Raw genomic sequence first — 56,195 nt, 5'->3', positions numbered from 1 at the left:
AGTCGTCACCGCGACCGCCGAAGGTGTCCGGGTCGACTGGTCGGTCTTTCTTGGGCATCTTGGCCACGACAAGACAGTAGGATTCGAGGACGAGATCATGGAGAAGGTCGGCATCGAGCCGGTTGCCAGCCGCATCCGACCCATTGCCGTCCCCGCCGCCGTCACCCTCCCCTGCGACAGTGATCCAGTGCTTCTTGTTCATGTGGTAGCCGGGTGAGATCTCCGCATAAACGTCTCGCAGCACCTCTCCGTCGAGGGGATCGATCTTGAGGTTGAGGCTGGGGATCCCGCGCAGTTCATAGGCCATCATGAACATCTTCCCGCGCACCTTGTACACGGCATTGTCCGGGCCGAACGGGTAGTCGAGTTCGACCGAGGGGTACTGCATGGCTTGATCGTGAGCCAGGCGAAGCACGGTATCGGGGTCCATGCGTGGAGACTAGCAAAGGCCGCTGACGCACGGACTGACGTTAGACTCGAAACATGCCTGAGACCTCACCGCGCACCGCCCCTCACCTGCTCTTGGCCGCTCTCGGCGGGACCATTGCGTCGACCGCCGATGCCGCAGGTGGGGTTGCTCCAGCGCTCAGCGGCGCGGAGATCGCTGCGGCCGCGGGTCTCGACCAGTTATGGCCGGATCTGCGGGCCGATTTCACTCAGGTCGCTCAGGTCTCGAGCGCCAATGTCACCCTCGATATGCTCTTCGACGTCGTCGAGCTCGCCCGTTCGTCCGAGGCCGATGGCATCGTCCTCACCCAGGGCACCGACACCCTTGAAGAATCTGCTTTCGGACTCTGGCTGCTCAACGACTCGGGCACTCATATCGCTGCCACCGGGGCCATGCGCAATCCGACCCTGCCCGGAGCCGACGGGCCGGCGAATGTCCGGGCCGCCGCGCTCACCGCCCTATCCAGCCAGGTCAGCGACCTGCCTGCCGCGCTTGTTTTCAATGACGAGGTCCACGATCCGAGGTTCGTGACGAAGTCGCACACCACCTCGACGGCGGCGTTCACCTCCGGTCCTGTCCTCGGCGCGATCGGCTGGTTGAGCGAGGACGATCTCCACCTCCCGCACGCGCCCCAACCACCGACATCACCATTCGCCGGTCTGTCCCATCCGTCTCAGCTGAGCAAGGTCGCCTTCGCCGAGGTGGGGATGGGGGAACCGACAGAGACGCTAGATCTCATCGCCGGATCCGGGTTCGACGGTGCGGTACTCTCGGGCGTCGGCGGAGGGCATGTCCCCGAGGAGCTGCTGCCGGCAGTGACTCGTCTGGCGGATGCCATGCCAGTGGTCCTCGCCTCCCGCACGGGATCGGGTGTGAGCCTGCGCCGCACCTACAGCTATCCCGGCGGAGAGATCGGCCTCCTCGAGGCGGGCCTCATTCCCGCCGGAATCCTCGACGCCCGTAAGGCCCGCATCCTGCTCACTCTTGCGCTGAGCTTCGGTCTCGACCCCGCCGAGGTGTTCGCTCATTTCGCGTGAGCTCACCGAGTGCCTGCCGGACTGAACCGCGTTACGAACCGCAACGCAAGAAAGAGGCGGCGCCGACCTGGACTGGTCGACGCCTCCTCCTCTATGCGGTCTCAGTAGTGAACCGACAGTCTCAGCTCTCCGCACCCACAGCGATGACCATCTTGCCGAAGTTCCCGCCGGTGAGCAGATCGTTGAAGTACTCGGGAGCCTTCTCGAGACCGGGACGGATGTCCTCGCGGTAGCGGACCTTGCCCTCCTTGAGCCATCCGCTCATGTCCGTCAGGAACTGCGGGGTCAGGCGTTCGGCGAATTCGGTCTGGATGAAGCCGCGGATCAGCAGCGACTTCGTCAGGACCTGCCCCATGAGCGCACCCGAACGGTCCGGTCCATCCGGCAGCTTCGTGAGATTGTAGTTGGCCACGAGTCCGCACACGGGAACCCGGGCGAAGGTGTTCAGCCGCGGCAGCACAGCGTCGAACACGGCTCCGCCGACGTTCTCGTAGTAGACATCGATTCCCTGCGGAACCGATTCCCGCAGTTCCTGCTTGAGATTGCCCGCGCGGTGGTCGAGCGCCACGTCGAAGCCGAGCTCACGCAGGTGGGCGACCTTGTCAGGGCCGCCGGCGATGCCGACGGCGGTCGCCCCCTTGATCTTCGCGATCTGTCCGACGACGGACCCGACGGGCCCGGTCGCTGCAGCCACGGCCACGGTCTCACCCTCCTTGGGCTGACCGATCTCGAGCAGTCCCGCATATGCGGTGAACCCGGGCATGCCGAGCACGCCGAGGTGCGTGGAGATCGGAGCGAGCTCCGGGTCGATCTTGCGCAGGTGCCCGGTCGACTCGACCGAGTACTCCTGCCAACCGCCGTAGCCGAGCACGATCTCACCGGCGGCGAAGCCCTCGGCATTGGATTCGACGACCTCGGAAACGGTGGCCCCGACCATGACATCGCCGACTTCGACGGGCTTGGCGTAGGACTTCGCGTCCGACATCCGCCCGCGCATGTACGGGTCGAGTGAGAGATAGAGAGTGCGCAGCAGCACCTGCCCCTCGCCCGGGGACGGCACAGGCACCTCGTCGAGCAGGTAATTCTCTGCAGTGGGAGCGCCCACGGGGCGCGAGTTCAGGCGAATCCGATGGTTGGACGTCATGGAGGCGGTTCCTTTCAGCAGCAGATCATTCTTCACAGGTGTGCTCCTTTGAGGCGACGGGCCCATCCGCGGCGATCACCGATGGTGTCGGTCATAACAACCATTCGGGATCGCCCGATGTTCCTGATCGAACGATTTTTCTGATACCGAGGCGGCACCCAATCGAGCGTTCCCCGCCAACTCGCGGGCCACCGTCTCCCATTCAGGGTCGAAGGCCCAACCGAAATCGCCGAGGTGGTCGAGCAGATGGCTGCCGTTGTCCCGAATGATCTCCGACCATTCCTTCGGCCACGCCCCGTAGTTCGCCGCCGCGGCGAGTTCGTCGACGTCTTTGAAGACGGCACCGGTCGGATCCAGCCGACCGTCTTCAGCGTGCAGGGGACTCGAGACGAGCGGGAAGGTGATGTCGAGGATGTGATCGCTGGTGAACAGCGCCTCAGCATTGCGTCGGTGCGTGGTCTCAAGATTGATGTACCACTCGACCCGCATACCGCCGGACCCTGGACGATCGACACCGTCCCCGCCGTCCTTGAGCAGCACCCACACGGAGAACGGAACCTCGGGAGGGACGATCTTGAGCACTCCGCGACCCCGCCACGTGCCCTCGACATTGATCCTGGTGGGCGCCTCGGCCGGTGGACGGAACCGTGCCTTCAACGGCACATCGTGGGCATTCGTGTCTTCCCATCCGACGATGCGGGTCTCCTGCGTCGGCGTGCCCCCGGCCAACCACAGGACGGACCCCTCTGGCCCATCGGCGATGACACGCATCGGGCGGGCCACCTCGGCGAGGTCGCGGTCGAAGTCGAAACGCCGGAACGTCCAGGTCACTCTCTGCCCCGGAGTCCAGAATGGCGCCTGCCCCACGGGTCTGACCTGGGAAGGAGTGGGGATCGTGAACGGATCGCGCAGGCTCATGCGGGCAGTCTATGCCGCGGGCATGGGTGAGCGCTGAAGACCGGACTGCGACGTCATAGAGTGGGGCCATGGACGACTCCGATGATGCAGCCACTCAGACCCCCTCACCTGCCCGTACGACTGCGAACCCGGCCCCGGAGACGACGATCGGTCGTATCGTCGAGGTCCCCGATACGATGACCGTTCCGCCGCGCTCCGATGCCGAGGTCCCCGGCTACGTCCGCGCCCTCGGCCTACCGGGACTCGCCGACATCCACGTCCACTTCCTGCCGCAGAACGTGCTCGACAAGGTGTGGGAGTACTTCGACAATGCCGCGGACAACTACGGCCGGGACTGGCCGATCAACTACCGATTCGACACGGACACCCGCCTGGATATCGTCCGCGAGCTCGGCCTGCGCGCCATCCCGGCCCTGACCTACCCGCACAAGCCCGGGATGGCTGCGTGGCTGAATGAATGGAACGCCGAGTTCGCCGCGGCTCACGACGACGTCATCCACTGCGGCACCCTCTATTCCGAACCCGAATCGGCCGACTACGTCCCTGCCGCGCTTGCCGCCGGTGCGAAGCTGTTCAAGGTCCACGTTCAGGTCGGTGTGTTCTCACCCGATGATGAGGTCCTCGACCCCGCGTGGATGGCTCTCGAAGCAGCGAGCGTGCCCATCGTCATCCACGCCGGATCCGCTCCGCTGCCGGGGACGTACACCGGCCCGCGGGCGGTGGCGAACGTCCTCGAGCGGTTCCCGCGGCTGACATTCGTCATCGCCCATATGGGCATGCCCGAGTACGACGAATTCGCCGATCTCGCAGAGAGATTCGACAATGTCTTCCTCGACACGACGATGTTCGCCTCCGGGTATTTCTCCTCCCCTGCCGAGGTGGCCCCCGCCTACCGCGAACGCCTGGCCGGGCTTGAGGACAAGGTCATCCTCGGCTCTGATTTCCCGAACATCCCCTACCCGTACGTCGACCAGATCTCCGGGCTCGCCGCCCTGGGCCTCGGTGACGGTTGGATGCGCTCGGTGTTGTGGGCCAACGGTGCGAAGGTCCTCGGGCTCGACTGAGTCTCAGCCGTCGCGGGGCACTCGGTCGGCGCCGATGACTCCGGTGAGCATCTCCTCGGAGATCGGGCCACCGCGTCGGATGACGCTGATCTGGCCAGTCGATTCGAGGATCACGCACGCCACCTCATCACGGTTGCGGATGCCGGCAGAACGAAGTTTGGCGATGAGTTCGTCATGGTCGACGTGGCTCTTCGACAGATTGTCCGTGAGGATCTCTGCGCCGGCCATGAGCACCACCGCAGGGGAGTTGACGACGCTGCGCACGAAACCGAAGCGTCGGCCGAATCCGCTGAGCGCCTGCAGGATCAGCAGGGTCGCCAGACCCAGGATGCCGGCGGCCAGAGTCGGGGTATCACCGAGGATGGACCGCCCGATGATCGCACCGATGGCGATGATCGCGGCAACATCGAAGCTCGACAGGCTCGCCAGAGTGCGTTGGCCGAAGATGCGCAAGAGCAGAATGATCCCGAAGTAGAAGGCCACGCATGAGACGACGATCCTGACTGCGTCGACCCAGTTGAGCCCGTATTCCATCCAATCCATGTAAACCTCCGGAACGGATGATACGCCTGCCCCGTGTTCGGGGCACTGCGCTGGGAACGGGGTCAGCGCTTCGCACCGGGTTCGGCGCCTCAGCTGGGACTCAGACCGAGCGCAGCCATTCGTCGACGGTCACGTCGGACATCCTCGGTGAGGGCGGGATGAGTCCATCGCGGGCCATCGGTCCGGGCAGGGGAATGCCCACGACCTTCGAACGCCTGGTCCCATCTTTCCGAGCACGTGCCGCGGCAAGTCGGCGGGCGATCTCAGCGAAGTCGCTGATCTCAGGACCGGCAACCTCGATGGCGCCGCGCTCGCGCGCGTCGATGGCCTCGGCCATCATCCGTGCCGCCTCGGTGACAGCCAGGGCCTGTACGCGCATCTTCGGCACGAAACGCAGCGGCCCTGCCTTGATCGTCATCGTGTCGACGAGTTCGAACCACTGCGCGGACCGGAACATCAGCAGCCGCTCATCCGGGATGAGTCGGCGGAAGATGCGCTCCTGCATCGCTTTGCCCTGGTAGTAGCCCATCATCGGCGACTCCGCGGCCTCAGGACGGAACGCGATTGACAGGACCGCAGCGGAGGTGCCTGGCTGCTCGGCAGCGACACCGGCGATCGAACGGGAGCTGCGTGAGAAGAAATCGATGGCTTTGCGCGCTTTCGTCGTCAGCCGATTGACGCAGTCGACGAGCACCTCGCTGCCCTCGGCTGCCTCGGCGACTCCCTGCCCGGTCACTGTGTCGACCCCGCTCCCGCGATGAGCGGCGATGACTGTGTGGCCGCGTTCCCGCAGCTGGGGCACCAACTGCGCGCCGAAGGTTCCCGTGGCTCCATAGACGGTGATCTGCATGATCGTCGACCCCTCAGACGCTGCACGGACGGGCCCATAGTCGAGCCCGCCCGTGCGCCGGTCGTTTCTCAGTTCTGGTTGACTGTGACGGTACCAGTATCCGCTGTGGCCGAGACCGGAACGAGGACCTTGTCCTTGGCTTCCTCCGGGTCCTTCGCCACATCGAACTTCTCCAGATCGGAGGCGAGGTCGACGGTGCCGTCATTGGACTTCGCGTTGATCCGGTAGAAGAAGTCCTCATCCAGCTCTTCTGAGGTGAGCTTGAGATTCGGCACCCGCATCTCGATCGAGCCTTCTTCGGTCTTCGCAATGATTCCGCCGACGGGCATCGCCTGATTGGTGAAGTCGAGGTCGACGGTTCCCGTCGAACTGACCACGTCGATACGGTCGCTGACGGTGAGATTCTCTCCTTCGATGGCACCGACCCCGGTCTTGGCCGACACACTTCCGAATTCTCCGTCCAAGTAGGTGGCACCCCAATCGCTCGTGGTTCGCACCTTCTGCGCCGAACCGGTCACGTTCGCGGTTCCACCGCCGGTGTCGGCATTGATCTCAGCGAAATCACCGGTGACATCGAACCGGCCGTAGTTGCCGTCGAAATCGAGGGCGAGGTCTTTCGCGGCACTCTTCGGGATGGTGACGGTCAGCTGGGTGTTCTCCAGTTTCTCGCTGTTCTGCAGGTCCACCTCGGCGGTTTCGCCTCGACTGTCGACCTCAAGGTTCGCGGAGCTGTCACGAGGACCGGTGCCGGTGAGCTTCACGGTCGCCTCGGCGACGTCGGCGGTCTTGATGTCGACGGAGCCGCCGGAGTCGAGGCCGATCTTGAGTTCCTTCATCGCTTTGGGCAGCTGTTCGGTCGATTCGATCCGCCCATAGTCAAGACGGGAGGCGCCCTGGGCGGTGCTGACGACGACGGGGATGAGGAGGACGACGGCGGCGAGGATGATCAGGACCGCACGCAGACCGACGCGGGCGGATTCGCTGATGCGTACTGTGGCAGGCATTCTATGCTCCGAGGAATGTGAGGACGGCGAGGACTCGACGGTTCTCCGAGGTGTCGGCGGTGAGACCGAACTTCGTGAACACCGAGGAGATGTGCTTTTCTACGGCACCGGCACTGAGGTACAGGGTGCGGGCGATCGCCGCATTGGACTTGCCTTCGGCCATGAGCTGGAGGACTTCGATTTCGCGAGGGCTCAGGGTCGACAATCCGTCCTTCTTGCGCGTGCGCACGAGGATCTGTGACACGACCTCCGGGTCGAGGACGGTGCCGCCGCCTGCGACCTCGTCGACGGCGGAGAGGAAGTCTTCGACGTCGGCAACGCGGTCCTTGAGCAGGTAGCCGAAGCCGCCGGTGTTCTCGGCGATGAGTTCGGACGCGTACTGCTCTTCCACGTACTGGCTGAACACGAGGACCTTGACGTCCGGGTTCTGCTTGCGGATGAGGACGGCGGCGCGGATGCCCTCATCGGTGAACGTCGGAGGCATGCGCACGTCGATGACGGCGAGATCCGGCGGGTCGTTGTGGACGACGGCGAGGAGTTCGTTGGCGTCGGGCACGGCGGCGATGATCTCGTGTCCGGCATCGGCGAGCAGTCTTTCGAGTCCGGCCCGCAGGACGGCAGAGTCTTCAGCGATTACGATGCGCATGGCACCTCCACAACTACAGTCGTTGGCCCACCTGCGGGGCTGGTCAGATTCAGTGTGCCACGAGCGGCTTCGACCCGGTCGATGAGACCGGCGATGCCGGTGTGACGGCCGGTGCGGTCGACGCGTGCGCCGCCGTGGCCGTTGTCGGTGACGACGATCTGCACACCGTTCTCGGTCGGGGCGATGAACACGCTGGCGCGAGTGGCGCCCGAGTGTTTGGTGATGTTCGTCAGACATTCGGCGACGACGAAGTAGGACACGGCTTCTGCTTCGCGCCCGATTCGCCCTTCGAGTCGGACATCGACGTCGATTGGGATCGTCGACCGGCCGGCCAGCGCGGAGACTGCGGCGTCGAGGCCGCGGTCGGTGAGCACGGCGGGGTGGATTCCGCGGGCAAGCTGACGGAGTTCGGTGACGATGCCTTTGGCTTCGGTATGGGCTTCGGCCACGAGTTCCTTCGCCCTTTCCGGGTCGGAGTCGATCTTCGTCTTCGCCATGCCCAAGGTCATGGTCAGCGCGACGAGCCGGGGCTGGGCGCCGTCGTGGAGGTCGCGTTCGATGCGCAGTCGCTCCGCAGCGGCCGCCTCGATGCCGGCCATGCGGGCCCGGTCGAGTTCGGTGACCTCGGCCTGCAGTGCCACGGTGCGTGCCGGTGCGAGCAGGGCCCGATCGAGGGCGCGGTCGAGCAGCGGGGCGAACCACAGGATGGCCAGGGAGCTGGCGAGGACGATGACGGCGCCGATGGCCACACCGATGCGGGCCGGGCCGTCGATGGTTTCGCCGATGAAGAAGGTGTTGACTCCGTGTGGATTGATGGCAGCGAAGATGCCGAAGATGGATCCGCAGATTGCGGTGATGGTGCCGGCGACGACGATCAGGCCGAGGAGCATCTTGATGTAGTGATGGGCGGTCGAGCGCCAGAAAGCACCCGATTTCACCTGCAGCCAGCGGTTGTGGAGGAAGCGGCCGATGCCCGGCGGGCGATTGCTGCTTTCGATCTTCGGGACGGGGATCTTATCGGCGTAGATGAGTTCGGCCCGGTAGCGTTCGGCGTTGTTCGCGCCCTGCTGGACGAGGACCCAGACGAGGAGGGCGAGAACACCGAGGCCGAGGGCGAAGATTCCGCCGATACCGGTGAACAGCAGTCCCAGCGGGATCCACGCCCAGATCAGTCCGAGGACGGCGGAGAGCACGAGGTTCGCGACGCCGATGATTCCGGTCGGACGCTTGGGCCAGGTGATGGGACCGTCGGCGGGGATCTCGGTGACCTCGTCCCGGGTCAGCGGCAGCGAACCGGTGACCGGTGCGTAGGCGACCGGTTCGGTGCGCTGCCTCGCTCGCCGAGGCGGCCGTGGGGGCGGCATCGGCGGCTGTCCCGGACGGGGTGGCCGTGGTTGGCGCGGCTGCTGGGGCTGCTGTCCGGCGGGGCCGTAGTAGACAGATGTCGAGGGGTAGGTGCGAGGACCGGAGTCGCTGGGAGCTGTCGCGTAGTTCGGGGATGCGAATTGGGCTGCGGGAGCCTGTGCGTACTGCAGGGTCGGCTGCTGGGGGTTCTGCGGCTGCCCGTACCCCTGCGGCTGCGTGTCCCTCCACGACTGCTGCGGATACTGACGAGTCGAACCGGTGGCGAACGGCACGTCGAAATCAAGCGGCTTGGTTCGGAACTCTCCTGCCTGAGTGGCCGCAGGTTCAGCGATCTCAGCGGTGGGCGGGGCGTTGACGATCCCCTCGGCGCCGATGGAATCTTCGCGCTCACTGACCTCGACGGTATTGGGTGTGTCGTCGGCACCGGCGCGGTAGGAGGCGTCGGGCTCGATGCCGGAGGCCGCCTCCGCGGAATTGGGGGTGTCAGTGTCCGCGCGGTCGGTGGCATCGGGTGCGACGTCGGGGGTCTGAGGATCCACCGAATCAGCGCCGTGCGGCTCCTGATCCTGCGGGCTCTCGGGGTCTTCTCACTCATAGCAATAACGCTACGGGAGCCGCGGACCCGCGAACAGCACGAAGACCTCCGACTCCACGTCGGGTTTTCCCGACACCCTGTGACCGCAGACACTGGATCTGCGAACACGCCTCGGCCGCACCGCAGCCCGTGCCGATCCTCAGCATCCCTCACCTTTCGTGACTGATCACCCCGCTGCAATAAGGTGTTATGCCGCTGAGGGTGAGGGATGCCGAAGCGCCGGGAGGATCAGCCGATGAGGAGAGGACGTGCTGCCGACGGTGAGTGATGGTTGTCAGCAATCTCCACCGCCGCCGTGGCGTCGAGGGCCTGGGCGAGGTCGGCGAGTATGTCGTCGACGTCCTCGATGCCGACGGACAGGCGGATGAACCGTCCCGAGACGCTGACCTCGCTGCCGGCCACGGACAGATGCGTCATCGTCGCCGGGTGGTCGATGAGGGACTCGACTCCCCCGAGCGACTCGGCCAGGGTGATGAGCTTCGTGTTCGCCACCAGCGCCAACGCCCGCTCCTCGGTGTCGGTGCGCAGGGACACCACTCCCCCGAATCCGCTCATCTGCCGCTTCGCCACCTCATGCCCGGGGTGGGACGGCAGACCCGGATAGATCACCTCGGCCACTTCGTCGCGAGCCTCGAGCCATTCGGCGACTGCCTGCGCGTTGGCGCAGTGCGCCTTCATCCGCACCGGCAGGGTCTTGATCCCGCGCCTGGTCAGCCAGGCGTCGAACGGGGAGATGCCCAGCCCGACTGAGGCGAGGTGGCTCTCGAGACGGTCGACCACCTCGGCGGCGCGGGGACAGCTCGTCCCATCACCGGCCAGCACCGCCCCGCCGATGACATCGGAGTGGCCGTTGATGAACTTCGTCGTCGAGTGGACGACGATATCGGCGCCGAGCTCCAGCGGACGCTGCAGCACCGGGGTCGCGAAGGTCGAATCCACGGCCAGCAGGGCATTCGCGGAATGGGCGAGGCGGGCCGCCTCGGCGATATCGATGATGTCGAGTCCAGGATTGCTCGGGGTCTCGACCCAGACGATCGCGGTGTTGTCGTTGATGGCGGCGGCGAGCGCCGCAGCGTCGGTGAGGTCGACGGTGCGGATGACCACTCCCCAGCGCACGTATTCGTTCTGCAGGAGGCGGAAGGTCCCACCGTAGACGTCGCGGGGCAGGATGACCTCGTCACCGGGACGCAGCAGCGCGGAGAACACGGCCACCTCGGCCGAGGTTCCCGAGTTGACGGCCGCGGCGAATGACGCGCCCTCCAATTCGCACAGCGCCTGTTCGAGGTCACTGCGATTCGGCGTGCCCGTCCGCGCATAGTCGAAGCCGGCGCGGGTCTGACCCGGGGTGTCCATCATGAAGGTGGAGGTCTGGAAGATCGGGGCCACGACCGAACCGGTGTGCGCTTCGGGCATGGCTCCCGAGTGCACCGATCGGGTCGAGATTCCGGCGGTTGTGGTGGGTTCGAAACGGGGTGAACTCACGGCGGATCCTTCCTTCACTGATGGGCACCGCTGCATCTGCGGTGTGATTCAGTGTGAGTGGCGCAGGTGTGCGCGCGCGAACGCGCTGACGCGGACGGTCACGTCACGTCATATGTCGCCGATGAATGTCATTTTTCGACGCTAATCTCTCTGCCACCTCTTCCCAACCGATACTTCACGGAGTAATACTTAGCCTTATGGCTAAGCATCAGAATCCATCGGACGAGCTCGACGCGATGTTCGCGGCTCTGGCGGATCCCACACGACGCAGGGTCATCGCACGCCTCGGCACCGGCCCGGCCAGCGTCGGGGAACTGGCGAGTCCGCTGTCGATCTCCCTGCCGTCATTCATGAAACATGTGCACAGCCTCGAATCGTGCGGACTGATCAGGACCGAGAAGTCCGGACGAGTGCGCACCTGCGTGCTCAACCAGAATCGCTTCCACCTGCTCACGGGCTGGCTGGAAGAACAGCGGCGGATCTGGGAAGAGAGCACCGATCGGCTCGAACAGTTCGTCACCGAAGAGTTCGTCACCAAGGAGGAATCATGACCGCCCATCTCTCTCGCACCAGGAATCAGAATCCGGACCTCGATCTCAGCATCCAACGCGTCATCCGCGCACCGAAGCAGACGATCTGGAATGCCTGGACCACACCGGATCAGCTGGCCCAGTGGTGGATTCCGGCACCCTTGCAGCTGCGCGTCGACTCCCTCGAACTCACTCCGGGCGGCGCCTTCGTCACCCGGATGAGCGAGGACGGCACCGAATGGCATCCTCATGTCGATGCCGTGTTCCTCGTCATAGAGGAAGGCAGCCGACTCGTCTTCACGAATGCGGTCAACAGCTCCTGGCATCCGGCCCTGCCCGACCCGGTGGCGATGACCACGGAGATCATCCTCGGCGACCATCCCGACGGCACCGACTACCACGCCGTCGTCCGACACGGCAGCCCCGAACAGCGTACCCGCCACGAAGAACTCGGCTTCTTCGACGGCTGGGGAACCGTCACCGACCAGTTGGCCGCCTCGGTGGAATGACTCGTGCGTCCCGCGGGGCCAGCCCGGCAGACAGGATGAGGGAAACCATGAGCAGACCGAACGCGACCAACGTCCAAATCAACGGGGCGATCCCGACGAGCAGCGCAACGACGACGCCCGCTGTGGCGGTACCGACGGCGATGGCGGCCCGCAGCCGCGGGCAGCCGACAGCCGGTGTCACGTCGTCGGCTCCTGCTTGGGAAGCAACCGGGGTGATGTCGTCCGCCCCGGAATCGGAATCCAGCGAACCTTTCCCACGCATCTCACGAGCCACCTCGACGATCGTTCGGCCGATCGAGGCAAGCCGCTGTTCCGACGGAAACGGAATTCGCTCAGCCGCCATGGCCACCAGGCTGGACAGCACCATAACGGCGACCAACCAGGGCAGACGCGTGGCCCACCACCATGACGATCCGATCTCCGGAAGCACGAAATCGGACGCACCGGGCACGAAGGACACCGCTTGAGCGAGAGTGCCCAGTGAGCCGATGAGCACGATGACGATGCTCATATGCCACAGGTAGACGTGCATCCCATACCGATTGCCCCAAGTGATGACCCGACCCCAGATCTGCGTACGAAGCGCTCGGGGGTCGAGTGCCGCCTCGCTGGTGGAAACGTTCTCGTCCGCAGCATTGAGCATTCGACCCAGCCGGGCGTGCACGAGCCGCATTCCGCACAGCTGGACCACCCCGAGCAGGACGAGAGCACCGGTCGGCGGGTTGAGGTTGACGAGCATATTGGGGCTGTACACACCGGCGGACACGAGCCCGACCAGGACCAGCAGCGCTGCTGCCAGCACCGCCCAGGCGAGGAACCTGCGGACGGGTCGATCGAGCGCATCGGCGTAGAAGAACCCGAGCTGCTGAACCAAAGGCCACACGAACAGGAAGTTCAGGTATCCGAGCCCGGTCACGCCCGTGACCGCGACCAGACCGTCGACGACGATGACTGCACTGGCCAGGGCTGCCAGTGACCGCCTCGGCGCGGTTTCGTGGAAATGCACGGCAACCGGCACCAAAGCGGTGAGACCGACGTAGACGGCGAGGAACCACAGCGGCTGACCGATGCGCAGACTCGCCTCGGCGAGGAGGTCGGTCGAGACCCCGAGCTCGCCGGCCGCGGACAGTCCGAGGCCGGCGAGGCCGATGAGCACGGCGACGGGCACGACGATCCTGCGCAGGCGGGCGCGCAGATAGTCCGTCCACGTGCCGCCGCGGGCGCGGGTGCGACGCCAACCGGTGATGCCCGCGTATCCGCCGATGATGAAGAACAACGGCATGATCTGGAAGAACCAGGACGCGGCGGCGAACCCGGCGGTGTTCGACAGCGCGACCACAGGCTCCACAGTCCCGCTGGGTCCGAGCACCGCCGCGCTCATCATCGAATGGAGGATGACCACGACGACGAGGCAGCCGAAGCGCAGAAGGTCGATGACCCGGTCGCGGTGAGGTTTGGCCGGGGCCTGCCCGTTCTCGGCCTGGCGCCGCGTCGACGCGGGTGGTGTGTTCGGGGCGGTGCTGGCGGCGAGCTGCGTGTTCTCTTGGGGGTCATCGGATGGCAGCGGGTCGTTGAGCGTCAATGTCATTTCGGTTCCCTTTTCCGGGTCGTCGAGGTGCGATGACACCGAAGTTAGGAACCGCATCTGCCTCGGCACATCACGCCGAAGAGCCGACCTCTCACCCTCCGACCGATACTTCCGAGGGATGCCGTCGACCGACCGCCTCATACTCACGACACCCGAGCGTGTGAGAATGGCGATGAGCACGCCCGACCACGCGGCCGCCTCGCCCGGCGACAGACACCGAGCCCGGCTTCGGCCACGACAAAGGAGAGAACTGTGACGATCGCCTTCGCGAAGACCCCGCTGCCCATCATCGGAGCGCCCATGGCCGGTGGGACGTCGACTCCTGAACTCACCGAAGCCGTCGCCCGTGCAGGCGGGTTTCCTTTCGTCGCCGGCGGCTATCTCACCGCCGAGGCTCTCGCTCCGCTGGTCACACGGATGCGGGAGACGACCTCTGACTTCGGCGTCAACCTCTTCGCCCCGAACCGCGTCCCCGTCGATCGCGAAGCTTTCGACGAGTTCGTCAGTGCGCTCGAACCGGTCGCTGCCGCCCGGGGAATCACGCTCGATCCCGAACCGGTCGAGGACGACGACCACTTCGACGACAAGCTCGACTGGCTCACCGAGCACCCAGTCCCCCTGGTCTCAATGACGTTCAATCTGCCCACCGCCGAGACGGTCGACCGCCTCCACGCCGTCGGCACTCAGGTCGTCGCCACGGTGACCTCGGTTCCCGAGGCGCGGGCGGCCGCCGAGGTCGGGGTCGATGGGCTCGTCGTCCAAGGCCCGCGTGCCGGCGGGCATTCGGGCACGGCAGATCCGACGCGGACCATCGAGGACCGCGCGACGGTCGATCTCGTCCGCGACATCCTCGCCGAGGTGGACCTTCCTGTCGCAGCCGGAGGCGGAGTTGAGGGCGAGGCCATGGTGGGCGACCTCCTCGATGCGGGGGCGAGCGCCGTCGTCGTCGGCACCTTGCTGCTGCGCTCCGACGAGGCAGGCACCGCGCCGACGCACCGTGCCGCCTTGGCTTCAGAAGAGTTCACGGAAACCCAGCTGACCAGGGCATTCACGGGACGGCCCGCACGCGCGCTGGTCAATGACTTCGTGCGGAAGTTCGATTCGGTCGCCGTCGACGCCTACCCGGCAGTGCACCATCTGACAAAGGAGTTCCGAGCCGCGGCCAAGAAGGCCGATGACCCGCACGGCCTGCATCTGTGGGCGGGCACCGGCTACCGCAGTGCGCGGGAGGGCTCTGCCGAGACCATCGTCAAGGACCTCGGCGCCCGCTTCACCCGCGAATAGTCGGCGGGCGGCTGCACATCGCCCGACGCCCGCGCCCGTCAGCTCCCGGCGACGACCAGCCCGGATTCGTATGCGGCGACCACGATCTGGGTGCGGTCGCGCAGCCCCAGCTTCGACAGGATCCTCGAGACGTGGGTCTTCACAGTCTGTTCGGCGAGGTAGAGCTGTTCAGCCACCTCGGCGTTGGCGTGGCCCTTCGCCACCAGGGTCATCACGTCGATCTCCCGGTCGGTGAGCTGACCGAGCACCGCGGTGTCCTTGGCCACGGTGGGCCCGGCGACGTATTCGGCGATGAGGCGGCGGGTCACCGACGGCGCAAGCAGCGATTCCCCGCCGGCGACGACCCGGACCGCGGTGATCATGTCCTCGGCGGTGGCGTCCTTGAGGAGGAAGCCGCTGGCACCGGCCCGGAGCGCGGAGAACACGTATTCGTCGGCGTCGAACGTGGTGAGCATGATGACCCGCGGGTGGTCGCCGGGCATGTTGAAGATCGCTCGGGTGGCGTCGAGTCCGTTGAGCGTCGGCATCCGAATGTCCATGAGGATGACATCGGGGCTCGTGCGGCGGACGAGGTCGACGACAGCGGATCCGTCATCGGCACTGCCGACGACCTGCATGTCCGACTGCGCGTCGAGCAGAGCCCCGAACCCCTGCCGCACCATCGCCTGATCGTCGACGATGGCGACCCTGATCGTCGTCTCCGACGGAGGCGGCACACTCGCCGAGGCGGCTCCCCCGTCTCCGTTCCGCGCATCCTCAATTCCCGGCATGGTCCCAACCTACCGGACAGCGGCGTCGCAGAACCCTCGCAATCCCCGAGAATCCGCCGCTCGGGCCCGGTTTCGCGCCGATCTCATCCTCACGGGTGATACGAGCGACTCCTATTTCACTCCTGCGTATGATGTGCGGGCTCATACCGGCTCCCTAACGTTCGAGTCATGATCACCACCGCCGTCATCCTCGCCACCGCTGCAGCGTTCTGCCTGGCCTTGGGCACCCACTTCCAGCAGCATGCCGTGGCCGCTATGGCTCCGAGCCTGCGCCGTCGCGCCACCTGGGCAGCCGGGCTCGGACTCATGGGGCTGGTCACGTTGCTCAACGTCATCGCGCTCGGACTCGGCCCGGTCGCCATCGTCCAGCCCATCGGTGCGGTCTCTCTCATCTTCGCCGTCCTCATCGGGCGGCGGTACTTCGGGCTCCGTCTCGGTGCTCCGCTCCTCATCAGCATCGCGGTCACACTCTTCGGAATCTTCACCTTCGTGGCCACCTCGGCGAGGTACGCTCACGAGATCTCCGTGAACTCACAGTCGGTGACCTGGCTGCTCGCCGTGCTCATCGCTCTCACCCTCTTCGCCGGGCTGTTCTCGTTCAGCTCCGCAGGACACATCCCCAGGGTCATCATGACCGGGATCGTCTTCGGCACGGTCGCGGCGGCCACGCACGTCCTGGCTCGGTCGGTCGTCTTGTCGGGACTGCCCGGACTTAATACGTTCGGCCTGCGCTGGTGGGCGCTGCTGGCCGCGGTCGGTCTGGCCTCGGCCGCAGGCTTCTGGCTCGTCCAGACCGCGTACGCCTGTGGCCCTGCCGAAACGGTGCTGGCCGGCCTCACGGTCATCGACCCGATCGTCGCCGTCATCATCGGTGCCGCGTTCTTCGGCGAGTACACAGGACTGACACCGCCTGCCACCATCGGCCTGCTCGTCTCCGCGGCTGTCGGCATCGGCGGAGTGTGGATGCTCTCACGCTTCCACCCGAAGGTCCTCGAATCCCGCGGCACCATCCCCACCACCTCTGCGGCGGCCGCCTCGACAACGGCACAGGAAGGAATCACGCTGTGAACCACTCCCCCGATCTCACCTCCCCCGCACCCGCCGACACGTACGCTGGAGACGTGCCCCGCCCAACAGAGCCTCCGCAGATCGGCCCGCATGCCCAGGCGGCCGCCGATTCTCAGGCCGCGACCGCGCCGCGTTCGTGGTGGGCCCGGCTGTGGCACAATCTCGGCCGTGATGCCGGCTTCGTCGCCCCGAGTCTGGTCATCTCCCTCATCGCGTTCCCGGTGCTCGTCACCCTGTTCTCCGTCTCGATCGCCACGGTCATCGTCTGGGTCGGCGTGCTTCTCCTGCCGCTGTCCCTCACTGTCGCCCGCGCATTCGGCAACCTCTCCAGGGCCCGTGCCCGTGCGTGGGGTGCCTCCATCACCGAGGTGCCTCCCCGTCCCCGCGGACGTGGCCTCCGCTGGTGGCTGGCTCCGCTGTCCGACGCCCGTGCGTGGTTGGATCTGCTCTTCGAAACCGTGTTCGCCCTGCCGATCCGGCTCCTCACGTTCTCCATTTCCCTGGCCTGGGCCGCGGGCGGACTGGGCGGCATCACGCACTTCTTCTGGGGCGCTTTCGTCCCTGACGGGGGCGGAAACACCGTCGACTGGGTCGTCGCCTGGACGACGAACTCTCCGGTCACGAACCTCGGATTCACCGCCGAGGCGACCTTCCAGTTCATCGTCGGGATCATCCTGCTGCTGACGTTCCCTTTCGTCCTCCATACCATGGCACTGCTCGAGATCGTCGCGATTCGTGCGGCGCTGTCGACCGATGGGGCGGCTGCCGCGATGCAGTCGGCCCAGCCGGAACACTCGGCACAGACGCCAGGTTCTTACTCGTCCGCCGCGCCGCAGGCGGCTCGCTCAGAACTGCCGCGTCATCCGGCACAGTCCTCGCCGCTGTCGGCCCTCGAGGGGAGCCAGGGCTGGTTCTGGCTCATCGCGGCTTTCGTCGGTGCCGTGCTCGTGGCGGTCGCCTGGCCGGTGACCACCGTCCTCTATGGCGTCCCGACCGTCTACGCGATGCTTCTCGCGTTCGGCCTCAGTGCCGCGCTCCTGCTTGCCGTGCGCTGGCCGATCCCGGCAATCGGTCTCGGACTCGTCTCTCAGGCGGCGGGCATTCTGCTCACCGCGGATGTCTCGGGAGCAGTCCGTCCGTTCACGGTCACCTCGCTGTTGGCTCTCGTGTTCCTCCACCTCATCATCGGTCTGCGTCACCGCTGGATCCACCTCGTCGCGCTGTGGTCGGGCAGTGCGCTCATCGGCGTGCTCGCCTTGATCCTGCCGCATGCCGGCGAGCTGCCCGGGGCACTGTCGAACGTCATCACCACTGTTTCGATTGCCGCCGGCGCCGGGATCATCGGTGTCATCGGCAACCTGCTCCTCAAAGGTCGCCGGCAGCTCGAATCCGAACGCGAACTCAGTGCCGCGGAGCTGGCGAAGCGGCAGGAGCTGGAGGAGCGCAACCGGATCGCTCAGGAGCTCCACGATGTCGTCGCCCACAGCATGTCGGTCATCAGCGTGCAGGCGACGACGGCGAGGTACCGGCTCCCCGGACTCGATGAGCGCAGCCTCGGTGAGTTCGATTCGATGGCCTCTTCGGCCAGGCAGGCGCTGACGGAGATGCGCGGACTGCTCGCGATCCTCCGCGGGGGCCGGGATGCGGACCTGGCTCCGCAGCCGACCGTCGAGGACATTCCCGCCCTCGTCGATGTCACCCGCGGCTCCGGCGCCGTCGTCGACCTCGACTTTCCTGCAGAGACCTTCACGCTGCCGCCGACGACGAGCCTCACGGCGTTCCGCGTGGTGCAGGAGAGTCTGTCGAATGCGCTGCGGCATGCCGCCGGCGCTCCGGTGGGGGTCACCGTCACGGTCATCGAGTCCCGGCTCGAGATCTCCGTTCGCAACGGTGAACCCGACGGCGCGGCGGACGCGGGTGGACACAGCCACCTCGGCGGAGGTTTCGGCATCAAGGGGATGCGCGAACGCGTCGAAGCCTTGGGCGGAAGCCTGCGGGTGGGGCCGACGAGTGCTGGCGGGTTCGAGGTCACCGCGTCGCTGCCCACGGAGTGAGGGTCCGCGGAAAGCGCAGAGGCAGCGCGGATCCGCGGCAGATCAGGTAGGCGGCGGTCGATCGGTGCCATACTGAAAGTCCCCACCTGCTCCCCTCCGGAAGGACTGTATCCCCATGTCACAGCCGTCCCATTCGCTGTCTGCGCTTCCGGCCTCGTCAGCGACCGCCTCGGCGCCGGATCCGAAAGCACCGAGACGATCGGTGCGTATCCTGCGGCGCACGATCGCCATCATCATCGTCGTGGCCTTCAGCCTGGCTGCGGCCGGCGGGATCATCGTCCTCCTCGGCGACATCGAGTCCGAAGCGACGTACAAAGTCATCGGCACCACGGCTCTGACTGGCGCGGTCAGTGTTGCAGCATTCTGCGGTGCCACGCTCATCGGTCGCCGGACCCAATGGTTCGGAATCGTCACGATCGGGCTGGCCGTGGTCACTTTGGGCCTGGCCCTGTGGTTCCTCTGGGGTGACCCATTTGGAGGACCGGACAACTATGAAGTCTGGGACCTTCTTTTCAAGGCCCTGTCCTCTTTCGCACTCCTCTCCGCTGTCACCTCTGTCAGCTCGCTCATTCTGCTGCTGGTGCCTCGGTCCTGGGTGGTGCGGATCGGGCTGCCGATCACGCTCGGCCTGCTTACTCTCGGCACGAGCCTGGTTCTCATCACGATCTGGGTGGAATCGGCGTGGGAGCTCGAGTGGCTGACTCGCCTCAACGGGATCGTGTGGATCCTCGCCGCGCTCGGAGTCGTCGTCGTGCCGCTGACTTCGCTGCTGCTCAGGGCCGGGTCGAAGCCTGCGAGCGCCGACCGCACTGGCGAGACGTCAGCCCGATCGACTCAACCGTCGTCGTCCCAGCCGTCGTCCCAACCGGCGCCGATCCTGTCGCCTTCGACGCTCGATCGCATCAACGCCGCCGCGCGGGCTGAGGGCATCACTGCAGATGAGCTCATCGATCGGCTTCTGACCGCGGAGCCTAGAACCCCTTCGGCAGACGAGAGTCGATGAAACCTGCGACGAAGGCGCCGATGATGCCGAAGACGATCGGAGCCGCGATCGACATGACGACCTCGATTGTGGGGGCGCTCGTCGCATTGAGGTCGGCACCGGCGAGCACACCCAGACCGAACGCGAAGACGTTGTTGACGATGTGGAAGGCGATTCCAGCTTCGAGGCCGCCGGTGATGATGGTCAGGGTGCCGACGATGACAGCGAAGATGCCGACGTCGATGAGTCCCGGCAGGTCATAAAGGTGGCCGACGACGAAGAACGGCACGGGGATGAACACGGCCCACGCGGGGTGGCGCAGCCATGAGCCGATGATGTTCATGGCCAGGCCGCGGAAGACGATCTCCTCGGCCGTCGCCTGGAACGGAACGAGGAGGATGATTGCGATGAGGATGGCGAGCACTTGGCTGTTCCACACGATTCCCGAGGCCAGGTTGCCCATCGCCCCATCGGAGAAGACGACCATGACGATCGCGCAGACCACCCATACGACCGTGCCGACCAGCAGGTACCGGCCGAGCTGCCCCCATCGCATGCCGCCGCGGATCGAGATCATCGAGGAGAACGAGCGCCGGTAGATGCATAGAGTCGCGAGCTCGGCGGCCGGCCACATCAGGATGACGCTGACGAGTCCGAAGAGGGCGCCCGTGGTCGTGTTCATGTCGATGAGCTGGTCTGACCACGCGTTGAAGTCACCGTCGGCGCCGAGGGCGAAGAGTGCCCAGAGAAAGAAGGTCGCGAACAGGCCGATGACGGCGATCATGTAGAACACCGAGGTCAGAAGCGCCACGAGGATCGGCTTGAACCACCGGTGTCCAGGTTGCGCGGCGAACTGACGATGATAGCGCAATGAGTAGGGTTGATCTCTCATGTCTCCACCCTTTCGAAACCGACGGCCGCCCGCCATCGGCCGAGGGCATGATTCGTGTCATCCGATCGAATGAATGCGCATGTCAGATGGCCGTCGGCCGGATGCCTGCGATCCCATTGTCGGACACATTTCATCCTTTCGGGCGACAGACCATCCGCCGTCTCACCGGTAGGCTCGAAGGGTGACACCTCGCCCTGCCCGCCGCCCGCTCGCGCATGCCCTCCTCTGGACCGGCATCTCCGCGGTCGTCGGCGCGCTCCTGCTTTTCATCGTCATCGGCAAACAATGGCCTGACCCGAAACCCATCGGTGCTGAGGCGGATGCGCTCAGTGCCGAAATCTTCGTACACATCGTCTTCGGGCTCGTATCCTTCGTCTGTCTGCCCATCGTCCTCGTCTTCGACGGACGCCGGATTCCGCGCAAACAACTGCGTCCGAAGGTCCTGGCCTCAGAGAAGCTGCGCGAATTCCTCACAGTCACCGGGCACGGCGGTGATGAGTTCCTCGCTGCCGACGGCTCAGTCGAATCACTGCAGCGCCGTCCGGGCGGCTGGGTTCCCGTCACCGCCGGAATCATCGGCATACTCCTCGGCACGGTCAGCATCCTCGGCGCCTTCGCCGCTTCGATCATGCTCATCTCGCTGTCGGCCAGGCGCAGCTGGGCCCTCGACTTCGTCGCACTCGCCGCCACGCTGGCAGCCTTCTCAGCGACCTATGTGCTCACTCCGCAGGCGGCAGGGGCCTTCGATCTTCCCGTGTTCGTCTTCGGCAGCACGCTCTACGCCGTCATCGTCATCGTCGGCGTCATCCGCGGCGCCCGCGAACAGGGCTTCATCGATTCCGCTGCCCAGACCCTGCTGCGCGAACGCTCCCGACAGGACCGCGCCATCGCCGAGGTGCGCCGCGGCATCGCCCGCGATATGCACGATTCCCTGTCCCACCACCTCTCCGTCATCGCGATGTACTCCGGTGCGCTGTCCGTGCGACAGGACCTCGACCCCGACGAGGTGCGGGAGAACGCCCGCCTCATCGCCGATGCCGCCCGCCGCTCCGGCGTCGAACTCCGGGAGGTGCTCACCATGCTCCGCAGCGACGATCAGGGCACGGTCATCGACCCCGACATCGACCGCCTCGTCGCGGCCAGGGGCGACACCGCCGAGCTGCGCTACCTCGAACCGGTGACAGGCGCGGCGCTCCACCGGTGCGGGTCACTCGAGCAGACGACGATCTACCGCTTCGTCCAGGAGGCGATCACGAACGCGGTCAAGCACGCACCGGGCCAGACGGTGACGATCAAGGTCGGCTTCGATGAGGCCGACGGTCACCTAGTGCTCGTCGCCAGCAATCCGCACACAGGTCTGGCCCCGGCCTTCCGCGCCGGAGCTCAGCAGCTCGTCTCCGGATCCGGGTTGGGACTGCTCGGGCTGCGGGAGAGAATGGAGGCCATGGGCGGCGATCTCACCGTGACGACGACTCCGGAGTTCACTCTCCGTGCCCGCATCCGCGTCGATGCCGACATCTTCACAGACGGCGACGCCCCTGGAACTGCCGGTACGATCGACTCCCCCGACGAACAGGAGAACGCATGACGATCCGCGTCATCATCGCTGACGACGAATCGCTCATGCGCTCGGGGCTCAAGCTCCTCCTCGGCGCGGCGACCGATATCGAGGTCATCGCCGAGGCGGTCGACGGAGTCGAAGCCATCGACCTCGCTCGCCGGCTGAGTCCCGACCTCGTGCTCATGGACATCCGGATGCCCCGCCTCGACGGGCTCGAAGCGGCACAGACCCTGCTGAGCGATCCCGAACACCCGCAGGTGCTCATGCTCACGGCCTTCGGCACCGACGATTTCGTCCACCGTGCCCTGCAGTCCGGGGCCGCCGGCTACATCCTCAAGGACACCCCACCGGAAGAGCTCATCAATGCCGTCCGTGCGGCAGCCGACGGGACCCGGACCCTGTCGGCGACTGCCCTGGCCACATTGATGTCGTCTCGTCCGACCGCCTCGGCGCCGGGTCGGGATCCGCTCGCGTCACTGTCGACCAGGGAGCGGGAGATCGCCGAGGCGGTCGCACAGGGAATGACGAACGCGCAGGTGGCAAGGTCGCTGTTCGTCTCGGCGGCGACGGTGAAGACCCACTTGGCGCGCATTTTCGACAAACTCGAGGTGACCTCGCGGGTGCAGCTGGCGCTGCTCGTCAACTCACATCGCTGAGCACCCCTAGCCGATCATTTCGGGGCCATGCGGATGGCGCCGTCGAGGCGGATCGTCTCTCCGTTGAGCATCGGGTTGGCCACGATCGATTCAACGAGCTGCGCGTATTCGGCGGGCTTGCCCAGTCGGGCCGGGTGAGGAACGGACTTGCCGAGGGATTCCTGCGCCTCGGCGGGCAGACCGGCCATCATCGGGGTCTCGAAGATGCCGGGGGCGATGGTGACAACGCGGATGAGAGAGGCGGCGAGTTCGCGGGCCATCGGCAGGGTCACCGCGGCCACAGCACCCTTGGACGCCGAGTAGGCGATCTGGCCGATCTGGCCGTCGAAGGCCGCCACTGAGGCGGTGTTGACGATGACTCCGCGCTCTTCGCCCTCCGCTTCCTGCTCCTGCATGGCCGCGGCGGCGAGGCGGCAGACGTTGACGGTGCCGACGATGTTGATGTTCAGCACCTTCTGGAACGCCTCGAGCGGCAGCGGGCCCTTGCGGGAGACGAGCTTCCCGGGCGTCGCGACACCGGCGCAGTTGACGACGACGCGCAGCGCGCCGAGCCCGGTGGCGGTGTCGACGGCGGCCTGAACCTGCTCTTCGCTGGTGACGTCGGCGGTGACGAAGTGAGCGGCATCGCCGAGTTCTGCTGACGCCTGCTGACCGACCTCGGCGTTGAGGTCGACCATGACGACCTGGGCGCCGGCGGCCAGGAGGCGTTCGGTGGTGGCGCGGCCGAGTCCGGAGGCTCCGCCGGTGACGAGGGCGACGGTGTTCTTCAGTTCCATGGGTGTCCTTTGCATCGCTGAGTGAACGGTTGATCACTGTGACTCTAACGCAGGCGTGGGGACGGTCACAGTGCACGGTCGGGCGGGGCCGCCTCGGGGAGACGATCACCAGGCCGATGATGTCGGTCGCGGCGAGGACGACGAAGCCCGCCGGTCGGGTGACCGGCGGGCCTGTCTCAGTTCAGCACTGTCGGCAGACTCAGGCGGCCTGCTCCTCGGCGCGGGCTTCGCGCACGGACTTCAGGGCCTCGCCCCAGGCGACGATGTCGTCGACCATGGATGCGAACGGGGCGGCAGAGACTTCGGTCGGGGCGAAGGTGCCGTCGGCGACGTCGGTGAAGATCGAGAATGATGCCTGGTCACGGACGACGGCCAGCTTATAGTTCGCGAGGATGTGGCGCAGGTGCTCAGCGGCGCGCACTCCCTTGTCGGCGCCGTAGTTCACGATGCCGGCGACCTTGTGGTTGAACTCGGTGGCAACGAAGTCGAGGGCGTTCTTCAGCGAACCCGAAATCGAATGGTTGTACTCCGGGGTGACGAAGATGAAGGCGTCGAACTCTTCGAGCTTCGCGCCCCAAGCCTTCGTGTGGTCGTTGGCGTACATCTTCGCTCCGGCGGGGATCACCTCGTCGAGGAGAGGCAGGTCGAAGCTGCCGAAGTCGACGACCTCGGCGCGGACGTCATCATTGGAAGCCAGCTGCCGCTCGACCCAGCTCACGATCTGCGGGTTGAGCGCCTGCGGGCGGGAAGTTCCGGGAATGATGGCAATGTTGAGCATATGCGTCCTCAAATCGTTGAGCGGTGTCCACCGGCCGGGCGGCCATGGCGGTCGAGTTCACGGGCAGAGCCTGCGACCTCGGCGCACCGGATCGCGTGCAGCTCCACACTGACCAACATGGTTGAACGCTCAATCATTCCCGCCGCAATGAGTGACCCTGGTCACTCATTGCGGCGGGCATGGAATTCAGTTGGGGCCGGGCACTGAACACGGTGATACCGTAATTCCCCGCGAAATCAGGCCCGCAGAGACCGCCTGTCGTGTAAGGTCGTTGGGCAAGTGAAAGACTGTTCGTTAAAAAGTCGGCTTCGACGGAAAACTAGGCAAGGAGTCCGGTCATCGTGCGCTCAACCAACGGCCGCAACAATATTCTCCGCTCGGCCCGGGACACTTTCGCGGACAAAGGATTCGACGGCGCGTCCATCCGCGATATCGCACAGACAGCAGGTCTGAGCCTCTCCGCGCTCTACTACTACTTCCCGTCCAAACAGGAAGCACTGTACGAGCTCGTCCACACAGCGTATACCTGGTACGTCGAGCACTGCCGGGCGGTCATCGCCGACGTCGATGACGATCCTGTCGATCAGCTGGCTGTAACGGTGCGCTATCTCGCCCGCTACCGGATGGAGAACGTCTCGGTCTCCACCGTGCTGCTGCGCGACACCGAACGCCTCACCGGCGACAACGCCGTCCGCGTCAAGGGCCTCCAGCGGGAGGCTCGCGAAATCATGGGCGATATCGTCCAGGCCGGCATCGACGCGGGGGCGTTCCGCGTCAGCAGTGCGGCTCTGGCTACACGCGCGATCCACTCGATCTGCAACTCACTCTCGCTGTGGTACCGGCCGACGGGCGATCTGACTCCCGACATGATCGAGCGCGACTTCACTCAGTACTCGCTGCGCATCCTCGGCATCGACCCCGACGAGGCCGAACTCGACCGCCTGCTGGCTCTGCCGGTCAATCAGGCCGGAATGCTCGACTTCATCGCCGACACCCACTAACCCCCTTACTACCTGACGGCGGCCCAGATACCTCGCGCTGTGAGTATTGACAGTGGCTGGTCTGGGACTGGCTGGCAGAGTAGGTGTTGGCCTCTCCGTCCAGTGATCGTGACTCCACCTCGCGCTGACCCACACCGTGGTGTCTTGCCCTCGATTTGTCCGATCACATGGATGGTGCGGCCGGCACCAGCTCGGCCCACATCGGTAACTTGATCAGAAGGCTGTCCACCCCCCGAAAATCCAGGGGTGTGACTCATCACAGTGTTGTTCCGAAGTGATCTCTAACCCGGACCGGTACCGGCCGCAAGCGGCCACGCAACCCATCGGTCAAACAGGGAGCTTCGAACCGCTATGTCTATTGTCGCGCACTTATACAGTTTCTTCATCGGTGTTGATACACACGCCAGAAACCACGTGTATTCCATCGTCACCAACACTGGAATTCTCGTCGAAACCCGTTCCTTCCCCACCACGTCAGCAGGAATCAAACGAGCCCTCACCTGGGCCGGCAGGCGCACCAGCGGTGACCTCGACACCCTCTGGGTCGTTGAAGGTGCTGCCTCGTACGGTGCGGTGCTGACCGGACACATCGCCGCAGCCGGGTATCCGGTAGTCGAAGCCGGGCGTATGGATGCCAAAGCCCGCCACGGTGTCGGTAAGAGCGACGAGCTTGATTCCCGCCGGATCGCGGCATCTGTATTGCCTCTCGACGCCGATCAACTGCGGTGGCCGCGTCACGGTGAAGGTGTCCGGCAGGCGCTGCGTGTCCTGCTGGCAGCCCGGGACGCGATGACCACGGAACGGACTCGGATGATCAACTCCCTGACAGCTCTGGTGCGCACCATCGATCTGGGCATCGATGCCCGCAAGTCATTGACCAGTGACCAGGTCGACGAGATCGCGAAATGGCGGACCCGCAACGAAGACGTCGACTTGTCCACCGCCCGGGAAGAAGCGATCCGTCTGGCCAAACGCGTCCTCGTTTTGAACGATGATCTGCAGACCAACCATGACAGGCTCACCGAGCTTGTTGAAGCTAGTCCGGCCGCACCCTTGCTGGATGAGCCCGGGATCGGCCCATTCAGCGCCGCTGTGTGCTTCACCGCGTGGTCCCACCCGGGGCGGGTGCGGAACGAGGCCGCGTTCGCAGCTCTGGCGGGAGTGAACCCGATACCTGCGTCGTCGGGCAACACGCGCCGGCACCGGTTGAACCGGGGCGGGGATCGGCAGTTGAACCGGGCCCTACACACAGTGGTCATGAACCGAATGGTCCATGACGAACGGACCAGGAACTACGTGGCCCGCCACTACGGTGAAGAACCGACGAAGAAATCCAAGAGGGAGATCAAGCGCAACCTCAAACGGTATCTAGCGCGCCGGGTCTACAAGATCCTCAACGCGCTCGATACCGTTCCTCAACCCGCTTGACAAGACATAGAAGGATCGAGGTTGCTGGGCCGCCGTCAGGTAGTAATTAGGGGGTGGGGCGGTAGGTTCTTGCCAGTTCGCGGCGTTCGGCCTGCTCCTTCGGGTCCGGGACCGGCAGCGAGGCGATGAGGCGCTTCGTGTAGTCGTTGTCCGGTGATCCGAGTACCTGCCCACCCGTGCCCTCTTCGAGCAGTTCGCCGTGGAAGAGCACCCCGATGCGGTCGGAGAGCATATCGACCACGGCAAGGTCATGGCTGATGAACAGGGCCGCGAAGTCGAAGCGGTTCTGCAGCTCGACGAAGAGTTCGAGCACCTTCGCCTGCACGGACACGTCGAGCGCCGAGGTCGGCTCATCGGCGATGAGCAGCTCCGGGTCGAGTGCCAGTCCGCGCGCCAGCGACGCCCTCTGTCGTTGACCGCCTGAGAGCTCGTGCGGATAGCGGGCCGCATATGCCTTCGGCAGCTGCACGGAATCGAGGAGCTCGAGCACTCGCTGCGACCTCTCCGACTGGGCCATCTCCCGCCGGTGGATCGCGAACGGTTCGGCGATGCACTCCCCGATCGTCAGGTGCGGATTGAATGAGGCCGCAGGATCCTGGAACACGAACCCGATCCGACGCCGGATCTTCGAGAACTCGCGCTCCTTGAACCCGACCATCTCGTGCCCGAGCACCGAGAGGCTGCCGCCGCTGGCCCTGGTCAGCCCCGCGATCGCGCGCCCAATCGTGGTCTTGCCCGACCCCGACTCACCGACTAGTCCGTAGACCTCTCCGGCCTTGATGTCGAAGCTGACCCTCTTCACCGCGTGGAAGTCCGACTTGCCGATTCCGCCCGGATAGACGATGTCGAGGTCGCGCGCGGTCACGATCGATTCGCGTGCGTCCCTCTCCTTCGCCGAGGCAGTCTCCTCCGAGGTCTCCCCCGCTGAGTCGGTGCGCGGTGAGCCGGTGCCGACCGACTCGGAACCCGTCGACGACGGATCCCCCGCGGTCGCACCGGCCCGGGGTTCCGCTTCGGCAGCGGCAGCCTTGCGACTGCCGGCCACGGTCGACCCGATCCGCGGCACCGCGGCAAGGAGTTCGCGCGTGTACTGCTCCTGCGGATCGTTGAAGAGCTGCTCGACGGACGAGACTTCGACGAGGTCGCCGCGCAGCATCACGGCCACGCGATCGGCGAGGTCGGCGACGACGCCCATGTTGTGGGTGATGAGCACGATGGCCGTGCCGGTCTCGTCCCTCAGCTCGCGCAGAAGGTCGAGGATCTCTGCCTGCACGGTGACGTCGAGGGCGGTGGTCGGTTCGTCGGCGACGATGAGCTTCGCCCCCAATGCCAGAGCCATGGCGATGACGATGCGCTGCTTCTGCCCGCCCGAGAACTGGTGCGGGTAGTAGTCAAAACGGCTTTCGGCATCGGGGATTCCGACCTGCCGCATGGCCTTGACGACGCGCGCCTTGAGGTCGGCTTTGCTGGCCTTCCGATCGTGGGCGCGCAGACCTTCGGCGATCTGCCACCCGACCGTGTAGACGGGGTTGAGAGCCGTCGACGGCTCCTGGAAGACCATCGCCACATCCCGGCCGCGCATGGCCCGCAGCTTGTCGGCGGAGACGCTGAGAACATTCTGTCCGGAGATGACGATGGCGCCGGAGCGCTGCGCCGTCTCGGGCAGCAGCCCGAGGATGGACCGGGCGGTCACGGTCTTGCCGGACCCCGACTCACCCACGATCGCCAGCACCTCACCTGGTGAGACGCTCAGCGACACGTCCTTGACGGCGTGGACGTCCCCACCGTCGGTGGAGAAGGTGACGTCGAGTCCGTCGACGTCGAGGATGCTGCCGGTCGCGGAAGCGGTCTGCTCGTATTTCTGCTTGCTCATGCCGTGACCTCCGCGGGCTTGGTGTTCTTGACCTTGGCTTTGCGCCGCACGCGCAGACGCGGGTCGTTGAGGTCATTCATCGACTCTCCGACCAGGGTGATTCCCAGCACCGTGAGCACGATGGCCAGGCCCGGGTACACCGCCGTCCACCACACGCCGGAAGTGACGTCCGGCAGCGCCTTGTTGAGGTCGTATCCCCATTCCGACGCCGAGGTGGGTTCGATGCCGAATCCCAGGAACCCGAGTCCGGCCAAGGTCAGAATCGCCTCGGAGGAGTTGAGTGTGAAGATCAGCGGCAGGGTCCGCGTGGCGTTGCGGAAGATGTGCTTGGAGATGATCCGAGTCTTCGAGGCCCCGAGGACGATCGCCGATTCGACGAACGGTTCGGCCTTCAGACGCAGAGTCTCGGCACGGACGACGCGGAAGTACTGCGGGATGAACACGACCGTGATCGAGAACGCGGCCGCCGCGATTCCGCCCCACGCGCTCGACTGACCGCCGGAGATCGCGATCGACATGACCAGCGCCAGCAGCAGAGTCGGGAAGGCGTATACGGCATCGGCGATGACGACGAGGATGCGGTCGAGCCACCCGCCGATGTAGCCGGAGATGAGTCCGAGGATGACCCCGGCGAAGATCGACATGACCACGGCCACGACGATGACGGCCACCGCGGTCTGGGCGCCCCAGACGACGCGGGAGAAGACATCGTAGCCGCCGACGGTCGTGCCCCAGATGTGAGTGCCGCCGGGCGGAAGCTTAGACCCGAAATTGCCTTCGGAGGTGCCCAGCTGGTTGAAGCCGTAGGGGGCGATGAGCGGAGCGAAGATCGCACAGATGATGACGATTCCGCACAGCACCAAACCGGTGATGAGCATTCCGCGCTGCAGGCCCACGGACTGGCGCAGGTGGGAGACGATCGGCAGGCGGGAGAACCAGGATTTCTTGGCTCGGTCATCGAACGCCACGGCGAGAACACCGGAGCCGGGAGTCTCCTCGGCGAAGGTCTGAGGCGTCTCGTCCGGGCCTTGGTTCTGCGGGTTGTCTGGAGTGGACATCAGTACCTCACTCTCGGGTCGATGAACGCGGCGATGACGTCGACGAGGAAGTTCGTCACCGCGACGATGACGGCGAGGAACACGACGATTCCCTGGACGGCCACGAAGTCACGGGCGGTCAGGTACTCGGCGAGCTTGAAGCCGAGCCCCTTCCATTCGAACGTCGTCTCCGTGAGCACGGCGCCGGCGAGCATGAGCGCGATCTGCATGCCCATGACGGTGATGATCGGGATCAGCGCAGGACGGTACGCATGCTTGGTGACCAGGCGGTATTCGGAGATTCCGCGGGATCGACCGGAGTCGATGTACTGCTGTTCGAGCGTGCCGATGAGGTTCGTGCGCACGAGTCGGAGGAACACTCCGGCAGTGAGGACGCCGAGCGCGATCGCCGGCAGCACTGCGTGGGCGAGCACATCGCCGAGGACGGAGAAGTTGCCGATGCGCAGGGCGTCGATGAGGTAGAACCTCGTCGGACCGACGACGCCGGACATGATGTACTCGGTCTCCGTGGTGCCGCGTCCGGCCACCGGCAGGACAGGCAGGAAGACGCCGAAGATGAGTTTGAGGATCATGCCGGCGAAGAACACCGGAGTCGCATAGCCGAGGATCGCGAGCACACGCAGTGCCGCGTCCGGAGCCTTGTCGCGGTGGTAGGCGGCGAGCATGCCCAGCGGGATGCCGAGGATGAACGCGACGATGAGCGCGTAGAACACGAGCTCCACGGTGGCCGCACCGTAGTTGAGCAGGATCGACGAGACCGGTTGGCCGTCGGAGACCGCCGTGCCGAAGTCGCCCTTGAGCAGGTCGCCCAGGTATTCGAAGTACTGGACGAGGATGGGCCGGTCGTAGCCGGCGGCGTGGACGCGCTCGGCCAGCTGGGCCTTCGTCAGGCGCCCGCCCAGCGCAGCGGTGATCGGGTCACCGGTGATGCGCATGAGGAAGAACACCAGAGTGGTGAGAATGAAGATGGTGGGAATGATGAGGAGGAATCGGATGAGGACGTAGCGTCCCAGTCCGCCTCCCGAGGGCTTCTTGACCGCGACCGAAGTCTCGGCGGCCTCAGCCCCTGGTTCGCTGATGGCAGCAGACATGTGTTCCTTATGAGATGTGTTTCGATGCGCTCACGGCAGAGGACAGTCAGGGGTCGCCTCGGCGAGGGTCACTGCAGATGTACGGACCTCACCGCGAACGCGCCACGAGGTGCAGGCGGCCTGATCGGCTCACCTGCACCTCGTGTGGGTGATCACTTGCTCAGCAGTGCCAGACGGAACTGGAAAGCGGGGTCGAGGGTGTCGTCGACGCCCTTGACGTCCTTGCCGGACACGGCGATCTGGTTTCCCTGCAGCAGCGGCAGGGTCGGCAGTTCGTCGGCCAGCTCACCCTGGATCTTCTTCAGAGCCTCTTCGCGCTTGCCCTTATCGGCGATCGAGGACTGAGCATTGAGCTCCTTGTTCATCTTCTCGTCACGGTAGTGGTTGGCGAGGAATGACGGAGTCTCATCCGTGTCGTAGAAGAACGGCACGAGGTAGTTATCGGCATCCGAGTAGTCCGGGAACCAGCCCAGCTGGTACATCGGGTAGACGTCGTCGGTGCGGTCCTTCGAGTACTGCACCCACTCGGTCGACTGCAGCTTGACCTTGAACAGACCGGTTTTGTCCAGCTGGTCCTTCACGAGCGCGTACTCATCGCCCGAGGAAGGTCCGTAGTGGTCAGGATTGTACTGCAGCTTGAGCTCGACTGGGGTCTTGACTCCGGCATCCTTGAGCGTCTTCTTCGCCTTCGCGACATCGGCGCCGCCCTTGCCGTCGCCGTATTCGGATTTCAGCGGTTCGTCGGAGCCGGGGAGTCCGTCAGGCACGTGCGAGTACAGCGGTGTGAAGGTGTCCTTGTAGACCTGGCTGGCGATGGCCTGACGGTCGACGGAATCGGCCATGGCCTTGCGCACGGCGAGTGCCTTCTTCTCATCGGCCTCATCGGTCTTCGCGCCGAAGGGCATCGTGTCGTAGTTGAACACGATGTAGCGGATTTCGCCGCCTGGACCCTTGTGGACCTTGAGGTTCTCGTTCTTGCCGAGGTCCTCGACGTCGGTGGCCGAGAGCGAACGCCATGCGACGTCGATGGTGTTCTCCTGGACGTCGAGCTTCATGTTGTTCGCGTCCGAGTAGTACTTCATCTGCACGGTCTCGGTCTTCGCAGGCTCGATGAAGCCCTTGTAGTCCGGGTTCGCCTTGTAGGTGATCAGCTCATTGAACTTGAAGCCGTCGATCGTGTACGGACCGGCGAAGGCCTTGCCGTCGACGATGTCCTGGTCCTTCGTGACCTTGTCGGGCGAGAACACGTCTTCATCGACGATCGGTCCTGCCGCGCTGGCGAGCACTCCCGGCCAGGTCTGGTCGTTCTTGCGTTTGAGGTTGAAGACGACGGTCTTCTCATCCGGAGTCTCCACAGACTTCAGTCCGCCCAGCAGCGAGGACGGCCCGTTGGGGTCCTGGATCTTCAGCTGCCGATCGAAGGAGAACTTCACGTCCGAGGAGGTCAGCTCGTTGCCGTTGGCGTACTTGAGCCCGTTCTTGAGCTTGACCTCGTACTTCGTCGGCTCGGTGAAGTCGGCGGATTCCGCGATCGAGGGGTTGAGCTCGGCCGTGCCCGGCTTGTAGGCGAGGATGTACGGGTAGATCTGCTGCTCGACGAGAGAGCTTCCGTTGTCGTAGGCGGCGGCCGGATCCAGCGCCACAACTTTGTCCGTGGTCCCAACCGTGAGCATTCCGCCCTTGTCGTCCCCGCCGTCGCCTCCGGTCGTCGAGGTCGAGCAGGCGGAGAGGAGCAGAGCGCCTGCTGCGGCGATGGCCACGGCCTTTGCGCCAGTTCGTCGTTTCATGGTGTTCCTGTCTTTCACAAGTGCTCTTCGTGTCTTCTTTGCTCGAAGAGATCCGCACCACATCTTACGGTTCCCGTCCCAAATAGTGAACTGGCACACATGAAGTGACCCATCTCGCAACGACTTCGCAACAATTCGCCGAGGCGGCCCTGCCCGACACAGCGAAACCTCCCTTGCCGGAACGGCCGAGCTCCTCCGTCAGCATCACCCCACATCACGACCACAGCTGACGGGAACCGACCACTGTCCCGTCGATTTCCACACCTGCGACGCTGACAGCGCAGGCGGAAGCCGCCTCAGCGAATGCGATTTGCGTCACCGATGACAATCGGTTTGACTTATGAGGTGCATCACAGAGAACGCTAGGGAACCTCTCGTGAAACTGGCCGGTCCCCCGCCGGCCGGTGCTCTGGCACAGACGCTTGATAAGCAACACCGTGTCGGCGATCCCGGCCCGGAAGAACGAATGGAGAAGCGTGTCCGCTTTCATCGACTGGCTCAACGGGGTTGTGTGGTCATCTGCCCTCGTCTACCTGTGCCTCGGCGCAGGTGTCTATTTCACGATCCGCTCGCGCGCGGTTCAGATCCGTCAGATTCCTGCCATCTTCAAGCAGATGTTCACCGGAAAGAGCTCCAATGAGGGAGTCTCGTCCTTCCAGGCTCTGGCGATCTCTCTGGCAGGTCGCGTCGGCGTCGGCAATATCGCCGGTGTCGCCACCGCCATCGGCTTCGGCGGCCCCGGTGCCGTCGTCTGGATGTGGATCTCGGCCCTCCTCGGCGCCTCGACGTCCTACGTCGAATCCACACTGGGACAGATCTTCAAGGAACAGGATCCGCGCACCGGTGAGTACCGCGGCGGCCCGGCCTTCTACATCGAGAAGGCGTACCGCCACACCAAGGCCCGCGGTCTGTTCAAGGTCTACGGCATGGTCTTCGCGGCCGTGACCGTCATCGCCATGTCCTTCATGCTGCCAGGCATCCAGTCCAACGCGATCTCCGGCGCCGTCGAGAACGCTTGGAGCGTTCCGACCTGGGGCACTGCAATCGCGCTCGTCATCATCATGGGCTTCATCGTCGTCGGCGGCATCAAGCGCATCGCGCACTTCGCTTCACTGGCAGTGCCGTTCATGGCCGTCATCTACATCGTCGCAGCCATCGCCGTGACCATCATCAACGCCGACCAGATCGTTCCGGTCTTCCAGCTGATGTTCGCCTCAGCCTTCGGCATCGACGCCGGACCGGAAGCGGCCTTCGGCGGAATCATCGGCATGGCCGTGCAGTGGGGCGTCCAGCGCGGCATCTACTCGAACGAGGCAGGGCAGGGCACCGGACCGCACGCGGCATCGGCCGCCGAGGTATCGCACCCCTCGAAGCAGGGACTCGTGCAGGCCGGATCGGTCTACATGGACACCCTGTTCGTGTGCTCGGCAACCGCGTTCATGATCCTCTCGACCGGCATGTACAAGGTCTTCGACGCCGACGGCACCACGATCATCGGCTCCGGCCGCGGACAGATGGTCGAAGAGATCGCCTCGACTCCGGGCGAGAAGTGGCCGCAGGCCGGACTCGACTCGATGATCCACGGCTTCGGCGCCAGCTTCATCGCGATCTCGATCTTCCTCTTCGCACTGACCACGATCGTCGCCTACTACTACATGGCCGAGACGAATCTCGTGTACCTGCTGGGCAAGGCCAAGAACACCCTGGTGCTTGCAGTCGGCAAACGTGTGCTGCAGCTGCTCATCCTCGTCGCCGTCGCCGTGGGTGCGATGTCGACGGCAGGCAGCGCCTGGGCGCTCGGCGACATCGGCGTCGGCCTCATGGCCTGGCTTAACATCATCGGCATCCTCATCCTGCAGCAGCCGGCGTTCAAGCTCCTGCGCGACTTCGAACGCCAGACCAAGCACGGTCTGGATCCGGTGTTCGAGCCCGAGAAGATCGGAGTGCGCAACGCCGACTTCTGGGATCAGCGTGTCGCCCGCCTCAAGGCAGGCGAAGCGGTGCCGGAAGGCTGATTCCCCACCCGATCGGCTGACACCTCGTCTGCCGATCGGAGGGACAGACTACGAGGCCCGGGACAATGGCGTCCCGGGCCTCGTGCCATTCACCCGCCGAGAGATTAGGTCAAAATCGGACTTCGGTCGGCAAACGCAGGTCACACTATCGGACATTTCTACCGCTCAGAAATGTCCGATAATGACCCATGTTTGGGCTGCGCCGCCTGCCCCTCGCCCTCTCAGCTCACTTGTTCAGGCTGGTGCCTGCCGAGCCGAGGTTCTCACACGCCTCGACGATGCGCTCGGCCATGCCCTTCTCCGCGGCCTTGCCGTAGGCGCGCGGATCGTAGAGCTTCTTGTTGCCCACTTCGCCGTCGATCTTGAGCACTCCGTCGTAGTTGCGGAACATGTGCTCGACGACGGGACGAGTGAAGGCATACTGGGTGTCGGTGTCGATGTTCATCTTCACGACTCCGTGGCGGACCGCCTCGGCGATCTCTTCTGCGCTCGAGCCCGAGCCGCCGTGGAAGACGAGGTCGAAGGGCGCGTCCTTGCCAACCTCGGCGCCGACCTTGTCCTGGATCTCACCGAGGAGTTCGGGACGCAGCTTCACATTGCCGGGCTTGTACACGCCGTGGACGTTGCCGAAGGTCAGAGCCGTGAGGTAACGGCCCTTCTCACCGGTGCCCAGCGCCCGCGCGGTGGCCAGCCCGTCCTCGACCGTGGTGTAGAGCTTGTCGTTGATCTCGTTCTCGACGCCGTCCTCTTCGCCGCCGACGACGCCGACCTCGATCTCGAGAATCGAGTGCGCGGCCCCTGAGAGCTCGAGCAGCTCCTCGGCGAGGGTGAGGTTCTCGTCGAGGGGAACGGCCGAACCGTCCCACATGTGCGACTGGAAGTAGGGCTCACCGCCGTTCTTCACGCGCTCGGTCGACGCGGCCAGCAGGGGCTTGACCCAGGCTTCGACGGCGTCCTTCGGGGCGTGGTCGGTGTGCAGTGCGATGTTGACGTCGTAGCTCTTGGCTACCTCGGCGGCGAAGACGGAGAACGCGATCGCGCCGCGGACACGGTCCTTGACCGTCGGGCCGGACATGTATTCGGCGCCTCCCGTGGAGATCTGCACGATGCCGTCGGAACCGGCTTCGGCGAAGCCGCGGATGGCGGCGTTGATCGTCTGCGAGGAGGTGCAGTTGATCGCAGGATAGGCGAAGCCCTGGGACTTCGCGCGGTCGATCATCTCGGCATACACTTCGGGGCTGGCGATGGGCATACATGCTCCTTGGTCGGGGTCGGCCGTTTCTGCTGCCACCAGCCTACTCGTTCCGTCCCGCCCATGGCAGGAGGTCCCAACGGCGTCCTCCCCTCGCCGAGGATGCCTTCCCCGGCATTGCCCGTGAACGACGAAACCGCTCGACCCGGTCGGTCGAGCGGTTTCGTCGGAGGCAGGCCGCCTCGGTGAGGGCCCTGCCCGATATGCAGGTCAGGTCTCGGTGCCCGGAGGCGTCTCCGCCTCCCGGGTCGGCACGTCGCGGCCGCCGCGCTTGCTCTCGCGACCGGCCGACTTCGACCGCTGCTTGCCGAGCAGACCCTGCGAACTCCTGAGACGGTAGTCGATGCGTTCGTCGACCTTCTCGCCCAGGTATTCGTCGAAATCGTCGGCCAGGTGCTCACCGACCGCACGGTAGCGTGCGGCACGTTCGATCGCGGCGGTCCGCTTGGCCTCCATGCCGAAGGCCTTGAGTGTGGACACACAGATGAGCAGCAGCACGATCGAGAACGGCAACGCTGTGACCAGCGATCCCGCCTGCAGCGCGGTCAGACCGCCGGCCACGAGCAGCGCGATGGCGATCGCACCTTCCATCAGCGCCCAGAGCACGCGTGACCAGATCGGCGGGTTCGGGTGACCGCCCGAGGCGAGCATGTCGACGACGAGCGAGCCGGAGTCCGAGGAAGTGATGAAGAAGATCGCCACCAGGATGATCGCGATGACCGAGAGGATCGAGCCCAATGGCAGGTCGCCGAGGACGTCGAAGAGGACACGCTCGGCGACGACTCCCTCATCTGGATCGACAAGGTCACCGGAGCCGAAGATCTGACGGTAGATGCCGGTACCGCCGAGGACGGAGAACCAGAAGAAGCCGACGATCGACGGCACCAGCAGGACACCGGCGATGAACTCGCGGACCGTGCGCCCGCGCGAGATGCGTGCGATGAAGACACCGACGAAAGGTGCCCAGGAGATCCACCAGCCCCAATAGAAGAGGGTCCAACTCGAGTTCCATTCGGCCCCCTCCTTGCCGGAGTAGGCACCGATGTCGAAGGTCATATTCAGCACGTTCGCCAGCCAGACTCCGAGTGATTCGACGAAGTTCTGGAACAGGAACAGAGTGGGGCCAAGCACCAGGACCGTGACAAGCAGGACGCCGGCCATCGTGAGGTTGATGTTCGACAGCCACTTGATGCCTGCGCCCACACCGGAGACCACCGAGGCGGTGGCGAGGAAGGTGATGATGACGATGAGGATGATGAGGAAGGTATTGTCGTAGTCGCCGACTACCCCGATGTGTTTGAGTCCGGCCGAGATCTGCTGGACGCCGAGGCCCAGCGAGGTGGCGATGCCGAAGACGGTGCCGAAGATCGCGATGATGTCGATGACGTCTCCGGCCCAGCCCTTGACCTTATTGCCGAGCAGAGGCTCGAGTGCCCACCGGATCGACAGAGGGCGACCGCGACGGTGGATGGCATAGGCCAGCGCCATGCCGAGCACCGCGTAGAGGGCCCAGGGGTGCAGTCCCCAGTGGACGAAGGTCTGGGCCATGCCCATCTGCGCGTTCTCGACCTCCCCGCCGGCCCAGCCGGGCTTCGGCCCGGTGGTGGCGTAGGTGAGAGGTTCGGCCACACCGTAGAAGACGAGGCCGATACCCATGCCGGCGGCGAAGAGCATCGCAAACCAGGACATCACGCCGAATTCGGGTTCGTCATCGTCCTTGCCGAGCTTGATCTTGCCGTACTTCGAGAAGCCGACGACGATGGCGAAGGCGACGAAGAGTCCGACGACGAGCATGTAGTACCAGCCGAGGTCCGTGACGATCCAGTTCTGGATGCTCGAGATGACCTGGCCTGTGCCCTCGGGCAGGGACACGGAGAACACGACGATTCCGACGATGATGATCAGCGCCGGCCAGAAGACGCGCGGAGCGATCATGCCCTTGCCGATGTGCACTCCTTGCCGGCGCAGCTTCTGCGTGATCGCGTCGTCGGAATCGGATTCGCCGATGTGGAGCTTTTCAGGCAGATGCAGTTCGACGGGGTCGGGTTCACCGAAGAGCAGCTCCTCTTCCGGCCCCGGCCCCAACCCGTTTCCCGACTGGGAACTCGTGTCGGGATCACTCATTTCGCCCTCCTTATCGGATGATTGGATTACCGCTTCACTCTGCCCCATTCCCCAGTGTCCTTCAAGGCAACTTTCAGCCAGCACCCTCGCGACAGAGGCGATATCCCTGGTCACGCCGAGAATCCGCTCTGCACAGCAACAGTAAAGTCAACTTGCGAGAAGAGCGGACCACACCGGGGAATTGCCCCACGGCTCACCCCACGTTTCGGACCCGGCATTCAGTACAGTGGCCTCATGGCCTCGACGCTGACTTCACCCGGTTCGAGCACCGGTTCGGGCAATCGCCTGCGCATCTTCAATTGGGCGCTGTGGGACTGGGGTTCGGCGTCCTTCAACGCTGTGATCATCACCTTCGTCTTCGCTCCATATCTGACGAAGTCCGTCGCCGCGACCGAGGAGGCCGGCTCCTCGGCTCTGGGCTGGTCGATGGCCGCAGCCGGTTTCGTCATCGCCGTCATCGCTCCGGCGGCCGGCACGCGAGCCGACGCCGGGGGACGCCATCGCCTGTGGCTGGGCGTGCACACCGGGATCGTCGTGCTCACGATGTTCGGACTCTTCTTCGTCCGCGACTCCCCCGACTACCTGTGGCTGGGCCTGCTTCTCCTGGCCGTGGGCAGCGTCTTCTTCGAATTCGCCGAGGTGTCCTACAACGGCATCATGGTCCGCATCACCGACCCCGGCAACGTCGGCAAGGTCTCCGGATTCGGCTGGGGCATGGGCTACGTCGGTGGGCTGGTCCTCCTCGTCATCCTCCTCGTCCTCGTCATCCAACCCGAGGTCGGCTTCCTCGGCGCCAGCGACGAGGAGGGGCTGCGGTTCCGCATCGTCGCGGTGCTGTCCGCCGTGTGGTTCGCGATCTTCGCGCTCCCCGTCCTGTTCTCGGCACCGGGAGCGAAGGCCAAGGGCACCTCGGGAGGGCATCCGATCCGGGCGTTCCTCTCCGACTATGCGGGCCTCGTCCGACGCCTGATCCGGATGTGGTCGACCGAGCATCAGACGCTGCGGTTCTTCATCGCCTCGGCGGTCTTCCGGGACGGTCTCGCCGCGATCTTCTCCTTCGCGGGCGTCCTCGCGGCCGGCAGCTACGGCTTCTCCGCCTCGGAGATCATCATCCTCGGTGTGGCCGCGAACGTCGCTGCGGGCGCCGGGGCGATGATCGCCGGATGGTTCGATGATCGGCTCGGGCCGAAGCCCGTCATCATCGCCGGCCTCATCGTCATCATCTTAGGCGGGCTGCCGATCCTCTTCAGCGCCGAGGCGGCCGTGTTCTGGGTCTGCGCCCTGATCCTGAGCTTCTGCGTCGGTCCGGTTCAGGCATCGAGCCGGTCGTTCCTGGCACGGATCACCCCGCCGGAATCGGCCGGGGAGAACTTCGGGCTCTACGCCACGACGGGACGGGCCGTGAGCTTCCTCGGTCCGGCCATGTTCGCGCTGGCGATCACGATCTTCGGCTTCCAGCGGGCGGGGACGCTGGGCATCCTCATCGTTCTGGCCATCGGCCTGGCTCTCATCATCCCCGTCCGACCCGACGCCCCGGCGCGCTCCATGCAGGCCCGGCTGCAGGGCTGAATCTGACCCCGGCGGCCGTGCGCCATTCTGCGGGAGAAGAATGTTGATTTCAGCGGCGCGAATCAACAATAGTCTCCCGCAGAATCGTCCTTTGCGAGTCCGGTCTGGTCGGTTCGCGGCTCAGCCGCGGGCCAGCAGGTCGTCGATCTGGTTGATCGCGCCGGTCGAGCCTTCGATGACACCCATCTCCAGCACGGTGCGCAGTCCTTCGACCGAGTCGAAGACCGATTCGTAGGTGGCACGGGTGCCGGTCTCGATCGCTTCGAAGCTGTAGATGCAGCTGCTTCCGGGCATCGAATCGACGACGGTGAAGTCCTCATCGGCGAAGTAGTCGCGGAACTCCAGTCGCTTCGGACGATCGACTGAGGTCAGCTCCCACAGTCCGCAGAACTTCTCCCACTCCGGACTCGTCATGAAGTACGTGACTCTGCCGCCGGGTTCGAGCGCATGGTCGACGACCGTGGCAGGGTACGTCGGAGGACCCCAGATCTGCTCGAGCTGGCGGGGGTCGGCGTAGACCTCCCACACCCGCTCGACCGGCGCCGCGAATTCGGCGACGATCGTCAGCGTCAGTGTCTCTTCGTTTTGCATTGTGTCGGTGACAGGCATGGCTGCTCCTTAAGCGCTGTGGTGGTTTGCCTCACGACCCGGCCTGTTGGTCCCCGGCCAGAAGGTCGTCGATTCTCTGCACTCGTTCGACCCACTGGTCTTCGAGCTCGGCGAGCATGCTCCTGATGGTGCGAAGCGAACCCACCTCTGCGTGAGCGATCTGCCGCTTGCCGACTCGGCGCTTCGTCACCAGTCCTGCACGTTCGAGGACCGCGACGTGCTTCTGCACTGCGGCGAAGCTCATGTCGTAGCCGGCGGCCAGATCGGACACGGAAAGTCCCTCCCCTGCGACTCGGCGCACGATATCGCGCCGGGTGCGGTCGGCCAATGCCTGGAAGAGCGCATCCGCCTCGTCATCGAGAAGTCCTTTCATGCGAATATCATACAACCGATTGGTTGTATGTAAATAGAGGCGAGGGAACTTCTTCGCCCGGAACAAAGGCGTCAGAACTTTCTGCATCCGAGCCATTGACACCTGTGATTGAACGCGTGTTTAATATTAAACATGCGTTCAAGTGATCCGGATTCCGACTCCCGCCGCTCTCCGAACTCCTCGCCCGAGACGGCGGAGAAGATCCTCTCTGCCGCCGTCGCCGAGTTCGCCCACCACGGGTTCACGAAGACGACGGTCCGCGGCATCGCCGCTGCAGCCGAGGTCTCCCCCGGATTGGTCATCCACCATTTCGGGTCGAAGGACGGACTGCGCAGCGCCTGCGACGAGCACGTGTTCGAACGGATCGCCGAGTCGAAGGCGAAGAACGCCGGCTACGCCGCCATGGCCGTGCAGATGATGTTCGACGATCCTGAGATGTCCACCGCTGTCGACTACCTGGTCAAGTCCCTGCTCGACCCGAGTGAGCACGGTCAGCGGTACTTCGACCACTACGTCGACCTCGTCGAGACCTATATCACCGACGGCTTCGCCGGATACACCTTCCGACAGAGCGAGGACCCTCGCGGGCAGGCGGCGACCATCGCGGTCATGGCTCTGGCCCCCTCCATCCTCGAACACCGCCTGCATTCGGTTCTCGGCACCGAAGACACCACCGGCATGATGACCCGACTCGCCCCGCATCTGCTCGACCTCTACCTGCACGGTGCCCTCGAGTCCGTCCCCGAAGACTCTCAACTAGGAGATGAGGAACCATGAGCACATTGACCAGCGCCCGCCGCACCGACGACGGCGGAGCCTCCGCCTCGGCGGCGATCTCGATACGAGAGGTCGTGAAAACCTATGGACGCGTCCACGCACTCGACGGCCTCGACCTCGAGGTCGCCCGCGGCGAGGTCCACGGCTTCCTCGGCCCCAACGGCGCCGGCAAGTCGACGACGATCCGAATCCTGCTCGGAATCCTGCGGCACAACTCCGGTACGGTGCGCCTCCTCGGCGAGGATCCCTGGTCGGAGGCGGTTGCCCTGCACCGGCGACTGGCCTATGTTCCCGGCGATGTGGAACTGTGGCCGGGGCTGACCGGCGGGGAGGCGATCGACCTGTTCGCCCGGCTGCGCGGAGGGGTCGACAGAAGCCGCCGCGACGAGCTCATCGAGCGCTTCGACCTCGACCCTCGGAAGAAGGGCCGGACCTATTCGAAGGGCAACCGGCAGAAGGTTGCCCTCATCTCCGCACTGGCCTCGGACGTCGAACTGCTGCTCCTCGACGAGCCGACGGCGGGGCTCGACCCGCTCATGGAAGCGGTGTTCCAGGACTGCATCTGCGAGGCGAAGGAGGCCGGTCGCACGGTGCTGCTCTCCAGCCACATCCTCGCCCAGGTCGAGGCTCTGGCCGATCGGGTGTCGATCATCCGCTCCGGTCGCATCGTCGAGACGGGAACTCTGTCGGAGCTGCGACACCTGTCGCGGACGACGATCACCGTCGGACTCGAACACGATGTGCCCGCCCTGGCAGAGATGACCGGTGTCCACGACCTCGTGCGCGAAGGATCACGGCTGCACTTCAGCGCCGATACGGCGCAGCTGCCCCGGATCATGCGGGCGCTCGGCGAACACGATGTCGAATCGCTCACCGCGACCCCGCCGACGCTCGAACAGCTGCTGCTGCGTCACTACGGCAAGGAGGAGTCATGAATCTGCTGGCCGCACACACGGACGGCGGGGATCGCCTCGTTCACGGCGGCGCCCCCGTCTCACCGCAGCCCGGGCACCATCGCGGTGCACATGAACGGGAACGGCACGGCCGCCTCGGCGGCGGAACCCTGGCGGGGCTGGGCCATCTGCTGAGGTTCATGCTCCGGCGGGACCGGCTGTGGCTGCCGATCTGGGTGCTTGCGCTCTCCGCGCTCACCGCGTACTTCGCGAATGCGATCGCCGTGGTCATGGACTCGGATTCACTGCAGGCGATGACTGCGTTCGCGAAGAATCCGGTGATGGCGCTCATCACGGGGCCGGGCTACGGACTCGACCAGGTGACGATCCCACGTTTCATCGTCGGCATGTACGGGGTGTTCCTCATGATCGGGGCGGCCCTGATGTCGATCCTCACTGTCTCCCGTCACACTCGCACCGAGGAGCAGACTGGGCGGGCCGAACTCGTCCGTGCCGGGGTCACAGGTCGGCATACTCAGCTCGTTGCCGCCCTGGTGCTCACGGTGTTCATGAATCTTCTGCTCAGCGCGGGCATGGCGGCGGCGTTCGGGTTATCTCAGGCCGAACCGGACTCGTGGTCGGCGACGGTGCTGTTCACGGTCGGAATCGGGGCGGTGGGCTGTGTCTTCGCTGCGGTCACCGCGGTCACGGTGCAGCTGAGCGCGTTCGCCAGGGCCGCCTCGTCGATGGCCGGAGCGGTGCTCGCACTCAGCTTCGTCCTCCGCGGGATCGGCGATATGTCGCACGTCTCCGGTGGTTCGCTCGATTGGCTGTCGTGGCTCTCGCCCTTGGGGTGGGCGCAGCAGACGGCGCCGTTCACCCTCGACCGCTGGTGGCCGCTGCTGTATTCGGTCGGTCTTTTCATGGCCCTCGTCGTCGCGGCCGCGATGCTGCAGTCTCGTCGTGATCTGGGTGCCGGGATCGTCGCCGAACGGCTGGGCCGGTCGCAGGCGGGACCGCTGCTGTCGACGCCGCTGGGTCTGGCCCTGCGCCTGCAGGCCTCGAACCTGATCTGGTGGTCGATGAGCATGTTGGTCATGGGCGTGGTGTTCGGATCGTTCACCGGGCCCATGGACGAAGGAGCGGCGGGGATGCCGCCGGAGATCCTGTCGATCATGGGCGGTCGGTCCGGAATCGTCGACGGCTATCTCGGCTATATGGCTCTGTACTTCGCCATCATCGTTGCCGCCTATGCAGTCATCGCCGCGGGTGGGGTGCGGTCCGAAGAAGCGTCATTCCACACCGAGCCGGTGCTCGCGACAGCGGTCTCGCGCGGCGGGTGGCTGGGCTCCTGGGCAGCCGTGACACTGCTTGGAGCCGGTTGGCTGATGGCCATGGCCGGCCTCGGTGAAGGTGTGGGAGCCGCCATGTCGATGGACGACTGGTCTCTGCTGTGGCCGACCCTGGTCGGCCACCTCGCTCAGACGCCGTCGATCTGGGCGCTGCTCGGGTTCGCCTACCTGCTCTACGGCTTCGTCCCGCGGCTGATGAGCCTGAGCTGGATCGTCTTCGGCGCCTCGGCGGTGCTCGCCCTCTTCGGCGGGCTGATGCAGCTCGACGACGTTGTCCTCGATCTGTCCCTGTTCACCCATATCGGCCAATACCCGGCCCAGGATCTCTCCGCCGAGGCGGTCGCGTGGTTCGTCGGGATCACTGCGGTTCTCGTCGGGGCGGGGATGGTCGGATTCCGGAGGCGGGACCTCGTCACGGCGTGAGGGAAGGGCGAGGATGGCCAGACCGCATGGTCAGGCGAGACAGCCTGACCGTGCCGATCCTCGGGTGGAGACGCGACAGCGCCGCACCGATCGGTGCCGTCTTTCCGGCTTCAGACCCTCCGATGTTGATCGAACTCGCCGGCGCTTCCGTTCCAGCCGCCCACTTGTGGGCCCGAACACCGGACCGTACCATAGGAGGAAAGTTACTGAACGATCTATAAGGAGTTCGCATGGACACCCTACTGAATGCAGAAGAGCGCGAGTTCGCGCAGCAGATGCGTCAGTTCTACCGCACGGAGATCCCTGAGGAACTCCGCTTCAAGGTCGCCACCGGCCAGGAGCTGAGCAAGGAAGACATGGTCACCTCGCAGCGCATCCTCAACCAGCACGGCTACGCCGTGCCGAACTGGCCGGTCGAATGGGGCGGCCAGGACTGGACTCCCGTGCAGCGTCACATCTGGCTCGAAGAGATGCAGCTGGCCTGCGTTCCGCAGCCGCTGCCGTTCAACGTCTCCATGGTCGGACCCGTCATCGCCACCTTCGGCTCGCAGGAGATCAAGGAACGCTTCCTGCCCGCCACCGCGAACATCGACATCTGGTGGTCGCAGGGATTCTCCGAGCCCAACGCCGGTTCGGACCTCGCCTCGCTCAAGACGACCGCAGTGCGCCAGGGCGATAAGTACATCGTCAACGGTCAGAAGACCTGGACGACCCTGGGTCAGTACGGGGACTGGATCTTCAACCTCGTGCGCACCGATCCGGATGTGAAGAAGCAGGCCGGCATCTCCTTCCTGCTCATCGACATGAAGACGCCCGGCGTCACCGTCCGTCCGATCCAGCTCATCGACGGCGGCCACGAGGTCAACGAAGTCTTCTTCGACAATGTCGAGGTGCCCGTTGAGAACCTCGTCGGCGAGGAGAACAAGGGCTGGACCTATGCGAAGTTCCTCCTCGGCAACGAGCGCACCGGAATCGCCCGCATCGGCGGCTCGAAGGTCAACCTCGCCCGTGCCAAGGCCTATGCCGCGGTGACGAAGACCGCTCGCGGCACCCTGCTCGACGATCCGCTGTTCTCCGCACGCCTGACGAAGATCGAAGCCGAACTCACCGCCCTCGAGATGACCCAGCTGAGGATCCTCTCCACCCAGGCCTCGGGATCCGACAAGCCGGATCCGCGCTCGTCGGTGCTCAAACTCAAGGGCTCCCAGCTGCAGGAGGACATCTCCGAACTCCTCGTCGACGTGCTCGGTCCGCAGGGTCTCGATTTCGTCTCCGACCGCGTGCAGGGCCAGGGCCTGTCCGACCTGCCCAATGGTGCCATCGACGCACTGCCCGGCTATTTCAACACCCGCAAGGTCACCATCTACGGCGGTTCGTCCGAGGTGCAGCGCGGAATCATCTCGAAAGCGCTGCTCGGTCTCTGAGATACCGACGCTCATACGATCTCCCAAGAAGGACAACAATGGATCTTGAACTCAACGACATTCAGCAAGAACTCGCCAGCACACTGAACAAGTACCTGCGCACCGAGTACGACATCGCCCAGCGCGAAGAGATCCTTCGCAGCGAAGAGGGCATCTCCCGCGAGAAGTGGCAGGCCTTCGCCGAGATGGGCTTGCTCGGTCTCGCGATTCCCGAGTCCTACGGCGGAGCGGACATGACTTTCAATGAGGTGGCCGTGGTCGCCGAGGCGTTCGGTCGCTCGCTCGTGCTCGAACCGTTCCTGGCAACCGCAGTCCTCGGCGCCAACGCCGTTCTGCTCGGCGGCAGCGAGGAGCAGAAGCAGGCCATCCTGCCCGGTGTGGCGGAGGGACAGACCTTTCTCGCTCTCGCGGCTCTCGAGCCGGGCCTGCGTTACGCCGTCGACGCTCCGCAGACTCAGGTCTCCGGTGCCGACGGCAGCTTCACGCTCACCGGCGAGAAGAACAATGTGCTCGGCGGAGACGTCGCCGACCACTTCGTCGTCACTGCCACGCAGAACGGCGAACTGGGACTGTACCTCGTCGCCGCCGATGCCGAGGGTCTGACCCGAGTCGCTCAGCGTCAGGCCGATGGCCTCGGCAGCGCGAATCTCAAGCTCGACGGTGCGGCCGCGCAGCGTCTCGACGCCGCCGACGCCAACGCCGTCCTGTCCGAAGTCCTCGACTTGGGCAACGCCGCGATCATGGCGGAGGCCGTCGGTGCGCTCGAAGCCTCGCTGACGATGACCGCCGAGTACCTGAAGACCCGTGAGCAGTTCGGTGCTCCGATCGGTGCGAATCAGGCCCTGCAGCACCGTGCCGCAGACCTCTACGCCGAGCTGGAGTACGCGCGCAGCATGGCCCTGTACTCGCGTTTGGCCGTGACCTCCGAGGTCCCCGGGGCCGAGAAGGACCGTCATCGCGACGTGATCGCCGCGAAGATCATCGTCGACCGAGCCGCTCGCAACATCAGCCAGGAGTCGATCCAGATGCACGGCGGCATCGGCATGACCATGGAATACCCCATCGGCCACTACGCCAAGCGCCTGACGGTCATGACCCGCACCTTCGACGACTCGGACTCGCTGACCGCGGAACTCGCCGAATTGGGCGGACTCATCGAGCCCCACGCCGCCGACCTCAGCTGAGGCAGTCGACACTTCAGCGCCGCACGTTCGCCCCCTGAGCGTGCGGCGCCGAGTAGTCCGGGCTCACCCGGGGCCCACCGAAGCGGCCGGGTCCAGCGGCACAGAAGCGCCGAGGCGGCACGACGTTGATCGTGCCGCCTCGGCGCTTCTGTGTTGCCCGGCATCATGGATCCTCTGGTCGATCCAGCCTGACTGTCGCGTGCAGAGCGGCCTGGTTCAATCAGACGATCGTCCCCGCACCGCCACCGATCCGGACAGCGGACTCAGTTCACGGGTTGGTCGTACACGTGGCGGCGGATCCAGGAGTGCATGGTGATCGCGGCGGCGGCCGCGGCATTCATCGACCGGGTCGAACCGTACTGCGCGATCGAGAGCACGTCCCGGCTCGCTTGGTGCGCTTCTTCGCTCAGCCCCGGTCCTTCCTGCCCGAAGAGGAGCAGGCAGCGCTTGGGCAGGTCGTAGGTCTCCAGCGGTACAGAGTCCGGGAAGTTGTCGATGCCCAGCAGCGGCACGTCGTTATCGGAGCACCAGCTGAGCAGGTCGTCCACGCTCGGATGGTGGATGACGTGCTGATACTTGTCGGTGACCATCGCGCCGCGCCGGTTCCAGCGGCGTTTGCCGACGATGTGCACGGCTGCGGCATTGAAGGCGTTGGCAGTGCGCACGACCGAACCGATATTGAGGTCGTGCTGCCAGTTCTCGACTCCGACATGGAAGTCGTGCCGCGAGACATCGAGGTCGGCCACGATCGCATCATGCTTCCAATACCGGTACTTGTCGACGACGTTGCGTCGATCGCCCTCGGCCAGCAGCTCCGGATCGAAGTGCTCTTCCACAGGCCAAGGGCCGGTCCATGGGCCGACCCCCACCTGCGGTTCAGCGCCTTCGGTCACTTGCCGTCGCGGGGATCATCCGCCGACTTCGCGTCCTCTTCGTCTTTCGCTGCGGATTTCACATCCGACTTCTTCGCATCCGATTCCTTCGCCGAGGCGGCAGTCGACTTCGCGTCGATCGCTGACTCTGCGTCCTCGTCCGAATCGTCCGAATCGTCCGCGGCCGAAGCGGGCGAATCTTTCGCGCCGGATCCCGGCGTCGAGGCGGCGGCGCCGACCTTCTGCGCGCGTTTGCTCATCTTCACGGTCCTGCCGCCGCGTCCGCCTCCGGACAGTACCGAGCGCACATAGGCACCCGATGCCAGGGCGTGGAGGATGACGGCGAGGACCAGAGCGATGCCGGCGGCGACGAGGCCCTCCCACCATGCGGCCTGACCGGCGAAGGAACGACCGGCGATGCCCAGCGGCGAGGTGAATGGCGTCCACGACAGCACCTTCGCGACGGTGCCCGAGGGGCCGATGATCACCGGTGCGAAGAAGCCCGCCACGGTGATGACGCCGATGATCGTGACGAAGGTGGCGCGGGCCTTGGACCCGACCACGGTCGATGCCCAGACCAGCAGCGCGAATACCGACCAGGCGGTGAGCAGCAGGGTCAGGGCGAACCAGCCGAGGCCCGGGAGCATGGCGAAGGCCAGGGAGGTCTTGCCCGACAGCGAGAGCCCGAGCTCGGTGACGACGGCGGCGGCCACGAGGTGGACGATGACCAGCGTCAGCATGCCGGTGATCCGGCCCGAGGCCGAGGCGCGCGGCGGAATCGTGGCCGCGATGATCTCGGTGATCCGGTTGCGCTTCTCCAGCCGCAGGTTCTGGTACAGGGCGGTGCCCAGAGTGGCGACGACGAGGAGCGAGAGTGCGACCATTCCCCACAGCAGCGGGGTGGCCACGGCACCGTCGACGGCGGGCGTCTTGAGCAGCGTCGCTTCGGTCTTCGGCGCGAGCTTCTCGAGCAGTGCTTCGGGCTGCTTGTCCAGCGCAATGATCGTCGGCTGCCCCTGACCGCTCGGGTCCTGGATGAATGCGGCGTCGACCTTGCCTTCGCGCACGAGCTTCTCGGCTGCGGGGGCATCCTTGGCATCGGTGATCTTCACGCCCAGCTGCTGCTCGTACATCTGTGCCTGCTCGCCGACTCCGACCATCGCCATGGTCGGGGTGCCCGAGTCCTTCTGCACGTCGGCGACGATTCCGGAGATGATGGCGGCCAGCACGCCGAGGATGATCACGGCGGCCGTGACCAGGAAGTACGGGCTGCGCATGGCCGTGGTGGACTCACGGTTCGACACGAGCCACGCGGCCTGGCGATTGCCGACGTCGACGAATTCCGAGACCAGACCGGTCTCCGGCAGCTCGTCGGGGTCCGGAGTGTCCTCGGCGAGCTCGAAGGGCACGTCGTCGAGGCCGGCGGTGGCACCGGACTCGTCCGCGTCCTTCGCATCGGACGCCTTCCCGGCCGGCCCCTTCTTCGCCGAGGCGGCCGTCTCATCATCGATCACGTCGCCAGCGGTGGTCTCGTCTTCGACCACGTCGTCGTCGACGGGCACACCGAGGTCATCGATGTCTTCGCCGGCCGTGCCCTTGGACACGAGCGGTTCCGGGGACTCATCGTTCGCACCGTTGTCTTTGCGCGCCATTACAGAGCCTCCTTGTACTGCTCGGCCAGTGTCGGGCGGACACTTTCGAAGTTCTTCACATTCTTCAGCTCGGCGACGGCAGCGGCGGCTGTCTTCGCATCACCGGCACGGAAGCTCACTGCGGAGCCATCGCGTCCGGCGGTCTTCACGCCGCTGATTCCCCGCCGGGACTTCAGCGCGGAGGCAGCCGCCTCGGCGTCACTCGTCTCGACTCGGTAATGCGGGTCACCGAGCAGCTTCTCGACGCCGCCCGAAGCGGTCACCTTGCCCTGGCTGAGAATGACGACGTCATCGGCGAAGGTCTGTGCGGCCTCCCAGTCGTCTGTGGCCAGGATGACGGGCACTCCCGAGGAGGCGTGGGCCCGCAGCAGAGACGTGACCAGACGCAGCGAAGCCGAGTCGAGGCCGGCGAAGGCATCATCGATGACGACGACATCCGGGTCGGCGGCCAGGGTCGCTGCGATGTCGACGCGAGCTATCTCGGCTCCGGAGAGGTTCTTCAGCGGAGCGTAGCCGCGGTCGGCGAGCTCGAGGTGGCCCAGCAGGGTCAGCGCATTCCGTTCGGCGGCTCCCAGGGTGATCCCGTGCAGGCGGGCGAGATAGACGATCTGGTCGAGCACGCGCATGTTCGGGTATCCGCCGCGTTCGGCGGGCAGGTAGCCGAAGTTCTGTCGGTCACCGAAGTCGAGCTCGAAGTCCTCGAGTTCGATGGTGCCCTCATCAGCGGCGATGAGGCCCATGATGATGCGCACCAGTTCGGTGCGGCCCGCCGAGCGGGTTCCCACGATTGCGGTGATCCGGCCCGCCTCGGCGGTGAAACTCACCTCGTCCAGATATGTCCGCTTCCCTTTGCGCAGGGAAACCTCTTTCAGTGTGAGCACGCGTCATCCTTTGCATCGAACAGTTCTTGGGGAGTGTCTCATCTATCGTGTTGAAATAAGAGACTTGTTTCAAACCACGTCCTAGATTTCGACAGAATTGCCAGTCGAGTCCCAGGTCGTGATCGGTGAGCCGGTTCCGGGAGGCGCTGCTGTGCCGACCCATCTCGCCGAGGCGAGGCTCAGTCGAGTCCGAGATCCGCGGTCGTCAGCGCGGTCAGGTACGGGATCCCCGTGGCTTCGACCCGTTCCTTGGCACCGGTGTCGCGGTCCATGACCACGGCCACGGCGACCACCTCGGCGCCGGCTTCCTTGAGCGCTTCGACGGCCGTGAGCACGGAACCACCCGTGGTCGAGGTGTCCTCGACGGCGACGACGCGCTTGCCTGCGACATCGGGGCCTTCGACGCGACGCGACATTCCGTGCTTCTTCGCCTCCTTGCGCACGACGAAGGAGTCGAGCGGGGTGCCGCGCACCACCGATCGGTGCATCACTGCGGTGCCGACGGGGTCGGCGCCCATGGTCAGACCGCCGACGGCGTCGACCTTGTCGAGGAGATCATGTGTCTCGAGGAGGTCGAGGACGACATCGCCGACGAGCGGTGCCGAGCGGTGATCGAGGGTGACTCGACGCAGATCGAGGTAGTAGTCGGCCTCCTTGCCGGAGGAGAGGGTCACTCTGCCGCGCACCACGGCGAGTTCGTCGATGAGGTCGAGCAGTTGTCGGCGAGTGTCAGCGCTGTCGGTCATGGACTCCAGTCTACTGGGCAGGCGGACCGCGCCCGTTCAGCCCCGTCTCAGTGACGCGCCTCAGGGACAGCAGGGGCATCGGCCGAGGGACAGCGGGCACCCCGAGTCCGTGACCGCTGACTCCTGTGTGCGATCCGCCGAGGAGGTGCGTGAGGATTCCGGTTGCCCTGCGTCAGTACAGATGTCATAAATAATCAACGAGACTTGGCACTTATCCTGCGTCCGAGTTGTACAGTGGCACCAGCACCGTGCAACCCGGCCGGTCAACTGTCTCAGAAGGGACGTGAGCAACATGGGTTTCATCGCATACCTCATCCTCGGACTCATCGCCGGAGCCATCGCCAAGGCGATCCTGCCCGGCAAACAGGGCGGCGGCTTCATCGCCACGCTCATCCTCGGCGTCATCGGTGCCATGCTGGGCGGTTGGCTCGGCGGCATGATCTTCGGCGCTGAGATGAATTCGTTCTTCTCACTGTCGTCCTGGCTGTGCGCGATCGGCGGCTCGCTGATCGTGCTCATCGTCTGGGGCCTCATCACCGGACGCTCGAAGAGCAAGGCCGAGTGAGCGACCGCACCGTCTGAATGGCCGCTTCCCGGCGGTGCCCTATTGCGGCCCAGAACAGCCGCAGGCGACACCGCCGGCAGCTGCTCAGCAAAGGCGAACAGCCCAGTTCCGAACATGGGCTGTTCGCTTTTTCTGTGCCGACAACATATGAGCGCCGAGGCGTGCTTGTTGGTCCGTCCTTCTCTGAGATGCACAGTTTCCTCAGTGGGCAATTCAGAGAAAGGTGCACCGAAACCGGAATTCACCGCATTCGGGTCGCCGCCCGGTCCGCGAAGCGAACTCAGCGGCTGCGGCTGACGATCCGCACCTCGATGTCGATCTCCCCGACGGGTCCGTCGACTGCGGCACGCAGGTCGACGGCGATGACGGCGAAGAGCTCATCGACGATCTCGGCCACGGGCCGACTGTCGTCGAGGTGGGCGTCGACGCGGACGTTGAGGGCCTCTCCTGTTCGCCAGACCTCGACTCGCAGCGGCTCGGACCCGGTCCGCCGCATCACTCGCGCGGCCGCGTTGGCGATCATGTCCCGCAGTCCCGGCGCCAGACCGGTGACGCCGTCGACTCCGATGACGGATTCGGTCAGACGAGCGGAGACCGCTGCCACGTCGAATCCGTGTGGAGTCTCGCTCTCAGCCATGGGAACCCTCCTCGTCGACGAAGACGTCCTCAACCGTGACGTCGATGCGCGTTGCGGGGATCCCCAGATGCGCGGCCAGGGCGTCGGCGACGCTGCGGCGGACATCCTCGGCGGCGGAGACGAAGGCCGTCCCCGCACTCATCATCACGGTCATGGTGATGTCGACTGCGCTGCCCTCCGGGTCTCCGGCCGGGGTCGCTGTGACGCTGCGGGCACGGACTCCGGGCACGGCGTCGACGGCCCCGCGGATGATGCTGCGCACCTCGGCCGTCGAGATCCGGAACGGGTTGCCGCGTTCGGTCGTCAGCTTCGTGGCCGGGGCCAGCGCGGCATCTTCGCGCACGATCTGGAGGATGCGTTCGCGCAGGCCGACGGATTCGGCGGGATCTGGCTCGAAGGCCCCCATGTATTCGTCGATGATGCCAAGCAGGTGAGCGTCCGTGGCGTCGACGGATTCGTCGCTCATACCCATCCTTCCATGCCCTCGGCGATGGCGGTCCGGGCGCGGTGGATGCGTCCGCGCACGCTGCCTTCGCTGATTCCCAAGGTCTCGGCGACCTCGGCGTAGCTGAGACCTTCCATCTGATGGAGCACCCACGTTACACGCTGCTCCGAGGACAGAGTCTGCAGAACCTCGGAGAAATGCTCGAGTGCCGTGCGCGCCTCGACGGACCGTTCCACCGAGGCGGTGCCGTCGACGTGGTGGCCCAGATCGTCGGGATCCGAGGCATCCGAAGGCCGGGCGGTGCGACGACGCAGCACGTCGGTGCAGCGGTTCGAGGCCATCCGGTAGATCCACGTGCCGAAGGCCGCCGGTTCGGTCAGGGCATCAAGCGACCTCCACGCCTTGACGAGCGTGTCCTGAACGACGTCCTCGGCATCCTGCCTATCCCCGAGCGCACGCCAGGCGAAACGCAGCAGCTTCCGCTCGTATTCGTCGACGAGGGCCTCGAACGAGGCGATGTCACCCTCGCGAGCGCGCACGACCAGGGTGACGATGTCGAAACGATCATCTCCCCTTGTCATATCCACATCGTAGGGCACTGAGAAAAATTTCTGCGAACATCGCGTGAGGATTCCTCCGAGGCCGCGTCTGTACCTGTGTAAGCATCCTTCACCCGAAGGACTTGCGAACCGCATGCCCCTCCAAGGAACAGGAAGAACAATGCCGGAACCCAAGCAGTCCGATTCGAACCAGAAGGCCACCACCGCTCAGAACGACGACGTGCGCAGCCCGCTCGTCACCGAGCTGGGCACGACGACGATCGCCGAGAACGTCGTCGCCAAGCTCACCGGAATCGCCGCCCGCGAAGTCCCCGGCGTCTACGGGATGGGCAATGCCGCGCGCCGCGCCTTCGACACCCTCACCGACCGCATCCCCGGCTCGCAGACCAACGTCTCCGGCGGAGTGTCCGTGGAGAAGGGTGAGAAGCAGACCGCCATCGATCTCACCATCGTCGTCGAATACGGCACCTCGATCGTCGATGTCGCCGAGGCGATCCGCCGCAACGTCATCCGCGCCGTCGAACAGGGCACCGGACTCCAGGTCGTCGAGGTCAACATCGACGTCGCCGACGTCCACCTGCCCGAGGACGACGACGAGGCTCCCGCCAAGGATTCGCCGGAACTCAACTGACCCTCATCCGCAGCACCACCTCGGCAGAAGGAATGCCATGTCGAAAACTCTCATCGGACTCCTCGTCGGCCTGACGCTGGGAATCGTCGCCTATTTCGGCGGCTTCCTCGCGTTCCTCGTCGTCGCCATCTGCGGCGGGCTCGGCCTGGTCGTCGGCCTCGTCCTCGACGGGCGCCTCGACCTGACCGCGCTGAGTTCACGCTCGACCACGCGGAGGTAGTGCCGTGGCCCCGAAACTCGACGACGCTCCCGCTCGCCGAGGCGGTCTGACGATTGCGGACAAGGTCGTCGAGCGCACCGCCGGGCAGGTGCTCAAAGACCTGCCGGGCGTCGGCGGCACGAGCTCGGGCCTGTTCGGAATCGGAGCGAGTTCCAGCCTGGACACCCGCCCGTCCGTGGACGTCGCCCTGTCCGGGCGCAGCTGCACGCTCGCCGTCCAGCTGGGCCTGGCCTACCCCACCCCCATCGCCGAGGCGACCGAACACGTCCGCACCACGCTCAGTTCCGAAGTCGAACGTCTCACCGGCGTCACCGTCCGTCAGGTCGACATCGGCGTGAAGTGGCTCGCCCCGGATTCGGCCGGAGCGAATCGAGGAAGGAACAGCCTGCAATGAGCACACGCCTGCTGCGCAAGCGACCCTCCCGCATCGGCCCGGCCGTGGTCGTCGCGCTCGTTCTGCTGCTCCTCGCCGTGGGGCTCGGCTGGGCCGCAATCGCCGCGTTCGTCTCCACCGGATCGGTCACCGCCGCGCTGACCGGACCCTCCGGGTCCGCGGTCGCCGAGGCGGCCGGGAACCTGCACTGGAATTCCGCACCAGTCATCGCCGTCGGCGCAGTCCTGGCTCTGCTCGGACTCATCGCCCTCATCCTCGGGATCTCCCCCGGTGCGCGCCGGATCCTCGGCGTAAGGGCCGATGGCTCCGACCACATCGGTGACTTCGAGGTCGCTCTGCCCACCTCGGCGCTGTCGCAGATCGCGGCCGCAGCCGCCGATGGGGTCGACGGGGTCAGCGGGGTCAAGGCCGCGTCGAGCGTGAAGTCGACGATCGTGACCTTCTCGACGCCGATCCGAGACCACGAACCGGTCCGCGCCGAGGTCGAGGCCTCCGTGAGGAACCGCTTCACCTCGATCTCGTTCGACCGCACCCCTACGGTGAAGGTCCAGGCCAGAAGGAGCCAGTCATGAGACGCACGGCCGCAGCCGCCAACCGCACCGGACTGATCATCCTCGGCATCATCGTCCTGGCCCTCGGGCTGGCGGTGCTCGCCATCGGGTTCGGTCTCACCGCCCCGGTCGCGCCCGCAGTGGAGGCGGGCGCGGACCTCGGTCCGGTCGCCTCGGTGCTGGCATTGCCCTATTCGGCACTCATCGCCGTGGTCGCGGCCCTCATCCTCGCCGTCATCGGGCTCCGCTGGCTGAGTGTGCAGGTTCCTCGGAAGGACTTCGCGAAGCCCTTCCGGATGCAGGCCGACGCGAGGACGGGACTGACCACGGTGAACGCGGAGGTCATCGCCGAGGCGGTCGCCGCCGACCTCGAATCCACCGAGGGCGTCTCCGACGCCCAGGCGATTCTGCGAGGCACCGCGCGCAATCCGGAGCTGCTCATCCATATCGACGCCGACGAGCGCGCCGACATCGATGCGATCATCGCCGATGTCGCCGAGCGGGCCGCAGGCAATGCGGCGGTCGCACTCGGTGCCCCGCTGAGCGCAGTGGCCCTGGAGATCGGCATCGCCCGCACTCGATCGCGCCGCCAGCGCAGCGTCACCATCCAGTAGCGCCCCGAGACTGGGTCACCATCGGATACTTTCCGGCGCCCGAAATGTCCGTTGGTGACCGAGGTTCGCACGGAACCGTTCGAAAGCGACACGAATACGGACCCCAGTGACCGCAGTCGGGCTGCAGAGACCGAAGGTAACACGTGTTTCGGCGGCGGGAAGAGAAGCGGCGAAGAACGGCTGTGAATGACAAGAACCCCGGGGCGCGTAATCGCGACATCCCGGGGTCCTCGCAGCACTCCCCTCGAGTACCCGGACGCATCCCCATACGTCCGTTATGTCCACCCGATCCCCACCGGGCGAACACCATTAATTTGACCACACTTCCGTAGCGCTTGTAAAGAATCTCACGTCCCGTCTTGAATCCCGTCCAGCCCTATAGCATAGAAGCGATCATAATAAAACCCCTGGTCACAGGCTCAACTTCGGGTAGTTCAAACCTCAACTGAATTGGAACGCGCGTGTGGGAAATTGCATATAGGTCACATTCGGCCAAGGGTGCGGGGCCCATTCCGGCTGATGCGAAGCGACTCGGAACAGCGAGAACCGGCTTCAGCGACCATGATCGGCAGGTGCCGGTGACCATGATCCGCGAGTGATCCCAGAGTGATCCGCGGAAGATCGAAAAGCGATCTGCGAGTGATCCGTGG

General features: G+C 65.3%; 54 protein-coding genes (1 of these 54 cut by a window edge). 25 read left to right on the top strand and 29 right to left on the bottom strand.

What is annotated here, in order from left to right:
* On the bottom strand, window positions 1–430 hold the 5' portion of the coding sequence (locus tag BLU88_RS04250) for an MmcQ/YjbR family DNA-binding protein (RefSeq protein WP_092010319.1). It extends 2 nt beyond the left edge of the window; only the first 430 of its 432 coding nucleotides appear in the window; its start codon is at window positions 428–430; the stop codon is cut by the window's left edge — 1 of its three bases falls inside, at window position 1.
* Window positions 431–483: 53 nt separating this feature from the next.
* Between BLU88_RS04250 and BLU88_RS04245 the strand changes: the two genes are divergently transcribed.
* Complete coding sequence (locus tag BLU88_RS04245; protein ID WP_092010316.1) at window positions 484–1,485, top strand: asparaginase; 1,002 nt, start codon at window positions 484–486, stop codon at window positions 1,483–1,485.
* Window positions 1,486–1,606: 121 nt separating this feature from the next.
* Here the strand turns inward: BLU88_RS04245 and BLU88_RS04240 are convergent, their stop codons facing one another.
* Window positions 1,607–2,629, bottom strand: a complete 1,023-nt coding sequence (locus tag BLU88_RS04240) for an NADP-dependent oxidoreductase (RefSeq protein ID WP_092017157.1) — start codon at window positions 2,627–2,629, stop codon at window positions 1,607–1,609.
* Window positions 2,630–2,704: 75 nt separating this feature from the next.
* Window positions 2,705–3,547, bottom strand: a complete 843-nt coding sequence (locus BLU88_RS04235) for a DUF402 domain-containing protein (RefSeq protein WP_092010313.1) — start codon at window positions 3,545–3,547, stop codon at window positions 2,705–2,707.
* A gap of 68 nt (window positions 3,548–3,615) precedes the next feature.
* On the opposite strand from BLU88_RS04235, the gene BLU88_RS04230 reads away from it, so the two are divergent.
* Window positions 3,616–4,611, top strand: coding sequence for an amidohydrolase family protein (locus BLU88_RS04230; RefSeq protein WP_331712460.1), 996 nt, complete (start codon window positions 3,616–3,618; stop codon window positions 4,609–4,611).
* Between the two features lie 3 nt (window positions 4,612–4,614).
* On the opposite strand, the gene BLU88_RS04225 is transcribed toward BLU88_RS04230, so the two are convergent.
* From BLU88_RS04225 to BLU88_RS04200, 6 genes are all read right to left on the bottom strand, one after another.
* Window positions 4,615–5,154, bottom strand: coding sequence for a DUF421 domain-containing protein (locus tag BLU88_RS04225; RefSeq protein WP_092010310.1), 540 nt, complete (start codon window positions 5,152–5,154; stop codon window positions 4,615–4,617).
* A gap of 100 nt (window positions 5,155–5,254) precedes the next feature.
* Window positions 5,255–6,004, bottom strand: a complete 750-nt coding sequence (locus BLU88_RS04220; RefSeq protein WP_092010307.1) for an SDR family oxidoreductase — start codon at window positions 6,002–6,004, stop codon at window positions 5,255–5,257.
* Between the two features lie 68 nt (window positions 6,005–6,072).
* Complete coding sequence (locus BLU88_RS04215) at window positions 6,073–7,008, bottom strand: DUF4097 family beta strand repeat-containing protein (RefSeq protein ID WP_092010303.1); 936 nt, start codon at window positions 7,006–7,008, stop codon at window positions 6,073–6,075.
* 1 nt (window position 7,009) lies between these two features.
* Window positions 7,010–7,654 carry a response regulator transcription factor gene (locus BLU88_RS04210; RefSeq protein ID WP_092010300.1) on the bottom strand — a complete coding sequence of 215 codons (645 nt, stop codon included), beginning with the start codon at window positions 7,652–7,654 and terminating at the stop codon, window positions 7,010–7,012.
* The gene (locus tag BLU88_RS04205) at window positions 7,642–9,558 is read right to left on the bottom strand and encodes a sensor histidine kinase (protein ID WP_092010297.1); all 1,917 of its coding nucleotides are present in this window, start codon (window positions 9,556–9,558) and stop codon (window positions 7,642–7,644) included. Before BLU88_RS04205 ends, BLU88_RS04210 begins: the two co-directional genes overlap by 13 nt.
* Before the next feature lie 284 nt (window positions 9,559–9,842).
* Window positions 9,843–11,096: a trans-sulfuration enzyme family protein gene (locus BLU88_RS04200; RefSeq protein ID WP_269457667.1), complete on the bottom strand. Its 1,254-nt coding sequence runs from the start codon at window positions 11,094–11,096 to the stop codon at window positions 9,843–9,845.
* Between the two features lie 197 nt (window positions 11,097–11,293).
* Here BLU88_RS04200 and BLU88_RS04195 point away from each other — a divergent pair, with 197 nt between their 5' ends.
* The gene (locus BLU88_RS04195; protein WP_092010288.1) at window positions 11,294–11,647 is read left to right on the top strand and encodes an ArsR/SmtB family transcription factor; all 354 of its coding nucleotides are present in this window, start codon (window positions 11,294–11,296) and stop codon (window positions 11,645–11,647) included.
* Window positions 11,644–12,135 (top strand): SRPBCC domain-containing protein, encoded by a 492-nt coding sequence (locus BLU88_RS04190; RefSeq protein WP_092010285.1) that lies wholly within the window; start codon window positions 11,644–11,646, stop codon window positions 12,133–12,135. The genes BLU88_RS04195 and BLU88_RS04190 overlap by 4 nt, the downstream gene beginning before the upstream one ends.
* Here the strand turns inward: BLU88_RS04190 and BLU88_RS04185 are convergent.
* The gene (locus BLU88_RS04185; protein ID WP_157688961.1) at window positions 12,104–13,723 is read right to left on the bottom strand and encodes an acyltransferase family protein; all 1,620 of its coding nucleotides are present in this window, start codon (window positions 13,721–13,723) and stop codon (window positions 12,104–12,106) included. The genes BLU88_RS04190 and BLU88_RS04185 overlap by 32 nt on opposite strands.
* A 252-nt stretch (window positions 13,724–13,975) precedes the next feature.
* On the opposite strand from BLU88_RS04185, the gene BLU88_RS04180 reads away from it, so the two are divergent.
* Window positions 13,976–15,007 (top strand): NAD(P)H-dependent flavin oxidoreductase, encoded by a 1,032-nt coding sequence (locus BLU88_RS04180; RefSeq protein ID WP_092010279.1) that lies wholly within the window; start codon window positions 13,976–13,978, stop codon window positions 15,005–15,007.
* A 38-nt stretch (window positions 15,008–15,045) separates the two neighbouring features.
* Here BLU88_RS04180 and BLU88_RS04175 read toward each other — a convergent pair whose 3' ends face one another.
* Complete coding sequence (locus BLU88_RS04175; protein WP_269457666.1) at window positions 15,046–15,777, bottom strand: response regulator; 732 nt, start codon at window positions 15,775–15,777, stop codon at window positions 15,046–15,048.
* Window positions 15,778–15,945: 168 nt separating this feature from the next.
* Between BLU88_RS04175 and BLU88_RS18075 the strand changes: the two genes are divergently transcribed.
* From BLU88_RS18075 to BLU88_RS04165, 3 genes are all read left to right on the top strand, one after another.
* Entirely contained in the window at window positions 15,946–16,845 is a 900-nt protein-coding gene (locus BLU88_RS18075; protein ID WP_157688959.1) for a DMT family protein, read from the top strand.
* A complete protein-coding gene (locus BLU88_RS04170) occupies window positions 16,842–18,899 on the top strand; it encodes a sensor histidine kinase (RefSeq protein ID WP_157688957.1) in 2,058 nt (685 codons plus the stop codon). The genes BLU88_RS18075 and BLU88_RS04170 overlap by 4 nt, the downstream gene beginning before the upstream one ends.
* A gap of 115 nt (window positions 18,900–19,014) precedes the next feature.
* The gene (locus BLU88_RS04165) at window positions 19,015–19,902 is read left to right on the top strand and encodes a hypothetical protein (RefSeq protein ID WP_092010273.1); all 888 of its coding nucleotides are present in this window, start codon (window positions 19,015–19,017) and stop codon (window positions 19,900–19,902) included.
* Here the strand turns inward: BLU88_RS04165 and BLU88_RS04160 are convergent.
* The gene (locus BLU88_RS04160; protein ID WP_157688955.1) at window positions 19,871–20,773 is read right to left on the bottom strand and encodes a CPBP family intramembrane glutamic endopeptidase; all 903 of its coding nucleotides are present in this window, start codon (window positions 20,771–20,773) and stop codon (window positions 19,871–19,873) included. The genes BLU88_RS04165 and BLU88_RS04160 overlap by 32 nt on opposite strands.
* 181 nt (window positions 20,774–20,954) lie before the next feature.
* Between BLU88_RS04160 and BLU88_RS04155 the strand changes: the two genes are divergently transcribed.
* Both BLU88_RS04155 and BLU88_RS04150 read left to right on the top strand, forming a co-directional pair.
* Window positions 20,955–22,361 (top strand): ATP-binding protein, encoded by a 1,407-nt coding sequence (locus BLU88_RS04155; protein WP_092010268.1) that lies wholly within the window; start codon window positions 20,955–20,957, stop codon window positions 22,359–22,361.
* Window positions 22,358–22,990, top strand: coding sequence for a response regulator (locus BLU88_RS04150; protein ID WP_092010266.1), 633 nt, complete (start codon window positions 22,358–22,360; stop codon window positions 22,988–22,990). The genes BLU88_RS04155 and BLU88_RS04150 overlap by 4 nt, the downstream gene beginning before the upstream one ends.
* Window positions 22,991–23,004: 14 nt before the next feature.
* Here the strand turns inward: BLU88_RS04150 and BLU88_RS04145 are convergent, their stop codons facing one another.
* Together BLU88_RS04145 and BLU88_RS04140 are read right to left on the bottom strand one after the other, a co-directional pair.
* A complete protein-coding gene (locus BLU88_RS04145; protein WP_092010264.1) occupies window positions 23,005–23,766 on the bottom strand; it encodes an SDR family NAD(P)-dependent oxidoreductase in 762 nt (253 codons plus the stop codon).
* Window positions 23,767–23,965: 199 nt separating this feature from the next.
* Window positions 23,966–24,544: an NADPH-dependent FMN reductase gene (locus BLU88_RS04140; protein ID WP_092010262.1), complete on the bottom strand. Its 579-nt coding sequence runs from the start codon at window positions 24,542–24,544 to the stop codon at window positions 23,966–23,968.
* 341 nt (window positions 24,545–24,885) lie between these two features.
* Between BLU88_RS04140 and BLU88_RS04135 the strand changes: the two genes are divergently transcribed.
* The gene (locus tag BLU88_RS04135; RefSeq protein WP_092010260.1) at window positions 24,886–25,545 is read left to right on the top strand and encodes a TetR/AcrR family transcriptional regulator; all 660 of its coding nucleotides are present in this window, start codon (window positions 24,886–24,888) and stop codon (window positions 25,543–25,545) included.
* Window positions 25,546–25,896: 351 nt separating this feature from the next.
* Entirely contained in the window at window positions 25,897–26,973 is a 1,077-nt protein-coding gene (locus BLU88_RS04130; protein ID WP_092010052.1) for an IS110 family RNA-guided transposase, read from the top strand.
* Window positions 26,974–27,019: 46 nt separating this feature from the next.
* On the opposite strand, the gene BLU88_RS04125 is transcribed toward BLU88_RS04130, so the two are convergent.
* The 4 genes from BLU88_RS04125 to BLU88_RS04110 form a co-directional block, all read right to left on the bottom strand.
* The gene (locus BLU88_RS04125; protein ID WP_092010258.1) at window positions 27,020–28,846 is read right to left on the bottom strand and encodes a dipeptide ABC transporter ATP-binding protein; all 1,827 of its coding nucleotides are present in this window, start codon (window positions 28,844–28,846) and stop codon (window positions 27,020–27,022) included.
* On the bottom strand, window positions 28,843–29,904 hold the full coding sequence (locus tag BLU88_RS04120; RefSeq protein ID WP_231939576.1) for an ABC transporter permease: 1,062 nt from the start codon (window positions 29,902–29,904) through the stop codon (window positions 28,843–28,845). The genes BLU88_RS04125 and BLU88_RS04120 overlap by 4 nt, the downstream gene beginning before the upstream one ends.
* On the bottom strand, window positions 29,904–30,995 hold the full coding sequence (locus tag BLU88_RS04115; RefSeq protein WP_092010256.1) for an ABC transporter permease: 1,092 nt from the start codon (window positions 30,993–30,995) through the stop codon (window positions 29,904–29,906). The genes BLU88_RS04120 and BLU88_RS04115 overlap by 1 nt, the downstream gene beginning before the upstream one ends.
* Before the next feature lie 152 nt (window positions 30,996–31,147).
* A complete protein-coding gene (locus BLU88_RS04110; RefSeq protein WP_092010254.1) occupies window positions 31,148–32,782 on the bottom strand; it encodes an ABC transporter substrate-binding protein in 1,635 nt (544 codons plus the stop codon).
* A 476-nt stretch (window positions 32,783–33,258) separates the two neighbouring features.
* On the opposite strand from BLU88_RS04110, the gene BLU88_RS04100 reads away from it, so the two are divergent.
* Entirely contained in the window at window positions 33,259–34,797 is a 1,539-nt protein-coding gene (locus BLU88_RS04100; protein ID WP_092010250.1) for an alanine/glycine:cation symporter family protein, read from the top strand.
* 226 nt (window positions 34,798–35,023) lie between these two features.
* Here BLU88_RS04100 and fbaA read toward each other — a convergent pair whose 3' ends face one another.
* Both fbaA and BLU88_RS04090 read right to left on the bottom strand, forming a co-directional pair.
* Window positions 35,024–36,049, bottom strand: a complete 1,026-nt coding sequence (fbaA, locus tag BLU88_RS04095; RefSeq protein WP_092010248.1) for a class II fructose-bisphosphate aldolase — start codon at window positions 36,047–36,049, stop codon at window positions 35,024–35,026.
* A 210-nt stretch (window positions 36,050–36,259) separates the two neighbouring features.
* A complete protein-coding gene (locus tag BLU88_RS04090) occupies window positions 36,260–38,173 on the bottom strand; it encodes a BCCT family transporter (RefSeq protein ID WP_092010246.1) in 1,914 nt (637 codons plus the stop codon).
* 234 nt (window positions 38,174–38,407) lie between these two features.
* Between BLU88_RS04090 and BLU88_RS04085 the strand changes: the two genes are divergently transcribed.
* Window positions 38,408–39,742: an MFS transporter gene (locus BLU88_RS04085; RefSeq protein WP_092010244.1), complete on the top strand. Its 1,335-nt coding sequence runs from the start codon at window positions 38,408–38,410 to the stop codon at window positions 39,740–39,742.
* A gap of 120 nt (window positions 39,743–39,862) precedes the next feature.
* Here the strand turns inward: BLU88_RS04085 and BLU88_RS04080 are convergent, their stop codons facing one another.
* The gene (locus BLU88_RS04080; protein WP_092010242.1) at window positions 39,863–40,351 is read right to left on the bottom strand and encodes an SRPBCC family protein; all 489 of its coding nucleotides are present in this window, start codon (window positions 40,349–40,351) and stop codon (window positions 39,863–39,865) included.
* Window positions 40,352–40,382: 31 nt separating this feature from the next.
* On the bottom strand, window positions 40,383–40,724 hold the full coding sequence (locus tag BLU88_RS04075) for an ArsR/SmtB family transcription factor (RefSeq protein ID WP_092010240.1): 342 nt from the start codon (window positions 40,722–40,724) through the stop codon (window positions 40,383–40,385).
* 132 nt (window positions 40,725–40,856) lie between these two features.
* Here BLU88_RS04075 and BLU88_RS04070 point away from each other — a divergent pair, with 132 nt between their 5' ends.
* The 5 genes from BLU88_RS04070 (at window position 40,857) to BLU88_RS04050 (ending at window position 46,777) form a co-directional block, all read left to right on the top strand.
* Window positions 40,857–41,501: a TetR/AcrR family transcriptional regulator gene (locus BLU88_RS04070; RefSeq protein WP_092010238.1), complete on the top strand. Its 645-nt coding sequence runs from the start codon at window positions 40,857–40,859 to the stop codon at window positions 41,499–41,501.
* The gene (locus tag BLU88_RS04065; RefSeq protein WP_092010235.1) at window positions 41,498–42,436 is read left to right on the top strand and encodes an ABC transporter ATP-binding protein; all 939 of its coding nucleotides are present in this window, start codon (window positions 41,498–41,500) and stop codon (window positions 42,434–42,436) included. The genes BLU88_RS04070 and BLU88_RS04065 overlap by 4 nt, the downstream gene beginning before the upstream one ends.
* A complete protein-coding gene (locus tag BLU88_RS04060) occupies window positions 42,433–44,169 on the top strand; it encodes an ABC transporter permease (protein ID WP_197678185.1) in 1,737 nt (578 codons plus the stop codon). The genes BLU88_RS04065 and BLU88_RS04060 overlap by 4 nt, the downstream gene beginning before the upstream one ends.
* A gap of 230 nt (window positions 44,170–44,399) precedes the next feature.
* Window positions 44,400–45,593, top strand: coding sequence for an acyl-CoA dehydrogenase family protein (locus BLU88_RS04055; protein WP_092010233.1), 1,194 nt, complete (start codon window positions 44,400–44,402; stop codon window positions 45,591–45,593).
* Window positions 45,594–45,631: 38 nt separating this feature from the next.
* Window positions 45,632–46,777 (top strand): acyl-CoA dehydrogenase family protein, encoded by a 1,146-nt coding sequence (locus BLU88_RS04050; RefSeq protein ID WP_092010231.1) that lies wholly within the window; start codon window positions 45,632–45,634, stop codon window positions 46,775–46,777.
* Window positions 46,778–47,040: 263 nt separating this feature from the next.
* Here BLU88_RS04050 and BLU88_RS04045 read toward each other — a convergent pair whose 3' ends face one another.
* From BLU88_RS04045 to pyrE, 4 genes are all read right to left on the bottom strand, one after another.
* Window positions 47,041–47,670, bottom strand: a complete 630-nt coding sequence (locus BLU88_RS04045) for a TrmH family RNA methyltransferase (protein ID WP_092010228.1) — start codon at window positions 47,668–47,670, stop codon at window positions 47,041–47,043.
* A complete protein-coding gene (locus BLU88_RS04040; protein ID WP_167356861.1) occupies window positions 47,667–49,301 on the bottom strand; it encodes an ABC transporter permease in 1,635 nt (544 codons plus the stop codon). The genes BLU88_RS04045 and BLU88_RS04040 overlap by 4 nt, the downstream gene beginning before the upstream one ends.
* Window positions 49,301–50,182 carry an ABC transporter ATP-binding protein gene (locus tag BLU88_RS04035; RefSeq protein ID WP_092010226.1) on the bottom strand — a complete coding sequence of 294 codons (882 nt, stop codon included), beginning with the start codon at window positions 50,180–50,182 and terminating at the stop codon, window positions 49,301–49,303. Before BLU88_RS04035 ends, BLU88_RS04040 begins: the two co-directional genes overlap by 1 nt.
* Window positions 50,183–50,361: 179 nt before the next feature.
* On the bottom strand, window positions 50,362–50,928 hold the full coding sequence (gene pyrE, locus BLU88_RS04030; RefSeq protein WP_092010224.1) for an orotate phosphoribosyltransferase: 567 nt from the start codon (window positions 50,926–50,928) through the stop codon (window positions 50,362–50,364).
* 292 nt (window positions 50,929–51,220) lie between these two features.
* On the opposite strand from pyrE, the gene BLU88_RS04025 reads away from it, so the two are divergent.
* A complete protein-coding gene (locus BLU88_RS04025; protein ID WP_092010222.1) occupies window positions 51,221–51,493 on the top strand; it encodes a GlsB/YeaQ/YmgE family stress response membrane protein in 273 nt (90 codons plus the stop codon).
* Window positions 51,494–51,773: 280 nt separating this feature from the next.
* Here the strand turns inward: BLU88_RS04025 and BLU88_RS04020 are convergent, their stop codons facing one another.
* Genes BLU88_RS04020 through BLU88_RS04010 form a run of 3 tightly spaced genes read right to left on the bottom strand, consistent with a single transcriptional unit; the run spans window position 51,774 to window position 53,156 of the window.
* Window positions 51,774–52,130, bottom strand: coding sequence for a hypothetical protein (locus BLU88_RS04020; protein ID WP_092010220.1), 357 nt, complete (start codon window positions 52,128–52,130; stop codon window positions 51,774–51,776).
* Window positions 52,123–52,596: an Asp23/Gls24 family envelope stress response protein gene (locus tag BLU88_RS04015; RefSeq protein ID WP_092010218.1), complete on the bottom strand. Its 474-nt coding sequence runs from the start codon at window positions 52,594–52,596 to the stop codon at window positions 52,123–52,125. The genes BLU88_RS04020 and BLU88_RS04015 overlap by 8 nt, the downstream gene beginning before the upstream one ends.
* The gene (locus BLU88_RS04010) at window positions 52,593–53,156 is read right to left on the bottom strand and encodes an RNA polymerase sigma factor (RefSeq protein ID WP_092010216.1); all 564 of its coding nucleotides are present in this window, start codon (window positions 53,154–53,156) and stop codon (window positions 52,593–52,595) included. Before BLU88_RS04010 ends, BLU88_RS04015 begins: the two co-directional genes overlap by 4 nt.
* 139 nt (window positions 53,157–53,295) lie before the next feature.
* Here BLU88_RS04010 and BLU88_RS04005 point away from each other — a divergent pair, with 139 nt between their 5' ends.
* Genes BLU88_RS04005 through BLU88_RS03985 form a run of 5 tightly spaced genes read left to right on the top strand, consistent with a single transcriptional unit; the run spans window position 53,296 to window position 55,545 of the window.
* Window positions 53,296–53,766 (top strand): Asp23/Gls24 family envelope stress response protein, encoded by a 471-nt coding sequence (locus BLU88_RS04005; RefSeq protein ID WP_092010214.1) that lies wholly within the window; start codon window positions 53,296–53,298, stop codon window positions 53,764–53,766.
* Between the two features lie 37 nt (window positions 53,767–53,803).
* Window positions 53,804–53,986, top strand: a complete 183-nt coding sequence (locus tag BLU88_RS04000) for a hypothetical protein (RefSeq protein WP_092010211.1) — start codon at window positions 53,804–53,806, stop codon at window positions 53,984–53,986.
* 4 nt (window positions 53,987–53,990) lie between these two features.
* Entirely contained in the window at window positions 53,991–54,380 is a 390-nt protein-coding gene (locus tag BLU88_RS03995; protein ID WP_092010209.1) for an Asp23/Gls24 family envelope stress response protein, read from the top strand.
* Window positions 54,377–54,952 (top strand): DUF6286 domain-containing protein, encoded by a 576-nt coding sequence (locus tag BLU88_RS03990; protein ID WP_092010207.1) that lies wholly within the window; start codon window positions 54,377–54,379, stop codon window positions 54,950–54,952. Before BLU88_RS03995 ends, BLU88_RS03990 begins: the two co-directional genes overlap by 4 nt.
* Window positions 54,949–55,545, top strand: coding sequence for an Asp23/Gls24 family envelope stress response protein (locus BLU88_RS03985; protein WP_092010205.1), 597 nt, complete (start codon window positions 54,949–54,951; stop codon window positions 55,543–55,545). Before BLU88_RS03990 ends, BLU88_RS03985 begins: the two co-directional genes overlap by 4 nt.
* Window positions 55,546–56,195 lie beyond the last annotated feature (650 nt).

This window comes from Brevibacterium siliguriense (assembly GCF_900105315.1).
GTDB lineage: Bacteria > Actinomycetota > Actinomycetes > Actinomycetales > Brevibacteriaceae > Brevibacterium > Brevibacterium siliguriense.
The sequence above is the reverse complement of the archived record's forward strand: the minus strand, read 5'-3'. Positions and strand labels throughout refer to the sequence as shown.

Bases quoted from the DNA above. Each gene is read 5' to 3' on its own strand.
- BLU88_RS04060 (WP_197678185.1), top strand. From the start codon at position 42,433: ATGAATCTGCTGGCCGCACACACGGACGGCGGGGATCGCCTCGTTCAC.
- BLU88_RS03990 (WP_092010207.1), top strand. From the start codon at position 54,377: ATGAGCACACGCCTGCTGCGCAAGCGACCCTCCCGCATCGGCCCGGCC.
- BLU88_RS04150 (WP_092010266.1), top strand. From the start codon at position 22,358: ATGACGATCCGCGTCATCATCGCTGACGACGAATCGCTCATGCGCTCG.
- BLU88_RS04065 (WP_092010235.1), top strand. From the start codon at position 41,498: ATGAGCACATTGACCAGCGCCCGCCGCACCGACGACGGCGGAGCCTCC.
- BLU88_RS04130 (WP_092010052.1), top strand. From the start codon at position 25,897: ATGTCTATTGTCGCGCACTTATACAGTTTCTTCATCGGTGTTGATACA.
- fbaA (WP_092010248.1), bottom strand. From the start codon at position 36,049: ATGCCCATCGCCAGCCCCGAAGTGTATGCCGAGATGATCGACCGCGCG.
- BLU88_RS04235 (WP_092010313.1), bottom strand. From the start codon at position 3,547: ATGAGCCTGCGCGATCCGTTCACGATCCCCACTCCTTCCCAGGTCAGA.
- pyrE (WP_092010224.1), bottom strand. From the start codon at position 50,928: ATGACCGACAGCGCTGACACTCGCCGACAACTGCTCGACCTCATCGAC.
- BLU88_RS04015 (WP_092010218.1), bottom strand. From the start codon at position 52,596: ATGAGCGACGAATCCGTCGACGCCACGGACGCTCACCTGCTTGGCATC.
- BLU88_RS04195 (WP_092010288.1), top strand. From the start codon at position 11,294: ATGGCTAAGCATCAGAATCCATCGGACGAGCTCGACGCGATGTTCGCG.
- BLU88_RS04080 (WP_092010242.1), bottom strand. From the start codon at position 40,351: ATGCCTGTCACCGACACAATGCAAAACGAAGAGACACTGACGCTGACG.
- BLU88_RS04210 (WP_092010300.1), bottom strand. From the start codon at position 7,654: ATGCGCATCGTAATCGCTGAAGACTCTGCCGTCCTGCGGGCCGGACTC.
- BLU88_RS04005 (WP_092010214.1), top strand. From the start codon at position 53,296: ATGCCGGAACCCAAGCAGTCCGATTCGAACCAGAAGGCCACCACCGCT.
- BLU88_RS04020 (WP_092010220.1), bottom strand. From the start codon at position 52,130: ATGGCTGAGAGCGAGACTCCACACGGATTCGACGTGGCAGCGGTCTCC.
- BLU88_RS04070 (WP_092010238.1), top strand. From the start codon at position 40,857: ATGCGTTCAAGTGATCCGGATTCCGACTCCCGCCGCTCTCCGAACTCC.
- BLU88_RS04090 (WP_092010246.1), bottom strand. From the start codon at position 38,173: ATGAGTGATCCCGACACGAGTTCCCAGTCGGGAAACGGGTTGGGGCCG.
- BLU88_RS03985 (WP_092010205.1), top strand. From the start codon at position 54,949: ATGAGACGCACGGCCGCAGCCGCCAACCGCACCGGACTGATCATCCTC.
- BLU88_RS04220 (WP_092010307.1), bottom strand. From the start codon at position 6,004: ATGCAGATCACCGTCTATGGAGCCACGGGAACCTTCGGCGCGCAGTTG.
- BLU88_RS04230 (WP_331712460.1), top strand. From the start codon at position 3,616: ATGGACGACTCCGATGATGCAGCCACTCAGACCCCCTCACCTGCCCGT.
- BLU88_RS04050 (WP_092010231.1), top strand. From the start codon at position 45,632: ATGGATCTTGAACTCAACGACATTCAGCAAGAACTCGCCAGCACACTG.
- BLU88_RS04115 (WP_092010256.1), bottom strand. From the start codon at position 30,995: ATGTCTGCTGCCATCAGCGAACCAGGGGCTGAGGCCGCCGAGACTTCG.
- BLU88_RS04165 (WP_092010273.1), top strand. From the start codon at position 19,015: ATGTCACAGCCGTCCCATTCGCTGTCTGCGCTTCCGGCCTCGTCAGCG.
- BLU88_RS04085 (WP_092010244.1), top strand. From the start codon at position 38,408: ATGGCCTCGACGCTGACTTCACCCGGTTCGAGCACCGGTTCGGGCAAT.
- BLU88_RS04215 (WP_092010303.1), bottom strand. From the start codon at position 7,008: ATGCCTGCCACAGTACGCATCAGCGAATCCGCCCGCGTCGGTCTGCGT.
- BLU88_RS04140 (WP_092010262.1), bottom strand. From the start codon at position 24,544: ATGCTCAACATTGCCATCATTCCCGGAACTTCCCGCCCGCAGGCGCTC.
- BLU88_RS04240 (WP_092017157.1), bottom strand. From the start codon at position 2,629: ATGACGTCCAACCATCGGATTCGCCTGAACTCGCGCCCCGTGGGCGCT.
- BLU88_RS04075 (WP_092010240.1), bottom strand. From the start codon at position 40,724: ATGAAAGGACTTCTCGATGACGAGGCGGATGCGCTCTTCCAGGCATTG.
- BLU88_RS04120 (WP_231939576.1), bottom strand. From the start codon at position 29,904: ATGTCCACTCCAGACAACCCGCAGAACCAAGGCCCGGACGAGACGCCT.
- BLU88_RS04025 (WP_092010222.1), top strand. From the start codon at position 51,221: ATGGGTTTCATCGCATACCTCATCCTCGGACTCATCGCCGGAGCCATC.
- BLU88_RS04125 (WP_092010258.1), bottom strand. From the start codon at position 28,846: ATGAGCAAGCAGAAATACGAGCAGACCGCTTCCGCGACCGGCAGCATC.
- BLU88_RS04145 (WP_092010264.1), bottom strand. From the start codon at position 23,766: ATGGAACTGAAGAACACCGTCGCCCTCGTCACCGGCGGAGCCTCCGGA.
- BLU88_RS04245 (WP_092010316.1), top strand. From the start codon at position 484: ATGCCTGAGACCTCACCGCGCACCGCCCCTCACCTGCTCTTGGCCGCT.
- BLU88_RS04160 (WP_157688955.1), bottom strand. From the start codon at position 20,773: ATGAGAGATCAACCCTACTCATTGCGCTATCATCGTCAGTTCGCCGCG.
- BLU88_RS04040 (WP_167356861.1), bottom strand. From the start codon at position 49,301: ATGGCGCGCAAAGACAACGGTGCGAACGATGAGTCCCCGGAACCGCTC.
- BLU88_RS04185 (WP_157688961.1), bottom strand. From the start codon at position 13,723: ATGACATTGACGCTCAACGACCCGCTGCCATCCGATGACCCCCAAGAG.
- BLU88_RS04010 (WP_092010216.1), bottom strand. From the start codon at position 53,156: ATGACAAGGGGAGATGATCGTTTCGACATCGTCACCCTGGTCGTGCGC.
- BLU88_RS04225 (WP_092010310.1), bottom strand. From the start codon at position 5,154: ATGGATTGGATGGAATACGGGCTCAACTGGGTCGACGCAGTCAGGATC.
- BLU88_RS04110 (WP_092010254.1), bottom strand. From the start codon at position 32,782: ATGAAACGACGAACTGGCGCAAAGGCCGTGGCCATCGCCGCAGCAGGC.
- BLU88_RS04000 (WP_092010211.1), top strand. From the start codon at position 53,804: ATGTCGAAAACTCTCATCGGACTCCTCGTCGGCCTGACGCTGGGAATC.
- BLU88_RS04175 (WP_269457666.1), bottom strand. From the start codon at position 15,777: ATGCCGGGAATTGAGGATGCGCGGAACGGAGACGGGGGAGCCGCCTCG.
- BLU88_RS04055 (WP_092010233.1), top strand. From the start codon at position 44,400: ATGGACACCCTACTGAATGCAGAAGAGCGCGAGTTCGCGCAGCAGATG.
- BLU88_RS18075 (WP_157688959.1), top strand. From the start codon at position 15,946: ATGATCACCACCGCCGTCATCCTCGCCACCGCTGCAGCGTTCTGCCTG.
- BLU88_RS04190 (WP_092010285.1), top strand. From the start codon at position 11,644: ATGACCGCCCATCTCTCTCGCACCAGGAATCAGAATCCGGACCTCGAT.